This is a genomic window from Paenibacillus urinalis, from assembly GCF_028747985.1.
GTDB lineage: Bacteria > Bacillota > Bacilli > Paenibacillales > Paenibacillaceae > Paenibacillus > Paenibacillus urinalis.
In genome coordinates this window covers 110781-164954 of sequence record NZ_CP118109.1, presented here as the reverse complement: position 1 = coordinate 164954, position 54174 = coordinate 110781, and the positions used below count along the sequence as shown (strand labels likewise).

Annotated in this window: 79 protein-coding genes, 1 tRNA gene and 1 pseudogene (2 of these 81 running past the window's edge); 58 read left to right on the top strand and 23 right to left on the bottom strand. The window is 41.9% G+C overall.

All coding sequences use genetic code 11. The annotated features are described in order from the left end of the window. The 54 genes from PUW25_RS26345 to tmk all read left to right on the top strand — a co-directional run. On the top strand, positions 1-999 hold the end of the coding sequence (locus PUW25_RS26345) for a VWA domain-containing protein (protein WP_274338687.1). Its footprint begins 3984 nt before the window's first position; the window shows 999 of its 4983 coding nt (coding positions 3985-4983); its start codon lies beyond the left edge, outside the window; it ends in the stop codon at positions 997-999. Between the two features lie 14 nt (positions 1000-1013). Next, entirely contained in the window at positions 1014-3080 is a 2067-nt protein-coding gene (locus PUW25_RS26340) for a discoidin domain-containing protein (protein WP_274338686.1), read from the top strand. Between the two features lie 8 nt (positions 3081-3088). After that, entirely contained in the window at positions 3089-5038 is a 1950-nt protein-coding gene (locus PUW25_RS26335) for a hypothetical protein (RefSeq protein ID WP_274338685.1), read from the top strand. Beyond that, positions 5019-6257: a hypothetical protein gene (locus tag PUW25_RS26330; RefSeq protein WP_274338684.1), complete on the top strand. Its 1239-nt coding sequence runs from the start codon at positions 5019-5021 to the stop codon at positions 6255-6257. The genes PUW25_RS26335 and PUW25_RS26330 overlap by 20 nt, the downstream gene beginning before the upstream one ends. A gap of 16 nt (positions 6258-6273) precedes the next feature. Then, positions 6274-6762, top strand: coding sequence for a phage holin family protein (locus tag PUW25_RS26325; RefSeq protein WP_274338683.1), 489 nt, complete (start codon positions 6274-6276; stop codon positions 6760-6762). A gap of 11 nt (positions 6763-6773) precedes the next feature. Next, entirely contained in the window at positions 6774-7052 is a 279-nt protein-coding gene (locus PUW25_RS26320; protein WP_047913122.1) for a hypothetical protein, read from the top strand. Positions 7053-7229: 177 nt separating this feature from the next. Beyond that, complete coding sequence (locus PUW25_RS26315; RefSeq protein WP_152557800.1) at positions 7230-8432, top strand: hypothetical protein; 1203 nt, start codon at positions 7230-7232, stop codon at positions 8430-8432. Beyond that, positions 8432-9118, top strand: a complete 687-nt coding sequence (locus PUW25_RS26310) for a hypothetical protein (protein WP_047913123.1) — start codon at positions 8432-8434, stop codon at positions 9116-9118. The genes PUW25_RS26315 and PUW25_RS26310 overlap by 1 nt, the downstream gene beginning before the upstream one ends. Next, a complete protein-coding gene (locus PUW25_RS26305; protein WP_274338682.1) occupies positions 9115-10212 on the top strand; it encodes a primase C-terminal domain-containing protein in 1098 nt (365 codons plus the stop codon). The genes PUW25_RS26310 and PUW25_RS26305 overlap by 4 nt, the downstream gene beginning before the upstream one ends. Positions 10213-10386: 174 nt before the next feature. Then, positions 10387-11490, top strand: a complete 1104-nt coding sequence (locus PUW25_RS26300) for a DnaB-like helicase C-terminal domain-containing protein (RefSeq protein WP_193746085.1) — start codon at positions 10387-10389, stop codon at positions 11488-11490. 12 nt (positions 11491-11502) lie between these two features. After that, positions 11503-12021 (top strand): hypothetical protein, encoded by a 519-nt coding sequence (locus PUW25_RS26295; RefSeq protein WP_047913125.1) that lies wholly within the window; start codon positions 11503-11505, stop codon positions 12019-12021. Next, on the top strand, positions 12022-13773 hold the full coding sequence (locus PUW25_RS26290) for a discoidin domain-containing protein (RefSeq protein WP_047913126.1): 1752 nt from the start codon (positions 12022-12024) through the stop codon (positions 13771-13773). It abuts the gene before it with no gap. Positions 13774-13784: 11 nt separating this feature from the next. Further along, positions 13785-14150: a hypothetical protein gene (locus PUW25_RS26285; RefSeq protein ID WP_047913127.1), complete on the top strand. Its 366-nt coding sequence runs from the start codon at positions 13785-13787 to the stop codon at positions 14148-14150. Positions 14151-14165: 15 nt separating this feature from the next. Then, complete coding sequence (locus PUW25_RS26280) at positions 14166-14759, top strand: hypothetical protein (protein WP_047913128.1); 594 nt, start codon at positions 14166-14168, stop codon at positions 14757-14759. A 160-nt stretch (positions 14760-14919) separates the two neighbouring features. Continuing rightward, complete coding sequence (locus tag PUW25_RS26275) at positions 14920-15141, top strand: hypothetical protein (RefSeq protein ID WP_238546449.1); 222 nt, start codon at positions 14920-14922, stop codon at positions 15139-15141. A 1-nt stretch (position 15142) separates the two neighbouring features. After that, entirely contained in the window at positions 15143-15628 is a 486-nt protein-coding gene (locus PUW25_RS26270; RefSeq protein ID WP_047913130.1) for a hypothetical protein, read from the top strand. Positions 15629-15642: 14 nt separating this feature from the next. Further along, positions 15643-15972 (top strand): hypothetical protein, encoded by a 330-nt coding sequence (locus tag PUW25_RS26265; protein WP_047913131.1) that lies wholly within the window; start codon positions 15643-15645, stop codon positions 15970-15972. Between the two features lie 25 nt (positions 15973-15997). After that, on the top strand, positions 15998-16303 hold the full coding sequence (locus PUW25_RS26260; protein WP_047913132.1) for a Thoeris anti-defense Tad2 family protein: 306 nt from the start codon (positions 15998-16000) through the stop codon (positions 16301-16303). Between the two features lie 15 nt (positions 16304-16318). Then, positions 16319-16483: a hypothetical protein gene (locus PUW25_RS26255; protein WP_193746087.1), complete on the top strand. Its 165-nt coding sequence runs from the start codon at positions 16319-16321 to the stop codon at positions 16481-16483. Positions 16484-16497: 14 nt separating this feature from the next. Further along, positions 16498-16791 carry a hypothetical protein gene (locus PUW25_RS26250; RefSeq protein WP_047913133.1) on the top strand — a complete coding sequence of 98 codons (294 nt, stop codon included), beginning with the start codon at positions 16498-16500 and terminating at the stop codon, positions 16789-16791. Positions 16792-16859: 68 nt separating this feature from the next. Next, complete coding sequence (locus PUW25_RS26245; protein WP_274338681.1) at positions 16860-17027, top strand: hypothetical protein; 168 nt, start codon at positions 16860-16862, stop codon at positions 17025-17027. Between the two features lie 168 nt (positions 17028-17195). Then, positions 17196-17675 (top strand): hypothetical protein, encoded by a 480-nt coding sequence (locus PUW25_RS26240; protein WP_274338680.1) that lies wholly within the window; start codon positions 17196-17198, stop codon positions 17673-17675. Positions 17676-17696: 21 nt separating this feature from the next. Further along, positions 17697-18074, top strand: coding sequence for a hypothetical protein (locus PUW25_RS26235; protein ID WP_274338679.1), 378 nt, complete (start codon positions 17697-17699; stop codon positions 18072-18074). A 137-nt stretch (positions 18075-18211) separates the two neighbouring features. Beyond that, positions 18212-18553 (top strand): class Ib ribonucleoside-diphosphate reductase assembly flavoprotein NrdI, encoded by a 342-nt coding sequence (locus tag PUW25_RS26230; protein ID WP_274338678.1) that lies wholly within the window; start codon positions 18212-18214, stop codon positions 18551-18553. Beyond that, positions 18516-20843 (top strand): ribonucleoside-diphosphate reductase subunit alpha, encoded by a 2328-nt coding sequence (locus tag PUW25_RS26225; RefSeq protein ID WP_274338677.1) that lies wholly within the window; start codon positions 18516-18518, stop codon positions 20841-20843. The genes PUW25_RS26230 and PUW25_RS26225 overlap by 38 nt, the downstream gene beginning before the upstream one ends. 213 nt (positions 20844-21056) lie before the next feature. Further along, positions 21057-22088, top strand: coding sequence for a ribonucleotide-diphosphate reductase subunit beta (locus PUW25_RS26220; RefSeq protein ID WP_274338676.1), 1032 nt, complete (start codon positions 21057-21059; stop codon positions 22086-22088). 27 nt (positions 22089-22115) lie between these two features. Next, positions 22116-22565 (top strand): pyrophosphohydrolase domain-containing protein, encoded by a 450-nt coding sequence (locus tag PUW25_RS26215; RefSeq protein ID WP_274338675.1) that lies wholly within the window; start codon positions 22116-22118, stop codon positions 22563-22565. Positions 22566-22591: 26 nt separating this feature from the next. Beyond that, positions 22592-22780 (top strand): hypothetical protein, encoded by a 189-nt coding sequence (locus PUW25_RS26210; protein WP_274338674.1) that lies wholly within the window; start codon positions 22592-22594, stop codon positions 22778-22780. 16 nt (positions 22781-22796) lie between these two features. Then, positions 22797-23129 carry a hypothetical protein gene (locus PUW25_RS26205; RefSeq protein ID WP_274338673.1) on the top strand — a complete coding sequence of 111 codons (333 nt, stop codon included), beginning with the start codon at positions 22797-22799 and terminating at the stop codon, positions 23127-23129. Then, the gene (locus PUW25_RS26200) at positions 23089-23394 is read left to right on the top strand and encodes a hypothetical protein (RefSeq protein ID WP_274338672.1); all 306 of its coding nucleotides are present in this window, start codon (positions 23089-23091) and stop codon (positions 23392-23394) included. Before PUW25_RS26205 ends, PUW25_RS26200 begins: the two co-directional genes overlap by 41 nt. Further along, the gene (locus PUW25_RS26195; protein WP_274338671.1) at positions 23391-24134 is read left to right on the top strand and encodes a PD-(D/E)XK nuclease family protein; all 744 of its coding nucleotides are present in this window, start codon (positions 23391-23393) and stop codon (positions 24132-24134) included. The genes PUW25_RS26200 and PUW25_RS26195 overlap by 4 nt, the downstream gene beginning before the upstream one ends. Continuing rightward, positions 24134-24496 (top strand): hypothetical protein, encoded by a 363-nt coding sequence (locus PUW25_RS26190; protein WP_274338670.1) that lies wholly within the window; start codon positions 24134-24136, stop codon positions 24494-24496. Before PUW25_RS26195 ends, PUW25_RS26190 begins: the two co-directional genes overlap by 1 nt. 6 nt (positions 24497-24502) lie before the next feature. Then, positions 24503-24871, top strand: a complete 369-nt coding sequence (locus PUW25_RS26185; RefSeq protein ID WP_274338669.1) for a hypothetical protein — start codon at positions 24503-24505, stop codon at positions 24869-24871. A gap of 84 nt (positions 24872-24955) precedes the next feature. Beyond that, positions 24956-25138, top strand: a complete 183-nt coding sequence (locus tag PUW25_RS26180) for a hypothetical protein (protein ID WP_274338668.1) — start codon at positions 24956-24958, stop codon at positions 25136-25138. Positions 25139-25142: 4 nt separating this feature from the next. After that, positions 25143-25637 carry a hypothetical protein gene (locus tag PUW25_RS26175; protein WP_274338667.1) on the top strand — a complete coding sequence of 165 codons (495 nt, stop codon included), beginning with the start codon at positions 25143-25145 and terminating at the stop codon, positions 25635-25637. A 15-nt stretch (positions 25638-25652) separates the two neighbouring features. Further along, positions 25653-26021 carry a hypothetical protein gene (locus PUW25_RS26170; protein ID WP_047913146.1) on the top strand — a complete coding sequence of 123 codons (369 nt, stop codon included), beginning with the start codon at positions 25653-25655 and terminating at the stop codon, positions 26019-26021. 59 nt (positions 26022-26080) lie between these two features. Next, on the top strand, positions 26081-26974 hold the full coding sequence (locus tag PUW25_RS26165) for a S8 family peptidase (protein ID WP_274338666.1): 894 nt from the start codon (positions 26081-26083) through the stop codon (positions 26972-26974). A gap of 121 nt (positions 26975-27095) precedes the next feature. Further along, positions 27096-27245 carry a hypothetical protein gene (locus tag PUW25_RS26160; RefSeq protein ID WP_274338665.1) on the top strand — a complete coding sequence of 50 codons (150 nt, stop codon included), beginning with the start codon at positions 27096-27098 and terminating at the stop codon, positions 27243-27245. Between the two features lie 13 nt (positions 27246-27258). Further along, positions 27259-27633, top strand: a complete 375-nt coding sequence (locus PUW25_RS26155) for a hypothetical protein (RefSeq protein WP_274338664.1) — start codon at positions 27259-27261, stop codon at positions 27631-27633. After that, complete coding sequence (locus tag PUW25_RS26150) at positions 27633-27887, top strand: hypothetical protein (RefSeq protein ID WP_047913148.1); 255 nt, start codon at positions 27633-27635, stop codon at positions 27885-27887. Before PUW25_RS26155 ends, PUW25_RS26150 begins: the two co-directional genes overlap by 1 nt. Positions 27888-27900: 13 nt before the next feature. Next, on the top strand, positions 27901-28485 hold the full coding sequence (locus PUW25_RS26145) for a RusA family crossover junction endodeoxyribonuclease (RefSeq protein ID WP_274338663.1): 585 nt from the start codon (positions 27901-27903) through the stop codon (positions 28483-28485). Then, entirely contained in the window at positions 28457-29236 is a 780-nt protein-coding gene (locus tag PUW25_RS26140) for a helix-turn-helix domain-containing protein (protein ID WP_274338662.1), read from the top strand. The genes PUW25_RS26145 and PUW25_RS26140 overlap by 29 nt, the downstream gene beginning before the upstream one ends. Continuing rightward, positions 29224-29472: a hypothetical protein gene (locus PUW25_RS26135; RefSeq protein ID WP_047913150.1), complete on the top strand. Its 249-nt coding sequence runs from the start codon at positions 29224-29226 to the stop codon at positions 29470-29472. The genes PUW25_RS26140 and PUW25_RS26135 overlap by 13 nt, the downstream gene beginning before the upstream one ends. An 85-nt stretch (positions 29473-29557) precedes the next feature. Continuing rightward, complete coding sequence (locus PUW25_RS26130) at positions 29558-30421, top strand: PD-(D/E)XK nuclease family protein (protein ID WP_274338661.1); 864 nt, start codon at positions 29558-29560, stop codon at positions 30419-30421. Positions 30422-30424: 3 nt separating this feature from the next. Beyond that, positions 30425-30721, top strand: a complete 297-nt coding sequence (locus PUW25_RS26125) for an extracellular matrix/biofilm biosynthesis regulator RemA family protein (RefSeq protein WP_047913152.1) — start codon at positions 30425-30427, stop codon at positions 30719-30721. Positions 30722-30743: 22 nt separating this feature from the next. Beyond that, positions 30744-34199 carry a DNA polymerase III subunit alpha gene (locus tag PUW25_RS26120; protein WP_274338660.1) on the top strand — a complete coding sequence of 1152 codons (3456 nt, stop codon included), beginning with the start codon at positions 30744-30746 and terminating at the stop codon, positions 34197-34199. 18 nt (positions 34200-34217) lie between these two features. Further along, complete coding sequence (locus PUW25_RS26115) at positions 34218-34562, top strand: hypothetical protein (protein WP_047913154.1); 345 nt, start codon at positions 34218-34220, stop codon at positions 34560-34562. After that, complete coding sequence (locus PUW25_RS26110) at positions 34562-35014, top strand: hypothetical protein (protein WP_047913155.1); 453 nt, start codon at positions 34562-34564, stop codon at positions 35012-35014. The genes PUW25_RS26115 and PUW25_RS26110 overlap by 1 nt, the downstream gene beginning before the upstream one ends. A gap of 82 nt (positions 35015-35096) precedes the next feature. After that, complete coding sequence (locus PUW25_RS26105; protein WP_052512216.1) at positions 35097-36092, top strand: N-acetylmuramoyl-L-alanine amidase; 996 nt, start codon at positions 35097-35099, stop codon at positions 36090-36092. Positions 36093-36185: 93 nt separating this feature from the next. Continuing rightward, positions 36186-36485, top strand: coding sequence for a hypothetical protein (locus PUW25_RS26100; protein WP_274338659.1), 300 nt, complete (start codon positions 36186-36188; stop codon positions 36483-36485). A 20-nt stretch (positions 36486-36505) separates the two neighbouring features. After that, a complete protein-coding gene (locus tag PUW25_RS26095; protein ID WP_047913157.1) occupies positions 36506-36781 on the top strand; it encodes a hypothetical protein in 276 nt (91 codons plus the stop codon). A 54-nt stretch (positions 36782-36835) separates the two neighbouring features. Continuing rightward, positions 36836-37051 (top strand): hypothetical protein, encoded by a 216-nt coding sequence (locus PUW25_RS26090; protein ID WP_047913158.1) that lies wholly within the window; start codon positions 36836-36838, stop codon positions 37049-37051. Further along, entirely contained in the window at positions 37015-37245 is a 231-nt protein-coding gene (locus tag PUW25_RS26085; protein ID WP_047913159.1) for a hypothetical protein, read from the top strand. Before PUW25_RS26090 ends, PUW25_RS26085 begins: the two co-directional genes overlap by 37 nt. 6 nt (positions 37246-37251) lie before the next feature. Further along, on the top strand, positions 37252-37869 hold the full coding sequence (gene tmk, locus PUW25_RS26080) for a dTMP kinase (protein ID WP_052512218.1): 618 nt from the start codon (positions 37252-37254) through the stop codon (positions 37867-37869). A gap of 295 nt (positions 37870-38164) precedes the next feature. Here tmk and PUW25_RS26075 read toward each other — a convergent pair whose 3' ends face one another. The 3 genes from PUW25_RS26075 to PUW25_RS26065 are packed head-to-tail and all read right to left on the bottom strand — an operon-like array spanning position 38165 to position 39151. After that, complete coding sequence (locus PUW25_RS26075; protein ID WP_047913160.1) at positions 38165-38437, bottom strand: hypothetical protein; 273 nt, start codon at positions 38435-38437, stop codon at positions 38165-38167. Beyond that, positions 38437-38589: a hypothetical protein gene (locus PUW25_RS26070; protein ID WP_193746090.1), complete on the bottom strand. Its 153-nt coding sequence runs from the start codon at positions 38587-38589 to the stop codon at positions 38437-38439. The genes PUW25_RS26075 and PUW25_RS26070 overlap by 1 nt, the downstream gene beginning before the upstream one ends. A 13-nt stretch (positions 38590-38602) precedes the next feature. Next, positions 38603-39151: a hypothetical protein gene (locus PUW25_RS26065; RefSeq protein WP_047913161.1), complete on the bottom strand. Its 549-nt coding sequence runs from the start codon at positions 39149-39151 to the stop codon at positions 38603-38605. A 320-nt stretch (positions 39152-39471) separates the two neighbouring features. Here PUW25_RS26065 and PUW25_RS26060 point away from each other — a divergent pair, with 320 nt between their 5' ends. Continuing rightward, entirely contained in the window at positions 39472-40446 is a 975-nt protein-coding gene (locus PUW25_RS26060; protein ID WP_274338658.1) for a helix-turn-helix domain-containing protein, read from the top strand. 499 nt (positions 40447-40945) lie between these two features. Here the strand turns inward: PUW25_RS26060 and PUW25_RS26055 are convergent, their stop codons facing one another. The 4 genes from PUW25_RS26055 to PUW25_RS26040 form a co-directional block, all read right to left on the bottom strand. Next, entirely contained in the window at positions 40946-41473 is a 528-nt protein-coding gene (locus tag PUW25_RS26055) for a hypothetical protein (RefSeq protein ID WP_274338657.1), read from the bottom strand. Between the two features lie 114 nt (positions 41474-41587). Then, positions 41588-41824 (bottom strand): hypothetical protein, encoded by a 237-nt coding sequence (locus tag PUW25_RS26050; RefSeq protein ID WP_274338656.1) that lies wholly within the window; start codon positions 41822-41824, stop codon positions 41588-41590. Positions 41825-41852: 28 nt separating this feature from the next. Next, on the bottom strand, positions 41853-42113 hold the full coding sequence (locus PUW25_RS26045; protein ID WP_274338655.1) for a hypothetical protein: 261 nt from the start codon (positions 42111-42113) through the stop codon (positions 41853-41855). Positions 42114-42164: 51 nt separating this feature from the next. After that, on the bottom strand, positions 42165-42509 hold the full coding sequence (locus PUW25_RS26040; protein WP_274338654.1) for a hypothetical protein: 345 nt from the start codon (positions 42507-42509) through the stop codon (positions 42165-42167). Positions 42510-42606: 97 nt separating this feature from the next. On the opposite strand from PUW25_RS26040, the gene PUW25_RS26035 reads away from it, so the two are divergent. Continuing rightward, the gene (locus PUW25_RS26035; RefSeq protein WP_274338653.1) at positions 42607-42804 is read left to right on the top strand and encodes a carbon storage regulator; all 198 of its coding nucleotides are present in this window, start codon (positions 42607-42609) and stop codon (positions 42802-42804) included. A 58-nt stretch (positions 42805-42862) separates the two neighbouring features. After that, positions 42863-43906, top strand: coding sequence for a flagellin N-terminal helical domain-containing protein (locus tag PUW25_RS26030; RefSeq protein ID WP_274338652.1), 1044 nt, complete (start codon positions 42863-42865; stop codon positions 43904-43906). A 479-nt stretch (positions 43907-44385) separates the two neighbouring features. Here the strand turns inward: PUW25_RS26030 and PUW25_RS26025 are convergent, their stop codons facing one another. Beyond that, positions 44386-44676: a hypothetical protein gene (locus PUW25_RS26025; protein ID WP_274338651.1), complete on the bottom strand. Its 291-nt coding sequence runs from the start codon at positions 44674-44676 to the stop codon at positions 44386-44388. A gap of 75 nt (positions 44677-44751) precedes the next feature. Between PUW25_RS26025 and PUW25_RS26020 the strand changes: the two genes are divergently transcribed. Next, positions 44752-44943, top strand: coding sequence for a hypothetical protein (locus PUW25_RS26020; protein ID WP_274338650.1), 192 nt, complete (start codon positions 44752-44754; stop codon positions 44941-44943). A 5-nt stretch (positions 44944-44948) separates the two neighbouring features. On the opposite strand, the gene PUW25_RS26015 is transcribed toward PUW25_RS26020, so the two are convergent. The 15 genes and pseudogenes from PUW25_RS26015 to PUW25_RS25945 form a co-directional block, all read right to left on the bottom strand. Continuing rightward, positions 44949-45242, bottom strand: coding sequence for a hypothetical protein (locus PUW25_RS26015; protein ID WP_274338649.1), 294 nt, complete (start codon positions 45240-45242; stop codon positions 44949-44951). Continuing rightward, positions 45217-46263 (bottom strand): phage lytic cycle repressor MrpR family protein, encoded by a 1047-nt coding sequence (locus PUW25_RS26010; protein ID WP_274338648.1) that lies wholly within the window; start codon positions 46261-46263, stop codon positions 45217-45219. The genes PUW25_RS26015 and PUW25_RS26010 overlap by 26 nt, the downstream gene beginning before the upstream one ends. A 174-nt stretch (positions 46264-46437) precedes the next feature. Beyond that, positions 46438-47214, bottom strand: coding sequence for a hypothetical protein (locus PUW25_RS26005; RefSeq protein WP_274338647.1), 777 nt, complete (start codon positions 47212-47214; stop codon positions 46438-46440). Positions 47215-47335: 121 nt separating this feature from the next. Next, a complete protein-coding gene (locus tag PUW25_RS26000) occupies positions 47336-47668 on the bottom strand; it encodes a hypothetical protein (RefSeq protein ID WP_274338646.1) in 333 nt (110 codons plus the stop codon). Between the two features lie 18 nt (positions 47669-47686). Further along, a complete protein-coding gene (locus PUW25_RS25995) occupies positions 47687-47998 on the bottom strand; it encodes a hypothetical protein (protein ID WP_274338645.1) in 312 nt (103 codons plus the stop codon). Positions 47999-48252: 254 nt separating this feature from the next. Then, positions 48253-48480, bottom strand: coding sequence for a hypothetical protein (locus tag PUW25_RS25990; protein ID WP_274338644.1), 228 nt, complete (start codon positions 48478-48480; stop codon positions 48253-48255). 204 nt (positions 48481-48684) lie between these two features. Beyond that, positions 48685-49518, bottom strand: coding sequence for a hypothetical protein (locus PUW25_RS25985; protein ID WP_274338643.1), 834 nt, complete (start codon positions 49516-49518; stop codon positions 48685-48687). Positions 49519-49580: 62 nt separating this feature from the next. Then, positions 49581-49811, bottom strand: coding sequence for a hypothetical protein (locus tag PUW25_RS25980; protein WP_274338642.1), 231 nt, complete (start codon positions 49809-49811; stop codon positions 49581-49583). Between the two features lie 34 nt (positions 49812-49845). Continuing rightward, positions 49846-50151 (bottom strand): hypothetical protein, encoded by a 306-nt coding sequence (locus PUW25_RS25975; RefSeq protein ID WP_274338641.1) that lies wholly within the window; start codon positions 50149-50151, stop codon positions 49846-49848. Between the two features lie 563 nt (positions 50152-50714). Continuing rightward, a pseudogene (locus PUW25_RS25970) lies at positions 50715-50788 on the bottom strand. A gap of 267 nt (positions 50789-51055) precedes the next feature. Further along, a tRNA-Leu gene (locus PUW25_RS25965) sits at positions 51056-51127 on the bottom strand. A 619-nt stretch (positions 51128-51746) separates the two neighbouring features. Further along, complete coding sequence (locus PUW25_RS25960; protein ID WP_274338640.1) at positions 51747-51980, bottom strand: hypothetical protein; 234 nt, start codon at positions 51978-51980, stop codon at positions 51747-51749. Positions 51981-51985: 5 nt separating this feature from the next. Then, positions 51986-52204 (bottom strand): hypothetical protein, encoded by a 219-nt coding sequence (locus PUW25_RS25955; protein ID WP_274338639.1) that lies wholly within the window; start codon positions 52202-52204, stop codon positions 51986-51988. A gap of 98 nt (positions 52205-52302) precedes the next feature. Further along, positions 52303-53643 carry a DNA polymerase III subunit beta gene (dnaN, locus tag PUW25_RS25950; RefSeq protein ID WP_274338638.1) on the bottom strand — a complete coding sequence of 447 codons (1341 nt, stop codon included), beginning with the start codon at positions 53641-53643 and terminating at the stop codon, positions 52303-52305. Positions 53644-53935: 292 nt separating this feature from the next. Beyond that, a protein-coding gene (locus PUW25_RS25945; protein ID WP_274338637.1) for a hypothetical protein crosses the window boundary here: on the bottom strand, positions 53936-54174 show its 3' portion. Its footprint extends 67 nt past the window's final position; only the last 239 of its 306 coding nucleotides appear in the window; its start codon lies off the right edge, out of view — the gene reads right to left on this strand; the stop codon is at positions 53936-53938.

The following is a 54174-nucleotide window of genomic DNA, read 5'->3' as shown; positions in this document are numbered from 1 at the left end:
ATAAGAGAATCGGCTCTGGAATCCATTATGGATCCTGTAAATGGAGCACTCACTTATGATTTTAGAGACAATGCCGCGAAGCACTTTGTCTTAGTGACCGATGCACATTTCCATGATAAAGAAGTGGATGAAATGTCGGCCTATACCGCAGCTCAAACCATAAGTGCTATGAAGGCAAAAGGTGTGATCTTGAATATCATTGGTCCGATGGAAGAAGGAATGTTCTCGTTAAAGCAGCTTAGCGATGGAACCGGTGGTCAGTACCTTGATATCAGAGGGGACTACGGGAACCAGCTTAACAGTATTTCTGGCCAGATATCAGAAGACGCAGGAGAGCTCTTATCTGGATACGTTGTTATTACAGCCACCGGTACAGATGGCAAGATAGTAACGCGGAGAATTAAAATCAATGTGGTGGATTGCTCAGTTCCACCGCCCGGATCAACGCCTGATGAAGGAAGCATCGAAAACAGCTATGACTTACTCTTTAGATTAAGATGGGGCATCCCATCAAGCACTGCTCCTGATGCGAGATCAGATATGGATCTACACGGATACCTTGATAGAGATGAAGCTAAGCATATATTCTACGGTTCCCGTGTGGATGCTGATTACCCAAGTTATCGATCATATATTGAAGGAGCGAATAAAATTTATCTCAACTTCGATTACGCTGATCATATACGAAATAGTGGAATCGACCACTGGAACAATGAAGTGGAAATCATTACGGTGGATGGTTTTGTAAACAGAACACTTACGTTAGCAGTTGATAAATATTACGGCGTTGATGTTTCTGATCTTGATCGAGCACCGCAAGTTGAAATTGTAGATGCAGGTACGGGCTCTATACTTCAAACGATTGTGTTGAATCCTTCTGACTTCAATTCGAAGCGTTCCATCATCGTATGTGATATTGCTCTAAAAAATCCTGGTCAAACTAAAATATCTGATATTACAATAAGAAAAGAACCAAGAGATTATCCAACTCCAAATTAAGAGGTGATGAGATTATGGGCATCCGGCAGACACAGCTCTCACGCACAGTAGAGAAGATCGTAAGGTCCTATCTGCAGCGCGGAAGATATCCCAGTATTCAAACCATCACTTATCATCTAGGGCAATGGCTCCGGGAACATACTCCTGGAGCTCCGTCCTTTTCGCCTCGTAAGGTTCTCCGCAAAGAGAAGTCGGACAGCGAAAGCTACAATGATAATGTGACGATGATTAGACAGGACATTGGCGATTTGTATGACGCCACAATTAGTCAAACCATTCGAATTATGAATGACTTCAATTTTGTTGAAACAGAGCGAGCCAAGATCAGCCATGAACTATCTATGCTATCTAAGAAGATTGATCAGCTTCTCCTTGTGTCGGGGGCAGGAAGCAGCTACTTAGATACGGTTATTGAAGACTTCATTGACACAAGCCGGATGAACACCGGTAATAGCACGGCAGCCATTGATCTGAATAACGGTCAGATCACATTGAAAGAAAATCAAAGGCAGAGCAATAAAGTCTTATTATCAGGCTCTCAAGCAACCTTTAATGCACTTACGCCTAACGTAAAACAGTCTGCTATCGAAACGATCAACAATGCGTTCGATGACAACATCAATACAGCTTGGTGGCATGTAATTAAAACAACAGGACCAGGCACCGTAAAAGCAGAGCTGACGATCAGGCTGGCCAGTGTAGAAGAGATTAATGAAGTAGAGTATATTGCTCACCACGGCAAGCCCGTTTTGATCCAAGTAGAATACTCTCTTGATGGATCGACATTCACTCCGTTGCCTGAAAAGAATAATAAGCAATCTGTAAGTAATCGAGCGGTATGGAACTTCTCTCAGCTAAAGGTAAAGGCAATTAAGTTCACTTATGAGAAGAAGGATCATGATGATAATTCTGCCGGCATGTATAACTATTACTTCGGCGCAAAGAGCATTTCGATTTCAAAGAAAAGCTATCTCAGCGAAGGCACCTTAATTACGCAGCCATTTGTATTTAGTTCTGATAATATCAACATGGTTTCACTTAACGCCTCACAGGATATCCCGTTCGGGACAGCGATTGATTACGAAGTTGCGCTAACGAATGAAACGACTGCACTGGATAGCCTAATCTGGTATCCGATCAGCCCCTCTGAAGACACAACTCCTAAATATTCGAAGACGGTAGAGTTTAACGCTCGCGCATCGAAGAATATAGAGTTTGGACAAGCAGAAGCTACGCAGGAAGTAAAGAATGGCATGAGGGTATTTAGGCTCCTTAAAGATGACAAAGACGGCACCCTGCCGGAAAGCTTTGACGATATCCAGAATCCTATCCTGCTTCGCGGGATTAATCAGTGGAGAAGAGAGCGGTCTTATATTAAGTTTGACGGCACCATCCCGCTGAACAGCACATGGAAGTCGCAATATGATAACCGGCCAGATTCTATCCGTACTAACTATCAAGCCATCGGAAACCAATTAAATTTGCGCCGTGAGAATGGCGGCAAGTCCGATAACTTCTACCGCTTCACCACTTGCGTGTATAGCGAAGAAGCCAGAGTAGAACCATTATCCCTGGCTGTCATTCAGACTGTATCCGGCGTAAGAAAACGCATTGGAACATATGCAGTATATGTAGATGGTAAACGCATGGTACCGTCCAATGAAGAAGTAACTTTGACGCTGGCGGCAGGATGGAGTGAGATTCAAATCCTATTCCATTGGGGAGATATGCAGCTTCGGCAGGATTTTACAGATGGCAATCTGCCTAATGAAACCCTACTAGGCAAATTCAACTTCCTCTTGGAGAAACGGGTAAGGGCAGATAAGGATAGTCTTAAAATCGTGGACGAGCATTCGCTGTATTACAATATCTCCCCGAATAACAGAGACTACTTTGCGATTTATGAAAACCAAGTAGTTCTGAACTACCTGCCATCAAACTGCATTTTTCAATTGGTCTATGAAGTCATTGATAGTTCTATTCAGAATAATCAAGTCGTGGTGAGAGCTTCGATGAGGCGGGAAGAAAGCATTCCACACATCACACCGAAAATAATGCGTCTGCAGCTGCAAGCGAAGTGAGGTAGCTTATGCCAACAATAGAAAAAGTATTATTTTATTTTGATGATGATAATGTATTTCCTTACGAAATGGACTTCGCTGATGTGCTTGGCAATACCGGTATCAGCACATCGGAAGGCTATAGCATTGTGCCTGAGATTCAGAGTGCAGACAACCTGACGATCCGCATCGTAAACTTTGCTCCACCGCTGTCCTCGCCATCAAATAAATTTGGTAGTCTCTTAGGGATTGCTTATGTTTACGATAATGGGGTAAAGAGTTGGATAGAAGAAGTTGTTCGGTACGGACCTAATTCAAGTAATCTGGAAGTAGCAATAGGGAATTGGGTTGATGGAAAAACAATCAGCCAAGTTCGAAGCGATGCCCGGTACCGAAAGCCATACATCGGATATGTTGAAGCACAGGATTATGTAGAGTACAGAATTGAAGCGTATCAGGATCCGCCGCCACCACATATACCGCTATCGGGAACAATTGACCCTCCCGAAGCACGCATCCGGATTGGAGAAACGGCCAGCTTCAAGATCACTTTAACCGGTAGCAATACAGCCATTAGAGATTGTGATTGGTTCTATGATGCAGACTCAACCATTGTAAGACCAATCTCGTTCACGGATTTAACCAATAGTGCTCGATTTAGCAAAGCAGGGGCATATCACGTAAAGTACAATGTGAATAATACAATAGGTGAAAATTTCACAATAAGTGCGCCCATATATGTCGCTGATCCTGCGCCTATACTCGTTGATATCCTTCAACCAAGTACACACTCTTTGTCACAAGGTGAGAGCCTGACCCTGGATGCTATTGCCGAATCAGAAGCCGAAATCAGCCTCAGAAGGTGGGACATTCCGACCGGAGTAGATATTCTTAACCAGAATGGAGGGCAGGCTATACTCAGCTTTAATCGCCTTGGAACGTATACGATCAAGTTCTATGCTGAGAATGTAGAGGGATCGCAAGGCGAAGATTCAGTTGTCGTTTCCGTATTGGAGCCACCAAAGAAAAAGCCAGGAATAGAATTATGGATTGGTACTAATGATGGCCAAGTGCAAGTTAATCCTTCGATTATGATGAATGAGCTGCCGATCAATAAGGATGATATTTTTCTATCCTACAAAAATAGCGGAGATTCGGCTTGGAAATTTGTCGAATTTAAGGTAGAGGTCGGCGCAGAATCATTCATCTACATGGATGGGCGTACTCAGATACAAGAATCGGTAACGATTGCCGCTGGTGGAGAATACCGAATCCGTGCAGCACTGCGTGATTACGTTGCTCGCAAGAGGTATACGATTATCCTTAAAGCTGTCATGAATGATGATCAAGGGCAAACGCTCACGAGATTCTATGAATTAAGATGGATTGCCACGGCTGATGACGGGTACGATCTAGTGATCGTGGAGCGCAGGGATGATAATTACCACTACCCAAATATCATGAAGCGTAATGCAAGATATCGGGGGCAACGTGAATCAGAGAAAGTATTATCTGATCACCAAGAACAGATTTTGGACATCCGACTGAATCACATGATGATAGAAAATCATACAAAAAATCAAGATGATGCCGTAAAATCGTGGTTTCAGGGGGAAAACGAAGCTGGAGTGGAAAATATTACGTATTCTGCAGTAAAAACGTTCAATATAAATATGGAACAGACCAGCTATCTGCTCATGCCGGGAGTTGAAGAAAGCTCTTTTTCAAGGCTTGTGATATCCTTAGATGGAGCAGAACTCAATAGTCCTGGGGATTTTGTGTTCGAAAATGGATATATAAAACTAAAAAGTAACGCGTTACAAAATGGAGATATGAAAGTCGAGTACACTGTAACGGTTGCGGTGGCCGAACAGAAGATGAACGGCCTTTATCCTGTGGCAAAAAGGATGAATCAGATGAATGAGCATCTGTCTGAATTAGAGAGGAGACTTCAGAGCTATGAGAATGCCTACAAGTAAACCAGGAGGCGCCCAGTTTAGGGGAGCTACTTCTTCCTCGGATTACAATAACAACGAAGATAATAAATACCTAGAGCTTGTAGAGCTGTATCGTCAAAGCAATCTGAATATCCAGAATCTTTCGGAAGCCCATCAGATCATCCTTGCAGCGAATACAGCCCTACACAACTATGCGATGATGCTTGAGCGTAAGACCGTAGAGTTAGAAGCACAGATGAATCGAATTGAATCAGCAGGGCCTTACGATCCGATCTTCTTTAAGACCGGCTTCGTACAAGACATGACGACAGTTTACCCAAACATCTCCCAAGAGAACGGAGAGACGAGCCTACGTTGTGATGTAGACCTGAATTATCGCTATGCGACTGTTCCTCTGATTCATCAGATACCAAAGACACACACGGTCAATGAAAAGACCGGTACTGTGGTGGTTCCTACGGAGCTGAAGGTTCAAGTAGGTCGCACAAATACCAAGGGTGAAGTCATCGACAATAACCTGCTTAATGCCTTCAACGGAGATAATGAGTCTTACTGGCACAGAACAGTAACATATAATATTGCTGAATGTCCGGATCAAGAAGATGTCATCCTTGAGATTGAACTTCCTAGCCATCTAGTAAACAATCTCAACATCAACACGGTGCAAATCCATCCACATCCGGAAAGAGGCGTTCAGGTCAAGAATGTGGAGATTCATTATAATAGCGCTTGGAATACCATTCAGGGATTTATTCAACCAGATATGGCCGCTGTAAACAGCAACGAATATACACCTCGCAAGAAATGGTTTTTCCCTGGCGTTCCCGTTCAGAAGATTCGCATTACGCTGGTTCAAAAAAATCCCCTTGATATTGGCGGTAAGAAGGTATTCGTTCTCGGAGCGCAAGAGATCGGCGTTTACTTGACGATGTTTGAACCAGGCGGCGGCACAATATTAACACCATTCGATATGGAAGGCATCTATAACATTGAATCTGTAGAACACGTCTTTCTCAATCGTGATGCATTTGGTATTGATCGCAACTTGGATCAGCTTATGGAAGGACGAGTTTTTGAGTACGAATTACTGAGAGAGGAAGCAGATGGCTTCCTTACTCCCCTCAAGAATACTGAATGGTCAGGTCAGTTTTCGGAGCGGATATGGGTTCGTACAAAGCTGCTGATGTACAACGGCGTGAATCCATGCCTGCATGCGGTAAGGCTTAATTATTCTCGATGAGAAAGAGGTGAAACCGATGAGTCGCTTTGAGCTCGGAAAAACACTTAGCTTAGATAATATAGCTTCTTCATCTACTGCAGTATGGGCAACAATAGGTGGAGTTTTCGGGTCGATCGTAGAAACCGTATACGGCGGCGGAGAAGAGCGGAAATTTATGATTGCCATCTATGCATTCTTTATCTTTATGGACTGGATCAGTGGGATCGCCGCTTCCAAGAAAGATGGAAGTTATTCTTCCGAATATGGTATCAATGGCGTACTGAGGACTTTATTCATACTTTGTTTTCCGGCAGCAGCCAACATGCTTGACTATGTATTAAACACGCCAGGCGTTATCTTCTATTTTGTAACGACGGGCTTGATCTTCCACACCTTCAACAGCTTAACGGCTAACTCTGTACGAGCTGGATGGGAGAAGTGGATTCCAAACAGCATCATTAACTTTGTTCAATCTGAGATTGAAAATAAATCTAATCGATCTTCCAAAAATACGGAAGAGAAATAGGGGGAAACGAAATGTTAACAAGCGTTCGCAAAGCTCTTGAATATCTAGCAATTACGCCGGCTGTCGTTCAATTGGTCTTCACCTTGGTTGCTCTTTTCGAAACAGAGGGCAACGGTGCAGAGAAGAAACAGGCTGTTCTTGATACTGTCAGAGTAGTCTACGCAGAGGTTAATGGAGTGTTCGCACTTAAAGTCTCTGAGTCGTTCGTTCTGAGAGTTGCAGGAAGCACTGTCGATATTGTTGTCAGCTTCCATAATCTCGTTGGCACGTTTAAAAAGAAAGAAGCTTAATACTTCTATCTCTTTCTAGCGCAAGATATCTCTCGATATCTTGCGTTTTTTCAATTTTTCTCTTGATTCCTAAAATTCAGCGTGCTATCATACAAATGTAACGCATTACATTTAGGTGTTGCTTCGGCATCTGTTGAAGAATATAATAAGAAAGCAGTCAGTATACAGGAGGCGTCTATGAGACCTACAATTGAGAAATACCTTCCGGACATGGATCAGATCAAAAAGATCCGTGAGTCTTTGAAGGAATGTAAGGACGAATGGCTAGAAACCAAACCGGGGAGCGGAAAGAAACCTGCAAGTAAGTATATGGGCGTAAACACCGTTCGCCAAATTTTAGATAACGCTGTGTCAGGATATACGTATTGGGACTTCGGCTTGATTGATAATTGGAGAGAAGAAGTCTACAAGTATGATAAGGATTCCAAGACATGGTCCTTTGATGGATATGTTTATCACGCTCGCGGCTTCCTGTTCATTCCCGGACTTGGCCAGCGTGAGCAATATGGTTGCAAAATTGCTGTCGGCGGCAAGGATAATCAAGACAGTGCTTATAAGGCAGCTGCTTCTAATGTCTTAGTAAAAGCGGCATCACTCTTTGGCGTAGGCGAGTCTATCTATTCCAAAATTAAAGTCGAAACGGATGCTGATGAGGAACAAAACGCTTATGATCAAATGCAGCAAAGCGGACAGTATCAATTCCAACACCAACCGCAAGGTGGGTTCCAGCAGCCGCAAGAAACTTATGCTCAGCCTCAGCAAAGCTTCGGACAGCCTTATACTGATCCGTATCAACAACAGCAACAGCAAGCTTATTTCCAACCTACGCCTGAACAGCAGCAGCAGTTTTCACAACAACAGCAAGGTGGCTTTAACGGACAGTGGGGCGCACCACAACAGCAAACGAACTGGGCTGTAGATGTAAATAACGAGGCTAACGGAAATTTTAATGTAGCGCCAGAGCTTCATGAAGATCAATATCCATTTAATCCTCATGAGCCAAACACACCAGAAGCCATTGCTTGGGATCAGCGCAATCTGCCGAACAAGCAACCAGAAGCTGCTAAAGAGCAGTCGTTCCAAGCGACCCCTCAAGCGGAAGCAACGCCGCAAGCATTCAAGGCTGAAGCTAAACCAGTTGGCGCGCCGGTTCAAACTGAGGCACAGAGTGCTCCGCAGCAAAGTGCTATTCCGCCGCAATGGGATCAGGTTGAGATACAAAAGATACATCAGCACAAGGCAAGGCTCAATATACAAACCGATAACGACATGCTTCCTTTACTCAGAGAGTTCTTGAAGAAAGAGGATGCAGTTCCAGGCGATTTAACTCCGGGGAATTTAGCTGAATTTAATATCTTCTTGGAGAAGTTTGCCGCCTAATGAATCGAGATGGGTTGATTTATCAGCTCTCAGGATGGTTCGTATGCACGATAGTCGGTATTCCGATACAGAATGCCGACTCTCGTATCCGGACTAACATATCATCTATTCAGAAATTAGTTAAGGATGGATGGGAGCTGGAAGAGATTCAAGCAGAGATCGAGAAGTTTGCCCAAGATTACCCGGATATGGTCAAACGAATTTATATGCTTGAAGAGATTTTCGCCACAAAGAAACCACCGAAGAATATCATGAATCCGGATATCTTCTACTATCACAACCGGCTGAGGGAAACTTCTCCTGCGCCTAAGATGCGTAAAGGACCGGACGGCAAATATATTCAAGAAGTGGAGCCGTTCTTCTTGGAGATGAAGAAACGCTTTACGATGGAAGAACTGCTTGAGTACTGGTATGAAAAGATGAACATTCAGAGCAATCCTCATATGATTAAGCAGGATGAAGGAAAATTTAATTACTTACTCGGCATCTATGATCTGGACGAAATCCTGTTTGCCATCGATGAAGCAAAGCGCATTCGCTTAAGCTGGCAACGGAGCCTTCTTCGAAACGCTTTTGATATTGAGAAATATGTAGATGAAGCTAGAGAGACGATATCACAAAAGAAGAATATTCATCAGATACATGGGATTAACCGAGTGATTCGAAAACAGGTGATCGCACAGTGAATGAGTTCCAGCTTTTTGTGGAATGCGGAGCGGACACCAATTCGGAAAAGTTTCCATTTACACGAAAGCATTATATGCATCCTTCCGAGACCATCAAGTTTCGGAATTACTACAACAACATAGGCGTCTATGAGACTGTAATGCAATACATTAACCCTGAGTTCTTTCAAAATGAAAAAGGGAAATGGGTATTGAATGCAAGGGATGCTCTGAAATGGGGCGATCTTTATCTGGACTTTGATAAGCCATTAGAGACAGAAGAGGATTACACCAAATTAAAGTATGACGTGCATATTGCCTTTCGTTATCTTAAGCATATTCTTTCAATCGAGCCTGATCAGATCAATGTATTTTATTCGGGACACAAAGGGATTCACTTGACTGTCAGCGGACATGTGCTTGGGCTAAATCCGCACGTATCCCTGAATCAAATCTACCGTGAGATTGCACTTGATATCGCGAAGTACACACTGTTTGGAACAATGGATACAGCAATATACGATGATAAGCGCATGTTTCGAATGGTCAACTCCTTCAATAAGAAGGGTGGTCATTATAAGATACCCATAACGCAGCAGGAGCTTCGCACTTGTACACTAGAACAAATTAAGGAACTGGCAAAAGAACCGAGATTCCTTCAACCTGCTCCACTGGTAACATCAAATAGAGCTAAGTTATCCCTTGATCGGTACATCCAAAAATGGACCGAACGGAATATAAAAGCAAAGGAATACCAAGGGAAGATTCGCAAGCTAGAAACTCTGCCGCCATGCATTCAGACCATGCTTGAGCGTACATTTAAAGAAACTGTGGACGAGCGTAATAACTCTGGGACTGCACTTACCAGCTTCTATATGCAGCAAGGAATGGAACGAGATGAAGCAATGGCGCGGATGCTCATATGGGGCGAAGAGAACTGCATGCCTCGATTGAACAGAAGAGATATCGAAACTATTGTGAACTCAGTTTATAACGGACAATACCGATACGGCTGTGAAGCTTTTGCTAGACTGAGCGGCGTATGCGATAAAGATAAATGTCCTCTCTTTAATAAAGAGTTGAATAAAAAAGCAGAGGAAGAGAAAAAGGCCTAAGCGTCCCTTAGAGGGTTGTGTTTTTATACGCACCTTGTAAGGGGCAGCTTAGGACCCTGCTCGAACCTCAACTTCACCCAACACACAACACACAGGGATCTCTCCCTGTGTAATGCTTACGAACACTCGCAGGTATTACACGGGAGAGAGATAAGCCGTATGGAAGGAGCAGCTATGAGCAATACACAGCCAGGACAATTTAGTTTTACGGACATCATGCATCAAGTTGAAAGACAAATGCAGCAAGATCCAAATGCATTCGGCTTTGAGCCCGAAATGAGAAAAAAGGTTATTGTTACAAATGTCGAGGGAATACTTGGTCGTCCGTTAAACAGAATCGAAGAAAAGATGCTCCGCAATATCATGAATATGGATGCTCACTCATGGGCCAGAGGGAAAAACGGGGGATTAATTTCAGGGTTGCAATCATTCGATGACGCCTTTGAAGGCGGGGCTCAGCCTGGGCTTATCTTATTTGCCGCTGCACCAAACGTCGGTAAATCCGCCTACATGCTTCAAGTATGTAAAGGAATATCAGAGAGAAATGAAAAGGTCTATGTTTCGTATCATTCGCTTGATGATGCCAATAACGATCTTATGCCGCGCTATATTGCCAACGATCAACAAATCACGATCGGCCAAGCAAAGTCGCCAGCTAAGTATGAAGACGATGAAGAGATTATCAATAAGCGTAATGAAGGAATCAAGAACCTGTATCGCAGAGTAGACCGCTTCGGCATGTTCGATTCCAATGATATGACCAGCGTTGAAGCCATTGAAGAGCACATCAAGGATATTAAGATGACGATGCCTGAAGGCACTCGAATCGTAATTGCAATTGACTCCTTCAATGACTTGACAGTAGAGAGCAAGACCTTCAGCAACAATGATGATAAGACGGCTCACGTATCTAAAACGATCAAAGGCTGGGCTACAAGATTTGATGTTGTCGTTATGTGTACAGCTCACTTGCGTAAAACGAACGGCAAGCGTCCGATAGAGGATGATCTGAAGGATACAATCACTCTTCGTTATGAAGCAACAATGGTCTGCCTTATGTACAACGAAGTCGGCATCAAGGAAGAGAATGCTGAAATCTATTGGGTCGATGAAGATGAAGACTTGAAGATGCCTGTCGTGGAAGTGAAGTTCGCTAAGAATAAGCACGCATCCATGAAGAGTACTAAGTTCTTTAATTTTATTCCCGATTACTCTCTGTTTATCCAAGCGGAAGATGAAGCTCAGCGCCGATTCGCCTCTAAGATTTATCAAAACTAAGGAGGAATTGATTTGGATCAAATTAAGATCATGGCCAACACGCCAGACCAGAACCGGAACTATCTCCGGACTTACCTACAGGAAGAAATCTCCCAAAAGATTCGGCTAGAAGAAACCATTAAGCTTTATGAGGTGCAGTTGGACGAGCTAACTGAGGAAGTCGTTGATCAGGCGGAAACCATGCGGGCTATGAAGAATGATGAGATGGCTGATAAAGCGTCAAGCCGATTGAGCCGTATGGAGCTCATGAAATTCACCGTTCAAAAGTATTTGCAGCATTTGAAAGAGCGGAATCATGAAATGGTAGAAGATAGCCAGGCTCACATGGTTGCTTTATCTGAAATCGAAATAGAACAAGGAGGCTTTGTTGCACTCCTGTTTGGCCTTCGAGACAATGTAGAATTTGAGCCAGTATCACAAGGGCTCACATTCGAGCCAGGGGGCAGCGTTGAATCTATTATCGGTACATCCCTAACCTCTTGGAAGGACAGCTCTCAGCTAAAAATAACCCTAATACGGGAGGGGAACTAATTGAGATACTCTTACTTCTTTAATGAAGAAAAGTCACACCGCATTGATTACTCATTCGAAGTCCAAAGCTATCGAGCTAGAAATAATGGAGACATTGAATTAGTCTTTATTGCTCGTGTAACTGAGTTCATTGATAACACACAAGCTCGAACAGAATCAAAGACAGGCACTTTCGTATTTCCTGCCGGTAATTCAAGTCATGACGTTGATCTGCAGCGCATCCGAATTGCTGAGCAAAACAAATGGGTCTTCCATGTGAAAAACAATAAGAATGCCTCTCAAGATGTGATTGTAGGGCTAATTAGTAAGACGGCTGCTGCCAACCCATTAGGAGAAGACATTTACCATGATACTCCAAGCTATAAGGCAGAGCTGAAAGCAAACAACTTGGCCGTCCTTGAACAGGAGTATCAGCCGCCAGTGCTCACACAAACGCTTGTGTATACAACGTTTGCTACACCTGAGTACCCGATTGGCTTTAGCTCCGAAACGGCTGAATATAATAGTCAGCGCTTAATGTATCAGTTGAAAGGATTCGAACAGATCCTCCCGCAGGAAATCGATGCTTATACTGCTTTCTCTGTTGAGATGAACATTGCTCCGCGCAATGTAGTTCCTAAAGGAAATTCAATCTTCTGGATAAATATTGATGGCGTCGGTCGCTTTGACTTCCAAAAAGAGAACATGGTGTATGTGAACGAAGGGGATGATTACAACAATGCTATTAAGATCCCTCTGGAAACAAGACTTACTCCAGATTTGTTCTATTATAATAATGCATTTGTTCCTGCATCGAAGCTTACAATCTCCGGCAACGGCACTGGCAAGCTCACGATCACTTATTTTAACAAGCAATTTATCGTGGATTACAATGCCGGCCAAACAATTCAGTTCGTCAACCTGATTGCACAGGAAGCCGAAATTAACGCTATGGCATTTAAAACGATGGCAGCTGCGACAGATATCGATCTAACTGAAGGATCTGAAGTGTTCAGCGGCGGGGATCGACTTGGCATTGCTGGTGAATGGGATGCCAAGAATGCAATTGATAACAATGAAACTACAGCTTGGGGATCAGTGCAAGCCGGTAACGTAGACGGTCTGGCATGGATTGGTTTTGATCTAAAGGTGCCAACCGGACTGCGGAACATTACATTTAAGCAGTCAGAGGATTGTGGGGTAGACCTTATAGATATCGAAACATCTGAAGATGGCAACACATGGACTTATGTTGAATCTGTCAGCACCCACAGTCAGCCACTTGTATCTATCGATCTAAGCGTCAATGCCATAGCAAGATACTGGCGCTTAGTAGCTGCCTCACCGATCGTCAGCTTCCCTGATACCGGGGAAGCTTGGGAAGCGCGCATGGTGGATCAATCCTGGATCATTCATGAAGTTGAAATGTATCAGGCGCTAGAAGAGTCACTTCCGGCTCCAAGCGACCTGCAGGCAATTATCCAAGAGGATAACACCGTCAAGCTCACATGGACTTATGATGGTCCAGATGCTACCTTCCGTATTTATAACCGTGGAGTATTCCTTGGGATAGAAGTGGAAGGAGTTAATGAGGCGATTCTTTCTAATCTGATTGAGGACAAAGAATACAGCATTCAGGTTACAGCAAAATCAGGATCTATCGTATCTCCATCCAGTGAGCCTGTTACTTTTACATTGGATGATCCCCAAATTGAATGGGGAAATCGTATTCCGGTTTACCTCGATAACCTGGTCATTAAATTCTACAAATAAGGAGAATCACAATGTTAATTGGTAAACATTTTACAACCGAAGAGCTTATGACAATCATGAAAGACAAGATTACGGATCTGGATATGGAGACTCGTAAGCTGCAAAAAGAGTACAACGATTTAAACAAAGATATGGCTTCTAATCCACCTCAGAAGAATAAAGATGACGAACGCCCTATGAAGCTGAAGCAGCTTAGGGAGATCATTGAAGACAAAATGAATGAAGGAGTTTGGCTAGAGCAAAAAGTCGATGAAGCTGAAAAAGCCATCGAAAAAGATCCTAATGTAGCCAGCCAAAAAACAATGTTGTCTCTAAACGACATGCTCCGCCTAGGTGTTGAAGATCCGGAAGAGCCTGTTGTAGAAAACGAAGAATAAAGGGGATTTAAGTTCATGGATTTTATGGAGAAAGCCTATCAAGGCGGCCTTACAGAGAGCGATCGCAGAGAGATGCTGGAACAATACAAAGCTGGCATGATGAAGCAGGAAAGCTTTAAGGCACCGAAAGGGAAGGTACTATCCAAAGAAGATCCGCTGAATATGCCAAGACATCAAGTGTACGGCGAGTGCATTCGTTTCCACGAATGCCCGCTGTGCTTTAAATGCAGAAACTTCAATTCTTCTGACTCCGAATGCCGCAGCTGTATCCTCTTTGAAGAGGGCTCCATTTGCAATACAGAAAAGCATAACGAGAAGATTCTGAACATGATGATCCGCAGGCAGCGTGTTGATTTGGATGGAACTGACTTCAAATTATTTGATGTGCATTGCGAGGATGGCCACAGCGGGGTGCACAAGATTATCTTGCCTGGTGGCAAAGTTATTTTACGCAGCGAAGAAGAGTCGGATGCTGATACATCAACGATGATCCCATTCATCGGGCAGAAGCTTGAGTACTTCGTTAATAACGAATCCCAAGGCAAATTCATCCTGAAAGATGCTGACCATTTAGGCGTCTTCTCTTTAAAGGAGGTTAACGCAAAATGAATCTAACAGTAAAAGAACACATGGATTATATTCAACTGCTCATAGATGCTCGCAATTTCGGGGCTTCATGATGCTGAGGGTCCTCTTAGGAACGCGATTATTCTATTCGATCGCAGATATATCAGGCCACCGAAACTTGAAGAGCCAGAGGTAAGACCTAGTGAAAAAGAATAGCCCTATGAGCTTTGAGCAGATTATGATCCAGCAATCTTATCAAAGCGTTGAGCAACCTGTGTACTGTCGCTTTTGCGGAATGAATGTAAAAACCCCAAGCAGCAATTCTCCAGGAGGAAATAATGGAGCTTGGAGAAGAAATTTGGATTGGGAAATTAAAAATCATTGCCATGTAAAATGTGCAAGCGAAAATCAAGGAGGACGCTAACATGTCAGAAGTAAAGCCAGCCGTACTTATTTTTAAAGAGGAATTGGAGCAATTTAACGATCCTGAGATTCAAAGTTTTACTCAGAATGCATTATCTATGGCGCCAGAAAGCTTCTACAATGATGAGGAGCTCGTTACTTATACAAAGAACGTATACCGCATACTTATGGGTTTCTTGGGGGAAGAGTCCAAGATTCGAGGCCTAGCCGATGCATTCCGTGCAGGAGCTTTACTTCAGGATCTGTGCTTCAATGAAACTGGCGATGCGTATCGTCGTATTCATCCGGTTATGGTCCGCACCTTCCTTGCACCTCTGAAAAAAGATCTTCAGACTAATATCTTTGATGCCATTCTTGGCATGGTCGAAAGCCATGAGGCCGATCAATCTCCGTCCCCGTTGCTGGAACCAAAGCCAACAAATTCCGCTTTTTTATTGGCAATGGCCAACAAGGTTGCACGCTTCAATTTCATTGAATTTAAAGACTGAGGAGCTGTATTTAAATGGACAAAAATGTTGTAGCAAAAAAAGTAGTTGATCGCATCTCTCTAATCGAAGTGGAAACTGGCAAAGTCATCTTGGAAGTTGATGCTGATGACAATAGCGAAGAAATAAAAGGGCTGATAGAAAAATATACTTTTGACTTTACGATTGCTCATAAAAACGTGGTTGATCAATTAGCGAATGCTTTAATCATCTTAAAAAAGATGCCGCAGGATCATGATACGAGACGAATGATGGATTCAGTCAAGGATGCAATACAAATTGCAGATAGCATCTTCATAGATCATTACAGAAGCAGTCATCCGCAATACGAAAAAGAAATCAAGTAAAGTTTAAATGAAAGCAGGGGAAGAAATGAAATTCGGACATGCACTTGAGCTCTTAGAGAAAGAAGAAAAGTTAAGACGCGATTCTTGGGCACCTGGCAGCTTCATTGTAATGATGCCTTCTCTTTATCTGCCGCCTTTTAGTACAGCTAGTACATTTTTGAAGGTTAACGATCGCACAGCAAAACATATTGGTGTAAATACGCCTCTTAATTCGCAGCCGTATATCGCATTTTTTAATGGCGAAACGGATGAATGGCAGCCAGGCTGGCTTCCTGCTCAGGCGGATTTGTTTGCCTCAGACTGGTATGCAACCAAGCAAACGCCATATTAAGGAGCAATTAATTAAATGGATCACATTATGCTTGCAGTCAATATTTTAATTTTAAGTCTTAGTGCACATTTTTATGGGGATAGCCGTAAGCGCAATTTAAAAATTCAATGGGTCTTTTTAGCTTTCACGATTGTTTATTTGCTATTAGTTGCGGCTCGTCTCAAAGAAATCTGGGGGTAAAGGAAGAGGTATATATGGGAGAAAAGAAGAGAAAAGAGAGCCTGCCGATAACACGAGGCGGGGTAATCCCCATCTCTCGCGAATTGCTATCTCACATCTTAAGTGAGAAGTTGGGTGTGCAGGTCCAAGTAAGCCACGCAGAAAGCTTATACTATGCAGATTGCATCGGGTTCGCTGTGAAGACCAAAGATGAGAGGTTTCCAATAGTCTATCCAGGTAGTCGATTGGAAAACATATCATTGGAACAGCGTATAGATTCAGATGGAAAAATTCATATAACGAACGTCACGCCGTTTAGCGAACTATAAAAACTGCGTATAATTAAGATTTTACGCAGTTTTAGTTTTAAGCGATTTTTTTCTGAGGAGGCGGGCAGTTGGACGTAAAAATCGTTCAGAAAGAAGGGCTTGATAAACCCTTTTATCAGCTAACTCTTTCCAATAGAGAAATTAAAGAGATGTATGACTATTTTTATCCAAAAAGATGGAGTAGTAAGTACGCCGAACAAATACTCAACATACTGGAAGACCACCTTCCTTCATAATATTACCTAAATGAAATGTATTACATTTTAAGAAAGGTGAATGAATATGTATTGCAAAGATTGCATGTCTTTTTTTGTTAGCTGTCCCTGCTGCAATGAGAGCTTCTGTCCAGACTGTCAGAAGCGTGAAGAGGATATTGAAGAGGAAGAAGAGGAGGAATAATCACTATGACAAGAGGCAGGCCGCGGAAAAATCCGAGCGATCCAGGTAAACTCCCTTTTCAGCAAGGATTGCAGACTAGGCAAGTGACGCCCGAAGAAGCGGAAAGGTATGGTATCAAGATGAGCGATATTCCGAGCAAAGAAGTTGAGTGGTATTCCAATAGTATCAATGTCAAAGATCCAAGCATTGGTTTTCAAAAATCTGGAGGAATCCATATTAATAAAGAGGCTGGCGCACTTCTAGGGATTAAAGAAGGTGACAAGGTTCAGATTGGATTCAGAGGCAGCCCTCGTCAAATCGTACTAAGAAAATCAGAAGACGGCATGCGTCTTAGAGCTATAAAAGGTAACAACAAAGGTAGCGGTTTTAAATGCTTCAGTGCTGGACTTGTGAAATGGATAAATGAAAAAGGGGCAGAAGCAAAGCGATATGTCATTCGTCCGACTGATGAAGACGGAATCTTTGTAGCAAACCTATACCAATAAGTAGAGAGCGAGGTTGTTTAGATGAAATCAGTGTTAGAAGAATACTTGGGTAATCTAAAGAAAATCAAGAACATGGATGAAATGTACGATGAGATCGGCGCCCTTACTGAAGAAACTTTCAGCAATCATTTTTATGGTGGGTACCTGACTCGCGCCTTGGAGGTATTCAACCATTCCGTGGATGGAAAAGTACTTAAGATTGAAATGATTCAGTTGACTGAAGGACTTGTCAGAAATGCTCCCGAGGATGGAGAAGGCGATCCTGTCTATAATGAAGAGGAACGTGATCTATTTGTGTTTAAGAAGCTGCGGTCGATTGGATCAACCGTAGCAATGGAACAAATCAGAGAAGTTTGTGATGCTGAAGGAGAATACCTTGAACAGCTTGTGAAAAAGTAGAAACCTTGTATATTTCGGAAGACCTCAGCACTACATGTTGGGGTTTTTCGAATGTCAAGACTTTAAATGAAGAGAAATATAGAATACAATAACTATTGCACGATAAATGTAATGCGTTACAAAAAGGAAGGTTTCACATGTTATTGAGTTATTATTCTTTATCTGGCAAAGCAGAGAGTTTCGTTAAGAAAACGGGAATGCATGCCGTAAGGATCGGCCCTGCGCTTCGAATGCAGCAGCCCTATGTGCTGATTACAAGCACCGAAGAAACAGGTAAAATGCCCGAAGAAGTATCTGACTTTCTTATACATAACCATAATCTTATGGTTGGGTGCAGCATTATCGGCCGATACAGCAGGGAAGAACTTCATGAATTGAGCCAGGCTGTTCCATATATCTCATCAGATTCTGTTGAGAAATTTATAAAAGAGGTGAATGAAATTGAGCGCAACACCGCTAAAGGTTACAAAGCCCAATAATAGAGAACTGGCATTTGACGTTAACCGAATCCAAGCATTCGCAGAACGCATCATGGCAGACTTAAAAGATTCGCAGGGAGAACCCCTGAATATTCAACGCTTAATTCGTGGCGTATTATCTAAGCTTAGATACAAAGAAGTAACCGCCGATGAGATTACAAATGCATTTACTATGTCTGCATTGGAATTGATTTCGAAAGAAGAACCGAATTGGAAGTTTGCGGCTGCTCGTTCCTTTTTAACATCCTTATATAAAAAGGCAGCTTTCAATCGTAATTATAAATCATATACAGATAAGCCTTATGGATCCTTCTACAGCTTGATCACGACATTGGTCGAGAAGAAGCTATTCAGAAAAGAACTATTAGAAGCTTACACCAAAGAAGAAATCGAAGAGCTTGAAGCTACTATCGCTCCAGAAAGAGATCTGCTGTTCGACTACATTGGCCTCATGACACTCAATGAACGCTACTTGACTAGCGATTATGACGGTAAGGTAATGGAGCTGCCGCAAGAGCGCTATATGATTATTTCTATGTTCTTGATGCACCAGGAGCCTGCAGAGAAGCGAATCGAGCTAGTTAAAGAATCTTACTGGGCTATGAGCAACCTATACATGACAGTGGCTACACCGACTTTATCTAATGCAGGTAAAGCTTCTGGCGGACAGCTGTCCAGCTGCTTCATTGATACGGTTGACGACTCTCTTGAAGGTATCTTTGATTCCAATACCGATGTAGCACGTCTCAGCAAAATGGGTGGCGGTATCGGTGTATACCTTGGAAAAGTACGTTCCAGAGGCTCCGATATCCGCGGGCACAAGAATACAAGTTCCGGCGTTATCCCTTGGATCCGCCAGCTGAACAATACGGCAGTCAGCGTTGACCAGCTTGGCACTCGTAAAGGCGCTGTAGCTGTCTATCTGGATGTTTTCCATAAAGATATTCTGTCCTTCTTGGATCTTAAATTGAACAACGGTGACGAGCGTATGAGAGCGCATGACATCTTCCACGCCGTATGTCTGCCGGATCTATTCATGGAAGCTGTTCGTGAGCGCGAAGAATGGCACCTGTTCTGCCCTCACGAAGTGAAGAGTATTATGGGTTGGACAGATGAGAAGGGGCGCAAATTGGGCTTAGAAGACTTCTATGATGAGAAGCTTGGAAGCGGAGCGTTCCGTGAGAAATATGCTGAAGCTGTAGCAAACCCACTGCTGCCACGTATTACTGTTCAAGCTATTGATGTTATGAAGCGCATTATGAAGTCCCAGCTTGAGACAGGCACGCCGTTCATGTTCTACCGTGATACAGTAAACCGGACGAATCCGAATAAAGCTCACGGCATGATATATTCTTCAAACCTCTGTACAGAGATCATGCAAAACCAATCTCCAACAGTAGTTGAGTCCGAAGAGCTTGTAACTAAGGATGGAGAAACACGGATCATCATTACTAAAATTCCAGGTGACTTTGTTGTATGTAACCTGAACTCAATTAATCTATCCAGAGCGGTTCCGGACAATGTGCTAGAACGCCTTGTTCCAATCCAAATTCGGATGCTAGATAACGTTATCGACATCAACAACATCGAAGTGCTTCAGGCACAGCACACAAACAACCAGTATCGTGCCGTTGGTCTAGGAACATTTGGTCTTCATCACTTACTTGCCCTGCTGAAGATTCGATGGGAATCCGATGCTGCTGTTGATTATAACGACAAGCTCTATGAGAAAATCAACTTCCTTGCGATTAAGACAAGTATGGATTTGGCCAAAGAAAAAGGAGCCTATCCGAAGTTTGAAGGCAGCGAATGGCAAAACGGGAACTACTTTACCGATCGAGGATACAACAGCACTGAGTGGGCGGAGCTTGCCGGTGAGATCCGTAAATACGGTATCCGCAATGCGAACCTGATAGCAATAGCGCCAAATGGTACCACATCCATTATTGCCGGCTCTACAGCAACCATTGATCCGATTTACGAACTTGTTTCTTATGAAGAAAAGACAACGTATAAAGTGGCCAATCCTGCTCCGGATCTGAATAACGATACACTTTGGTATTACAAGACTGCGTTCTTGATTGATCAACACGCTAGCATTAAGATGGCCGGTGCTCGATCGAGACATATTGACCAGGCTCAAAGCTTCAACCTTTATGTAACTCCAGACATCAAAGCAAGTGATCTTTTGGATTTGCATATGGCTGTTTGGGAGAACGGAATCAAGACGAGCTACTATCTCCGCAGCCGCGCATTGACAATTGAAGAATGCGAGAACTGCGCTTCATGATAGATCCATCAAGCGAAATCTTGATCTGGTATGTATGGGCCACCTTTATCCTTGGTGGCCTTACAACCTTGGGTCTGCTGATATGGTTCATGATTTGGGCTTGGGACCACACGTTTAGTGCAATATTAATCATGTTTAAAGTCAAAAAGCTATTCGTTCAATTTATAACGGATTATTACAGGGAAAAGAAAATGAGAAAGAAGAGTGAATAAGATGAAAATGCAAAAAATCTTCAATACAGAAGCACCAAATAAATCAACTCGGATTATCGAAGGCGAGAACTCAGGGATTCTCAACTGGAACGATATCCGCATGCCGCATATGTACAAGCTCTACAAGGTTCTGCTATTGAATCATTGGATCGCTGATGAAATCCCAATGAGTAAGGATGCTCAGCAATTCCCGCTTCTGGATGCAGAAGAGCAGCGTACATTCAAGATCAATATCGGCCTCTTGGCAGTCTTGGATTCCATGCAGACCATGTTTGTCGGCGATGTAAAGCGTTACTTTACGGACTCTTCACTAGAAGCAATCTCGGCCATTATCGGACAGCAGGAAGTTGTTCATAATCAGTCCTACTCCTATGTACTGTCGTCCTTGGTTTCTGAGCAGGAGCAGCGAGAAATCTTTGAATATTGGAAGCATGATCCGGTTCTGTTGGAGCGCAATACATTTATCTCAGAAATCTACCAAGAGTTCCGTGATGAGCAGACGCCACAAACCTTCTTCAAGGCCATGGTGGCTGACCTGATCCTTGAAGGTATCTTCTTCTACAGTACATTTGCATTCTTCTATAACCTGGCTCGAGACCAAAAGATGATCGGCACTAGCCAGATGATCTCATATATCCAACGGGATGAAAATCAGCACTGCTACTTCTTCGCAGAGGTATTCAAGCAGCTGCTTGCAGACTTCCCTGAGCTGAACACGCCTGAGAACATTCAGTATGCCTACGACACTATTGATCGTGCTGTACAGCTGGAAACTAACTGGGCCTACTACACACTAAAAGAAGTCCGCGGCATCGATCTTGAAGAGCTGTCTGACTATATCAAATACATGGCCAACCGCCGTCTGAAGATGCTCGGTCTGGAGAAAGCTTACGAAGGCGTTGATGTAAACTGCATGCCTTGGATCAAGCCATTCTCTGATGAAGCATTGAACGCTACTAAATCTGACTTCTTCGAAACCAAGTCTCGTAACTACGGAAAAACCAGTGACGATAACGGCTTCGATGATCTATAAAAATATATAGAAAAGAGGATATACAGCATGGAATTAATGCAACCATATCAATATGAAGGCAAGGGGCTAGACTACGCTTACGATCAGGTGAAAGCTTTCCAGGAAGCATTTAATCATCCGGTAAGTGAGCTGCCAACACTCATGAATGCGGAACGCGCGGCAAAGCGCATGAATTGGGTTAATGAAGAAGTACAAGAATTTTTGGATGCTAAAACTGTTGTCGATCAAGCTGACGCTATGATTGACGTGATCTACTTTGCTATCGGTACACTGGTAGAGCTGGGTGTAAAACCTCAAGAACTCATGGATGTCGTTCAGCATGCAAACATGAGCAAATTGTGGCCAGACGGCAAGCCTCATTACAAAGAAGACGGCAAAGTAATGAAGCCAGAAGGATGGGAAGATCCTTATGATAAACTCGCAGCAGCGATTGCCCGTCAATATGACACAGCAAGAAAGAACCTTGTGGGAGCTTAGGCTCCTCTTGGTACATAGGAGGCCGCATGGCTCACGAAAATGCAATCCGCTGCCTTGAGGAGCGAATCAGCGTATATCGCCGCATGAGAGATCGACATATGAGAACAAGCTATAACATCAATGCAAGGATTAGAGAAATGGAATCTTCCGTTTGCGTCCTTAAAGCAGCTCAGAGCAGACAAGAAAAATTTGAGAAGGCAAGCCAGAATCAATAACGTAGGAGGGCTACTTATGGAGTTAATGCAGGAATACAGGAAACGTTTCAGGCAGTCAACTGCTTCGGAAATATTGGAGAGAATTAGATCGAGCGGTGTCATCGAAGGAAGAATGAAAAGAAGTTATGAATATGGAAAAAGTATGTTTGAAGAGGAGATTCGAGCTGAACTTGAAAGAAGTCTGACCAGAAGAGTGAGTGACGCTATTGAGCTTCCTTATGTAGGCATGCCGAACAATGAACTAAATAGAGCAAGATTAACGGGCGAAGTGCAAAGAACACTTGAAGAATTAAGAGGGGGAAACCTGCGTGGAGCTATTCCGCCCGTATTTAAAGAGTCACGTCTATGACTATATGGGGATCAGAAATATGGTTTTTGAAATCGCCAATGAAACGTTTATAGACATGCAATATCTTATGTTGACTCCCGAAAACTTGCAGATCATGGGTAAAGAGATATCAAAGAGAGCAAGAGAAAGACTGTATGGTCTTATGGATGATAAGCTTTACTTTGACGTCATGGTCGTATTAGGACAGAACAATAGCGCAAATATAATTTGGGACGTCAGGGATTGGGAAGGTAATGTAGTAGAGGTAGAAAGGTTGATACTATGACAGAAATTACAATAGAACAGCTCTACGATTTCAAAACCTGCCCTTTGCAATATAAGTTTACGAATATCGATAAGCTACCTCGCTTGAAGACAGAGGAGAGCAAAGGGCTTCGTGAGGTTATGCTAGCCACGATCAGCTATTATTATGTGAATCTTCATGAAGGTAAATTTCTTACACTGAGTCAGCTGAAGGATAAGTTTACCGGCCTTTGGTATGACAAGGATAAAATCTATAAGATCAAGTTCGATCAGAAGCAGAGTCAGCGCAAGAAAGAACTGGAGGCTTTCAGTATGCTCGCACTATTCCATCGACAGCAACAGTACAATCCGGATAAGACTGTGGGCGTTAATGTAGACTTCCGACTAAAGATTGATCCAGACTTTCATATTGTCGGCCGTATTCCTGTGATCAGAGAGACACCAGGAGGTAAGCATGAGATTGTAAACTTTCAAACCAGAGCACAGCGTCCAACTGAGTTTTATCAGCGAACAGATATGGGTATTACGCTGCAGGCGTTAGCTTTTCATTCAATGTATAGAAAAGAAGTAGATACGTATGTATTACACCATTTAAAGACTTCTCAGTCCATCTATGTAGATCGGAAGCGTGCAGACTATCAAAGACTGTATAAGTCAGCTCGAATGCTTAAGAAGTCGATGGACGAAGGCTGGTACTACCCTCGGGAAGGCTTCCACTGTGATAGCTGCCCGACTCAAAAATATTGCATGGAGTGGCGCTAATGGAATTAATGAGAAGATATAGGCTAAATATTAGCGAGGCAGAAGAAAAAACAAACGACCAGATAATGAGGTTAGCCGGAAACATCGTTTCAGATGTATTGAAAAGTCATCTCGTAATGGATCGCTACAGAACTCCCTCTGTAAGTGACCCAAGGGCTATGGAAAAAGAAATATATGATAAGCTGCTTGTTGCTGATCTTGCCTATCATGTCCGCGTCGTAATAAATAAGACTTGTACTAACTGTCAATTACGATATATGCGTTCCAAAAAAGCGGGAGATTTAACAGGCGTGATGAATGAGCATGATATTGAGCGTTACAAAGAAGAAGGGATAATTCCAATTCATGGGATTAGGTGGTAGAGCCTCATGGAATTGATGAAAAAATATTATATAAATGGCTTTGAAGCTGAATTAACTAGCAACGAAGTAAAATTAAACTTGGCAAAGACTATAGTCGATAACATTTTGAATCAATTTGTGGAAATTAATGAGCATGGTAAAAAAAGAGTATATAGGATTACAAATATGTTAGAAGAACTTCATGGTGAACTGAAAAAAGCAGCGCTTATCGATCATATCCAAGTAATAATAGATACTTCATCGCCAGAAATCACTCACTCTGTTCGTTATGTATCTTCCAAGACGAAAGGGGATTTAACAGGAGTCATGAGCAGTAATGCACTTAATCACTATAACAAAAAAGGCGTTACTCCAAGATATGCGGTTCAATGGTAAATGCCCATGGAGATGATGAAAAGATATCAAGATCGTCATAGGAATGTGATAAAGGTTCCTGCGTCTACACCAAGAACGCTAGGCATGGATCGGCCAAAGGGTACTATTGTGCATGAAGGAGTACGTCCGCGAGGCAGAGGAACGAAGAAAGTAAATACATGCGGGTGGCCAGAAGTGGATAAGGCGTTTCGGAGATTTGGATGGACAATGGTAGGGATCGGCATACTCGTTATCATTTCGTTTATTGTTCAGAATTTGGGGGAGTAATCATATGGAGCTATTGTCAAACTACCAGCAAAAGGTAAGGGATGAAATTAAAGATATATATTTAAGAGGACACAAAGGCACTGGGCAGATTATAGGTTGGAATATACCAGTGCCGGTTGATGCGAGAGAAGAGATGGAGCGAATATCCATACGGCCTGCGACTATTCTTCAGGATCCTGGAAGTGTTACGTATATACCGGAAGAAATACGCAACTGGCAAGATCTACTGGAAGAAGAGCAGCGTCGTTCCGGAGGTTCCGACATTGTAGATTATAATCGAGAAGCTGAGAGAATACTCGAAGATAGAAGGCTCGAAGATACCATGCGACGGGCGCAAGAAAGAGAAGAATTAGCAGCCAAGGCACTTGCTGACTTAGAAAAAGCTGCAAAGACAAGGGAAGCCACAAAAAAGAAAGAAGACCGATTATGGCGAATGGCAATAGTTACAGGATCTTTATTGATATTATCGTCAGTCATAAATGCATTTCTAAACTCATAAAAGGAGCGAATTAACATGTCAACAATAACAAGCAGCACCCGCAAAGAGTCTTTCGATCTGGTTAAACAGGATGTAGCAACTCGTCAGAACATCATACATAGCTTTCTTCTTCAATATGAAGATGGCTTAACAGCTAACGAAATTGCAGCTAAAATGTACGAGGCCGACCTCTTAAAAGGATGGGATCGCAATCTGGTTCATCCGAGACTAACAGAAATGACAATGTCCGGAAGAGTAAGAGTTGAAGAAAGAAGAAAATGCAGTATCACCGACCGATCATGTGGAGTATATATAGCTGTTACCGATGAAGAACTCCAGGCTTATATGGATCAAATCAAAGAACAAGACCTCTTTATAGATTTTTCACAAACTACTGAAAAGTAAAATGTAACGTGTTACAATTATAGAAGATAGGATACAGGGTGAAAACATAGGAGGAAACTATGAGTGACACCCAGGCGGACTATAAAATCGTCCAAACCCATGGCGCAGAGATGCGCGATGACATTATTGATTGGGGTATTGAAGCCGTAAATGCACCCGATGTATGGAATACCACAACCGGTAAAGGAGTCAAAGTGGCTGTCCTTGATACGGGCGTGGATCGTGATCATCCAGACCTGCAGCCGAACTTGAAAGTCTATGCAGACTTCACTCGCTCTCCGTATGGACCTGAAGACAAACAAGGGCATGGAACACATGTTGCTGGCATCATTGGAGCGGCAGACAACGGAATAGGAGTTGTGGGGATCGCACCTGATGCAGAGCTGTATGTCGCAAAAGTCCTTGGAGACAATGGAGGAGGCAACTTTCAATCCATTATCAATGGCTTGCGGTGGGCAATTGAGCAAAATGTAGATATCATCAACATGAGTCTCGGCTGTGCAAGCGAGCCGCCTCTGGAATTACACAAAGCCATTAAAGAAGCGGCTGCCGCAGGTATTATAGTTGTTGCTGCTACAGGCAATGAAAATACAGGTGTATGTTGGCCAGCCATGTATGACGAAGTAATCGCTGTATCTGCAATGTCTCCAGGGAAAGAGAGAGCTCCATTCAGTAACTATGGCATCAAGAATGAAGTCATGGCTCCTGGTGTAGACATCTTCTCTACGTATAAAGATGGAGGTTATGCGAAGCTATCCGGCACCAGCATGGCAGCGCCTATTATCTCTGGATGTATTGCACTGTATATTAGCTTCTGCAGAGGGCAAGGAGTAGAGCCCACGCTAGAAGAAGTTCATGCAAAGCTAGAAGAATCCTGTGAGGATTTAAGTATTCCAGGCAGAGACATTTATACTGGCGATGGGCTTATCGATCTCGAAAAATTAATCGGCTAATAGGAGGGGTGAAATCCCCTCTTTTTTTATGCAGAAATTGTGTTATAATGTAAAACGTAACGCATTACATTTTAAGTAAACAAGAGATATAGAGACTATAATGGAGAATGGTGGTGAAAACATGGGAGGATATCGTATTATTGAAGACCTAGGTCGTGGTGTATTCACGGAAGATTTAGCACCTAAGAAAGGAGATGTCAAAGAGAATGAGGATCGGTCCGAAAAGGAATTGGGCAGTGGAAAGCCAGCAGACGGAGAGCAAGGAAGATGAGAAACTTGTAAAGATGTCAAAAAAGTCCGAACAAGGAGTCACGAACATTGACTTTATCTTGGAGCCGGAGCAGTTTGATGAACTTGGCCGCACCTGCAGACTAACCTTCGATGAGTTCTGCGCTGTTATGAATAAGATCGCTGACGAGGAAGAAGCTGAATGGGACGAGCTCCGAATGAAAGATCAGGTGAATATTACTCGTGACGCTATCTTAGAGGCGACAGTCTTGAAGTATGTAAAGCAAGAATACGGACTTGATCCAGAAAAATTTACTGGCCGTGATCTTAATTACAACAAGCGATACGATAGTGAAGGACGCTTCATTGGTGAAGCATTAATTATCACATGTATGCACATTCCCACGATGGCAATAAAGGTGAATAAATAATGGCTAAAAATACAGACATCTTAATGATCATAGAGGGCGAAACCTCCTGTGTTAAAACAGTAACCAAGCTAAGTCATATAGATGTGATCGGATTCGATAGTCTCACGAAAGAAGCAATGAGGGGTAAGCAATACGACAAAGTGTTACTTCCTTTATCAATGAGGGAGTCCGAGGGTCATATAAAGGTGCTTCAGATTATCAAGCCATTAGTATTGATCCACGACGACTTCGATATTCGCATTATTTACTACTAAGGAGATACCGATCATGGAAACACTTATCCTGCCGATGATGATGTTCGGGAGCTATAAGTCTTATGAGAAAGAAAAGGACCCCGTCACTGGAAGATGGAAGATTAAAAAGGAGTTAAACGGCAAGGGCAAGCTAAAGCCAGTGAAGAAAGTTTACACCCATGTAGAGGCACTTGGAGACCCTGGTTTCTACCCTTCCGTTAACCATATCTATGAAAATACGGGCAGAGGCGGCAAGAAGCTGACGAAGCCGGCAGAAGATCTATTTGAAAAATGGCACGCTTTGGCTTACGCCTGGAGCTTAAAAAATGATTGGAAAATGACGACAAAAGATAAAGTCGTGCTTGAACTTACAGCCTACTTTCCAGATGAGAAGAAACGTGATACTCATAATGTCTTCAAGCTAATGATGGATGCTTTAGAAGGCGTCATTTACAAGAACGACCACTATGCCCTGCCAAGAGTAAAAGATTTTCACTATTTAGAAAAAGATTCCGGCATTCAGCCTTACTTCGAGCTTCGGATCTTTCGGAAAGCTGACGAGATTGATCTGGAGGACGTGAGGAAGGAATATGAAGAAGCAACACGATCCGCTTCATAGTTATCTTGAAGAAGGCGATGCCAATCCTCTGATGAGAAGATATCACAAGATGATACGAAGATACAGCAGGCTTCTCGTCTACGGAGAAATGGATTTTAAAAGCTATGATTCTAAGCGATTTTTATCCTGCTTCATTCGGGAAGCTGAAATCATCAATGATCTTTGTAAAGCTGGAGGATGCAAAAGCGAAACGATCGAGAAGGTTTATGATGTCATCAAGAACATTCGAGACACTTTCTCCGTCTATGATATAGCGGAGATTGAGCATGAGCTGCTAATCGTATTGTTAGAATGTGCGCACTCCTATAAAGAAATGGGATTCGGCTTTAGCCGATATGTATACAGTGTGTTTAGATACCGAGTAAAGCGGTTTGTGGATAATAAGATGTTCGAGAGTATGGAAGAAGAACAGTACTCTTACAAAGATGACCGCTACATAAATGACGATCGAGCCATAGACAGCATCATAGAAAACAAGTATTATTATGAGCCTCTAAATATGGAGGTTGATGAGTATACTGAACTGGACAATATTCTGTGGTTGAACGGCATAGTAGGTAGCGATTTGTTCAAAGAACTGAGTTATAGCGAAAGATTTATTCTTCTTAAGGCTTACGATGAAGGCATGACAGATAGAGAGATTGCTCGAATTAACGGGCTCCATCATCGATCTGTTTATCGCATTCGAAAACGAATCGCTGATAGCTTCCGCGAAAAACGTGTAAAGGGAGAAATAAAATGTCTACGATGATGAACTTTAACGAGAACACTATGATTGCTGGAGTTGCCACCTTGGATTGTTCGAACAACTTAAATCATTTTCCATTGGAACTAAGACTGAAAGAAATCACTGAACGAGATAACTATGTTGTTGCAGGAAATCTAATTGTACCCAGTAAGTTCTTTAATCAAATTGTCTTATGCAACCGAGAAATGTATTCAGATCTCACAACCGAAGATGAAGAGGCAGTAAGCGGAGATAATTAAGTTTATCTCCGTTTTTCTCTTGATTCCTTCTATTATCTCGTTTATAATTGAAATGTAACGCATTACATTTCATGGAGGGGGTCGGATGATGGCGGGATTGCTTCAAACCTATATCGAACGACATCAAAAAAAGAAACTAGCCAATGAAACAAGGCCGATGAGAAAGCTTCATCCTTCTACGATCGGCATGTGTAAGCGGAAAATCGTATTCGATATGCTTATGGTTCCGAAGCCAGAAACTGATCCGCAGCTCATCCGAATCTTCGAAAATGGTCATAGCATGCATCACCGTTACGAGAAATTGTTCGCTGATATGGGAGTCCTCGTTCAGGCAGAAATGAAGTTAGAGCGGGACGATATCAGCGGACATACGGATGCGCTTATCAGTATTCCAAGCTTTCTAAATCCCTTTGGGGAAAAGTTCTTGGTGGAACTAAAGAGCGCATTCAGTCATAGCTTTAAGTGGATGAAAGAAAACAATAAACCAAAGGCTGAACATAAAGCGCAGCTTACGTTTTACATGCATTTATCTGGCATCCACAAAGGAATCATTTTCGTTGAAGAGAAGGATACACAAGACGTTTGGGAATACCACATGAATTACGACCCTGTATACGGCAAGAAGCTAGAGCAAAAAGCAAACGAATGTATACAGCTGGCCAAAGACAGAATGCTCCCTCCGCTTGAAAAAGGATATACGCCGAGCAATTATAAGTGCAAAGATTGCCCTTTTAATATCTACTGCCACTCAGATAGTGCCAAGAATGATGGTAGTATCCGTAATCCTAATCCGTTTAACTTCGGCAGCGAAGCTTATAAGGATGTCGAAAATATCAGAGCTGCTATAAAAGAAGGCAGACCTATCCCCGACGTAATCACCGGCGACACAAATGGAGATCTTGTGCGCGAAGTAGCTGAGAAAAATATAACTTTCTCAAAGGTGGATTAACTTATGTACATCGATATCGGTTTTGGAAATTTCATTGAAGAAAGCAAGATCATTTCAATCAGTCGTCCAGACAGCTCACCAATACGTCGCATGATGACTCAAGCTAAAGACGATGGGCGCTATGTGGACATGACACAAGGAAGAAAAACACGCTCCATCATTCTAACTAGCGGCGTAGGAGGCATGGTTGTTATTGGATCGCCTGTAGCTCCAACTACTGTTGTAAAGCGCGCAGATGGAAGATTTGGGCCAATTATTTCATCGCTCGACGTGATCGGGGAAGGCCAGTCGAAAGATTAATCGCAAGGAGAGCGAGTCATCTATGATCAATCATTTACATGTACACTGTGAATACTCAGAGCTTGATGGTCTTTCTACCGTAAAAGACCTCGTCAAGCGTGCAAAGGAAATCGGTAGCTCCGCGCTCGCCATTACGGATCACGGCGTTTGCGGGGCTATTCCCGATTTTATAACGGCATGCAAAGAGGAAGGGATCAAACCGATCCCAGGCTGCGAAGCTTATATGACGAAGAATCGCCACCTTAAAAGTGATTTCCATAAAGCTTCAAAAGCTATTTTTTTAGAGAAATACGGCATCAAGGACAAGGCTTGGAAGGCATTTCGGAAAGCAGTGAGAAACAATCCTGATAACTTTATGCTTGAAGCTCGGGAGCTGCTAAAGGACTACATCATGCGTGAAGATCTTAAGTCTATGGCTAGTGGATCAGAAGAAGAATTAGACTTGTTTGGTTTCGGCATGATGGAAGAAGAGAAACCACTCGTTGTAGGGTTTTCGCCAGACGATGCGCTTGAAGACTTCCGGAAAGAGTTCTATGAACTAATCAAGCATGATAACTTTCATATTGTCCTGATGGCCACTAACCAACAAGGATTGGAGGACTTATATGAAATTATTTCAGATGCTCATATCAGCGGTTTTTATAGTAATCCTCGTACCGATCTTGCCTTTATTCGTGATCGTGGTCTTGGCAAGCACATTATTGCTACCTCTGCTTGTCTTGGTAGTTACCTTGCTCGCTTTGCCCTTGCTGGTGATCTGGCAGAGTGTCGCTCATTCATACAGGAGTGCAAAGAGACGTTTCACTCATTTTATTTGGAGAAGCAGGCAACGCGCATCCCAGAGCAAATCAGGCTTAATGAAATCATTGACCAGCTGGCTCTGGAAACAAACACGCCGAAAATCGTAACAACAGATGTTCACTATGCCAATAAAGACGACCGTGACATCCACGATATTCTAGTTGCATCCAGTATGAATAAATGTATTCATGATAATGATCGCTTGGTATACGCTCATGAGTTCTGGATGAAATCAGAGGATGAGATTCGTGAGATTATTAACGATGATGAAGCCATTGAAAATACGCTCAGAATTGCAGAGTTGGTCGATGTAGACTTGCCCAAAGATCCTTTGTTCCCTAAATACATTGTTGATGAGAATGATACAGCGGAAGAGCAGCTAGAGAAGCTGGCATGGAACCGGCTGTTCACCTACGCATTAAAGACGCCGATTGATCTGGAGCAATACAGTCAACAGCTTCAATATGAGCTGAGTGTTATTAATCCACTTGGATTTGCTGATTACTTTCTGATTGTATCTGACTATATTAACTGGGCGAAGGAAAATGGATTCGAAGTAGGACCTGGAAGGGGATCCGCTGCCGGTTCACTCGTTGCTTTCGTTATTGGCATTACAACGATCGATCCGATTAAATGGGATCTAATGTTTGAGCGCTTCCTGAATCCAGAACGCGCAGGCTATCCAGATATCGACGTAGACTTCTCCTATGAAGGCGCTAGAGCTGTACAGGAATACATGAAGCAGAAATACGGTGATCTTAACGTAGCTCAGATTGGCACCTATGGAACTCTTGCAGGTAGATCGGTTATTCGTGCAGTTGGTAAGGCACTTGGATACGGTGCGCAGGATCAAGACCGGTTTGCGAAGTCTATTCCCGAAACGCCAGGCATTACATTAGACAAGTATATTAATAAAAACGGAAAAGAAGTGGATGGTGCTTATCAGATATCACCTGAAACTCGGATGTATGCAGATAGATATCCTGAATGGTGGCAAGCTGCCAAAGCACTTGAGGGGCACGTCAGAAGTGCAGGAGTGCATGCTGGAGGCATCGTTCTTTCACCTAAGCCGCTTACGAACACCGTACCTCTTCGACTGGATAAGGAAGGACTTACGACAACTCAATACGATATGGAGTGGATCGAAAAGTTCCTAGTTAAATTCGACATTCTTAAGCTGTCTACCCTCGACCTGATCAAGAAGACGAAGCAGAATGCAGGGATTATGGAGCTTGATCTGAATACAATTAACTTTAATGATCCGAAGATTTATGAAGAAATTTATAATAAGCTGAATCTCTCAGGAATCTTCCAGTGCGAGTCTGATCTATTCCGCGGAATCATCAAAGACATGGAGCCTTCAAATGTAGAGGATATTTCCGTTATCGTAGCGTTAGGCAGACCAGGACCACTCGACCTTATTCCCTCTTATATCCGAAGAAAGAAAGGACAAGAGAGAGTTACTTATCCGTTCGATAGCTTAGAGCCGGTTCTTGGAAAGACCTATGGTATTTGGGTCTACCAAGAGCAGATCATGAAAGCTTCCATGATTCTTGGAGGATTCACTACCGGTCAATCTGATATCCTGCGTAAAGCCATCTCGAAAAAGAATCACGCACTAATGGAAGAATGGATCAACTACATGATCTATGGCAGCGCTGAAAAAGATGCTGAGCTAATCGCTAAAGGCAAAGAGCCACTTAACATTCCAGGAGCTATTTCCCTTGGATATGACGAGGCAACACTTCTTAAAATCAAAGAAGACTGGATCAAGTTCGGTGACTACTGCTTCAACTATGCGCATAGCGCTTGCTACGCAGTACTCTCTGTTATGACAGCTTATCTGAAGGCTTACTATCCAACAGAGTTTATGGCTGCGCTCATGACAATCTCAGAGGGCAAGCTGAAAGATGGTGTTCCCCGTAACGTTGCATACATGAAAGAATGCGAAGAAATGGGAATCAGCATCCTGCCACCAGATATCAACTACTCTAACGACAGCTGGACACCAATCAATGCTCAAGAGGGCGAAGAAGGTCTTGGTAAGATTTTGTATGGCCTTGCAAGTATCGCAGGAGTCAGCAGCAAAGATCTTGATGTCATTACGGAATGCCGACCATTCAAAGAATTTGATGATTTCTTATTGGCCAATAGAACAATGAAACTCAATAAAACAAAAACATCCAATCTCATTAAGTCCGGAAGTTTCGATACAATATCCGACAACCGCAATCTCTTATTGCGCAGATATTTCGAATACCGCGGCGAAGAGTTTGAACATATGCCATCCAAAACAACGAAGAAGGACATTATCGCCTATGAGCGTGAAATGCTCGGCACAAATGTAAGCATTCGTTCTCGGTGGGATAGCATTGAAGATGGCAGAGAGAATATCACGTTCACCGGCTACATTATAGAGTCTAAGCCTTTCACAGCCAAGAGTAGCGGCAAGGTAACAGGTAAGGCGAAGATAGAGACGGCAGAGGATGAATTGAGTCTAGTCATCTTCAATAAGATATGGAGCAAGAATGCAGATGACTTCATTATCGGACGCAAGATTAAAGTCGTCGGCAAACGAAGCGGTTCAGATCTCATCGTAGATAAAATTACGTACATGGATCATGCCGAACAATCGGAAGAGGAAATAATGAATCAGTTCCAGGTGGAATTTAGCTAATAAGAGGAGGAGTCATCTGTGAATCTCATGGAAGTCTATTTAGATCAAACTGTCGAGAGCTTTATGCTCTGGATAGTAAATAAAAGGAAGCAAACCGTATCTCTGACGGTGTCACGATTAGAGGAGTTTAGGCCCCATCCGGACTATTCAGATGTAACACAGGGCAAAGTCATTATTGAAGAGTGGGTCATGGAAGAACTTAAAGACGATCCATCTATGGATGGATGGGAAGATCGCATGCGTGTTTTGATGATGAAATTCATAGGCGGGGGAGAGCGGGCATATCAAATTGTCTATCATAGGCTTGGCCGGCAAATGGACGGTAGCTGGCTGCTCACATTCAATTGTAAGGAATACGAATAATGGAATTGATGAGCACTTATCTAAAAAGAGATCTGGATGTATATAAATGGCTATTCTCTATGAAGCTGAATGTTCCTGAAAGTGAAAAGCATTGGCATGAAGAAAACATGGCGCTTATTTATAATCCAATGACGGATGAAATTATTAAAGGCTATGCTACTTCTGTAAAGATCGAGAAACTTAATGATCACATATATTCAAATACGACTGGCTCGTTTGATATGCACTTGCGTCCTTCGAGTGCATTCACAACTTCAAGAGTAATCGCAAGCATACCTTTTACATTTAGCAATTTAAAAGATATGAGAAAATTTATAGAGTGGCAAGATAGAACCTCCATTGAAATACTTACTAAGCAGCATTTCATAAGAGGAATCATTGTTGGCACGCTCGTCTTTGATGGATCCATTTATACCGACCTTGAGGCAGTTCATATTGAGACAAAAGTATAATGACATGTCGAATTTATGATAAATAAGTAGTATAATCAAAAATGTAATGCATTACATTATAACTAAAAAGGAGTGAGGCTCAATGTTGAGCAAAAGCGAATTTATTGCAGCTGCCTTGAAACAATATGTGGTTGTCCTAGATGATGGCCACGGTATGCAGACAATTGGCAAGCGCACACCGATCTTCCCTGCAGGAAGCGGGATGAAGAGCGAAACGGGCAACTTCATGCATGAGAACGAATTTAATCGCGCTGTTGTGAAGTATGCAAAGGATCATCTGGAGCGCTGTGGTATCAAAGTTATTGAGTCAGCTGCAGGTGATGGCGATGTTCCGCTGGCTACACGTTCTTGGATTGCACGCAATGCTAAAGCAGATGTATTCGTAAGCGTTCATGCTAATGCTAATAATGGCAAATGGAATAGCGCTAAAGGGGTAGAGACTTATTATCAAACAGGCGCTGGATCTGACAGCATCAAGCTTGCAAATATCATGCAAAAGCATCTGTTGATGGGAACGAAACAATCCAGTCGTGGCGTTAAATCGAACAGCTATCAAGTTCTTCGTGAGACTCACGAGCATATGGCTTCCGTCCTAATCGAATGCGGCTTCATGGATAACCTCGAAGAAGCAAAGTTGCTCATTGATGATAACTACCGACGCGAAACCGGTAAAGAAGTAGCCCAAGCTATATGCGAATATCTTGGTGTTACATTTATTGAGAATACGGCAGTAGGTGGTATCTCTACTTCTAAGAAAGAAGAAGAGGCATCTAAATACCCACCAGCAACTGTTGTAGTAGAAAAAGAAAATGGGTCTCTTCGACCTCTCTCAACACCTGGATTTATTAACAAAGGCACTTCATATGTTCCGGTGAAAGCTGTATCTATTGTTGCCGGTAAGTCTGTTGGATTTGATAACAAAACAAAGAAAGCATCAATAAACGAAGTCGTACTTGATAATACGATTGTTGAAAATGGTGTGGCTTATGCGCCTTCCAGAGATGTTGCAGCTGCGATCGGCATGATTGCTCAGTGGAGCCAATCTATATCACAAGTTAAATTTGTTTTTGGTGAATAGCATGGCTATGACCACTGGCACGGCTATCCTTATTCCAGGGAAGAAGAAAGGCAGCCTAAAAAGAAAGTAGCAGGACACTGTGAGGTGAGCCTGATGAAGAAGGACTTTGTTCATTACGAGCCTAGGGACATTGTTGCTGTCGTTTGTCCATTGCATCCACTTGAAGGGATGATCGGTACGATCTATGAAGCTTCAAATGAGAAGATGAGATATCTCGTCCGATTTGATGATGGAATATCTGATAGCTTCTCTTGGAACCAGATTAAACATCACCGATCGGAGGATGACCTCGATGCATTGATCGACCTTTCATTGACCCTTGGTGAAGCAGGGGTGGATCTGTTTGAAGACTGGAGCACGGAGAAGATTCTTCGATTCCATAGGCCAAATTAGCACAGGGGGAGATACAGGGGATGGATACACGCGATTCAAGGGAGCTTACACGTTTTGCCTTTGGTGAGCCGGAAAATACTCAGGACGAATATAACGAATGGGGCTATCCAAAGGAAATCGATGAAATGTTGGTTGCCGAGACCAGGGAAGAAAGGCGATCAATTGCAAAAGCATGGCGCAAGTTTAATGGCATTGAAGATGTTGAGAATCGTCGTGCAGCTGAGAAGAAGAAAAAAGATAAGAGCAAGAAGCAGTCTGCTCATGCTAAAGCATCAAGAAAGAAAAATAGAAAGTAACCTCTGAGAGAGGTTGCTGTCATCTGCCCAGCCGCTGAAGAAGGAGTTATCAGTATGGAGATTAGCAAAACGTTGATCAATCGCATTCGAATTTTAATCATGGTTGGCATATTTATTGCCGTTTACCACTTCATCGATCCGATGTGGGCTTTCGGTTTTGCCTTATATTGCATCTTGGTAGATATTGCCGATCTGAATGAAGACATGGATGAGTTAACGGAGGAAAGAAAAACATGGAAGAGTTTCTTAACCAATCGAAAGGGTTTCTAGGAATCCTGCAAAGCATGCTTACGGACAAAGAAAAGGAAAACTCAGCTGAAGCAGCTGACTTGATGTTCGAAGAGATCCGTAAGATATCAGAAGACAAAGAATTAAACATTAGGGAAATGATGAATGCTGCACTCGCTGTCCAGGCAGAAATACTGCAGCTCGTTATAGAAAAGACAGAAGAGATGAAAGGGTAGAGTGATATGAAGAAAATGTTCATCATAGCCCTTGAGGGACTTGATAAGAGTGGGAAAGCCACTCAAGCAAAGCTGCTTACTGAAGCATTGCGGGAGAAAGGTCTCAAGGTAGAGCAGAGTGAGTTTCATCGGTATGATACGCCAACCGGAGAGCTCATCGCAAAATGGCTTCGTAAGGAATACCCTGTTAGCCAAGCTACTATCGAGCTGATCATGGCAGCCGATAAGCATGCTCAACAAGAATACTTCAATGAACTAGAAGCTGCCGGTGTAGATGTACTAATCCTAGATCGCTATACTCTAAGTCAATTTGTTTATGGCATAGTGAATGAAATGCCATATGATTGGTGCGAAAAGCTTCAGGAGCTTTTACGTAAGCCAGATATGGATATTGTTATTGAAATTCCACCAGAGCTCAGCATGGAGCGAAAAGGAAAGCATAATGGCGGTGTTAATGATCGTTATGAATCTGATCTTAATTTGCTTCATCAAGTTAGCTTTGCCTATCGAATCTTCAGAAGAAAAGATCATCCAATTATAGATGGAAATGCGCCGATCGAGGATGTTCATGAAGAAATTAAGAAGGAAGTCATCGCAAGACTTAAAGACGAGGACATCCTATAATACTAAGCCACCAGCAATGGTGGTTTTTTTCTTCCGCCGATAGGCGGCAAAGGGAGAGGGGCAGCTAAAAAAGGTTTGACGCCGAGAGGTAGAATGTGGCATGATTGCTTCTTTTAACATTGGATGTCTTTCTATTATGAATTTTTCATACACTGAAATAATTATATGTATTGTAATGCATTACATTTCATTATATACTAGCTATAGGAACAAATGACCTTTTTTCCTGCTCCTTGATTTTTCTCTCTTTGACTTATTTTCCCTATAAAAAAGCCTGCCGTGTTGGCAGGTTTTTTTAGTGCAGATTAAATTTCATATTTCGTATTTCAGATGATATATTTTTGCAAGCCTCTGCTATTGACCTAGTGATAATAGAAGATGAGTGCACTTTTACGGTAGCCTTTAACTTGTCACCATCAAGATAAGGCAGAATTATTCTTCCTATTACATTGTACTGATCGTCTCGCAAATTCGTGTCAGTCTGTAGTCGTTCAATGATGATTTGCTTTTGCAAATCTGTGTGATCGGTTAAGTCAGCAATCTCCATTTGAACTACCATATCATTCATTAACGATTTTCCTCCTTGGCTTCTTCGTCAGAGTACCAATCAGATTCAATGCCTTCTTCTTTAAGATTGCTAATAAAAGTATCTCGCTCTGAAGGAGTTTTGAATCCTCTATCTTGGACTTGATCATTTTCAACCCAGGTTACAATGTACATGCAGCTCAATCCCCTATCTTGATGTATTGACGTGCTTCCAAATAAAAGTGGTGGCATCTTCCGCTGGAATAGACCATTCGCTCTTGATCTTCCGCCCATGAAGCCTCTTGGTATTTATGGCTTTTACTATACCAGCCGGTGTAAGGCCAGTCATAAGCGCCAATTGTTTTGCTGTGATCGGTTCGCCAGCATCTAGTGTAATTCTTATGTAGGTGCATCTTACAAACCTTCCGATCAAGGTTTTTTCCCACTTTAGCCAGTCGATAGTAAAGAATGTTTCATTCAGAAAGTTGTTCTCCCAAATTAGAGAGCAGATACTTTCTAGCATGCTTACTATGTCTTGCGGCATTTCTCTTTGACCGATCATATAGAGATAGATCTCTCGTATTTGTGCTGCAAGAGGATAAGGATATTGAACACCCTCTACAGTAACCGGCGTGGGCATTAAATGCAGCCCAGGGCAATACAGATTCAATTTTGCATGGAGCGCCTGGAACTTTTGGTCGATCTCTACGATCATCTCTCCGTAGTATTTTTCGTCTAAGCCTTTGACATATTTCATAATGACCACCCAACATCCATTTGTTGGGTTTAGTATATTATACCAAACTTTTAGTGTCAAGTCGTTGTCAAATCATACCTTGGTGATAAAAGTACTGGGGGAGTTTCCAAAGTCTAAGAATGTATGTTAATATCAATAAAAGGAAAAAGCCACCCGTGGTCAGGTGGCTTAAAGGTTCCTGCTATACCTAGACTTTAGTGTCATGGCTCCTTGAAAATTGAGAGAATCATCAGAGAGATATAGAGGAATATGATTTTTACGTTAGGTCTAGTATATCGGAGCCTCCTATTCCTGTCAATTACTTGAGGAGGTCTTTGAAGATGGGCGACAGCACGAATGACATACATTATTTCCGCTATGAAAAGACGGGAAATAAGGTGCCGCGAAAAAGAAAAGTTAACGGGGAGAGCATTGAGGAAATGGTCGAGGAGACGAGGAAGATCTATTACACTGAAAAAGATGTCACTAGTTATTCGCTCGAGAACTTGGGTCTTTCACTGCCTTACACACCAGGCAACAAAACCACCGTTCACAATTATCTGATTAAATTTTGGCAATACTTTCTTGGGCCAGAAGCTACCATGACCTACATAAATTATCTGAGCCTTTCATTCAACGAATCAATCCCTCATATGTCACAAGAACACATGGCAGAAATGATGGGGATCAGTCGTGTTACACTGATTAAATACCTAAGTAAACTTGAAGACTACGGTTTTGTTATGCGGTTCTGGGCAGAGAGTAAAAAGAAAAAGGGAATGAATGATAGCACTCGAGTGAAAGTAAGACAGACCGTTCCTTTCTTAAGTGAGGCAGAGCTGAAGCAGCTGCCTGAGTGGCTACTCCTTCAACATAATCGCTTTATGGAAAAACTTTTTGAGTCTAACGAGGTTATGCTCCCAGAGAATAATGATCATGAAGACGAGATTAAGAAGCTGCATGAGAAGGGGAGAGCTAGAACACCTGGATCAATTGAAGTCACCGCTCCGTTGGAAGTAAGGATCAACAAAAAACGTGAAGAGCTGTTCCTGAATCGAACACCTCAAGACATTCACTTATGGAGTGAGATCGAAGATATCTTGAAACGATCTATAAGCGCCGTTACATTTGGCACATGGTTTAAAGAGACTTTTGGGTTCTTCGAAGATAACAAACTGGTGGTGCTTGCGCCTGCGCCATTCGCTGCAGAATGGATTGATAATTATCATTCGAAGCAAATTCTTAACATCTTTAGAGATTTGACCAACAATAATGATGCAATTATTTGTGTTACTACAGCAGAAAAATTTTTGTAAAAAGAGAGCAGAGGGAGACATCCTTCTGCTTTTTTTATTGAAAAGTTATCCACAGATTTTGTGGTTATCTCTTACGTTAAAATTTTTAACGTAACGAATTTGAGAGTTGAAGCTCATTACGTTAAAAATTTTAACGTAGTAGATCGATCTGTGGATAACCCTTATGTTAAAATTTTTAACGTAACGATTTTAGGCAAAAACATTACGTTAAAAATTTTAACGAAAGGCTATTACGTTAAAAATTTTAAAGAGGGGGGTTAAAAAATTTAACGCAAAGAAGTACTTTCTTTAATAAAATCTTTTCTCCACCATATATAAATAATAGGCAGAGCTGTGGATAAGTGAATCGACAAAAGACTTGTGTTCGTCCTAGCAAATAGGGTATAAAAAGAGTAGAAACTATCAAACGGAGGCGGTAAAAATGAGAGGGAAGAAGGTAGATAAAAATCGAAAAACAAAGAAGCGGACAACTGAAAACATCCAATCATCCGCTTAGATATTATAATTTTTGCTTATGGCGTTTTGAGCGCAGCTTCTTCGCATGATTCGATTCCCATTCTTCAAAGCATGCATCACTACATAAAGGCACATTCCAGCTAGAGTCGATAATATAGGTCATCTTGGTACAATTTATGCAGGGTATTAATTCTTTAGCACGTTTCTTCTCACAAACAGAAAAACGGTATGCTTCAAAAATTTGAAGACCCAAATATTCTTTTTCGCATTCGAGCAAAGGAACGTTGAGAACAACTTCTTCGGCAGAAGGCACCCACTCCTTAAATACAGGAGTAAGAGCATCAGCGATTTGGCCAGGATCTAGGCAAATAATTAAATGATGAGTAAGATTGCCTAGCATGGTTACATAACGCTTCATATTATCGGTTAGATCAAGCGCGCTTAGCGAAAGAAAGATCATCCTTTTATGGTACTCGACAGGAAATAAATTACGTACAGCTTCAATGTGGGTATCGCTATTTACAATAAATCCAACAATTAACGCAGGTCGCTGTCTAAGCAGGCCAATCATGTCCTCACCTCGTGATGAATGTAAAAGAATATATTACCCCATGATTCCAATAATGAAACATCAAAATCGGAGACAGCGCCTAAGCATACAAGCGTTCCTCGTTGCTATACTATACTACAGATCATAACGTCTTGTAAGATATTCTTTTGCAGCTCTCAAACCGCGCTTATCAGCAGATGTTTCCGCCCACTCATGAATAATCTCTCTAGTGGTCTTATTAAAGACAAGAATAAGATGGTGGTAATGAAAAAGCCATAGACTATTTCCTGGCGCATCGACGATTTGCCATTTCTTTTTGAGCGGTGACATATTATCAAAATACCGGTCAAAGCATTCTTCAATCTGTTTCAATTTTCTTTACACTCCTGCAATACGATGTTCAGTCTTTCTTGAAAGCATAAATAATAAAACCTGGCCAAGCCAGACAGATCGTAACGAACATCAAGAATACAGTACGCATGTCTCCGCCAAATTCTCTTGATGCTTTATCCCACGATCCTTGCAGCTGCTCTCTTTCCAGCTCCTCTTCAAAATCATCAGGCTCATTTCTTTGGGTGTACCAACTAAAGCCGTATAGAGACATTAAAAATAGAAAAGCGATAATGGAACCTATCGCCAGATAGATAGATATTATTTTCATTTAGCAAAATCACCTCGATGTTCTAATTAAATTATACCAATAAATAGATAATTAATACATACTAACCATCACCTGATTCATTGTATTTTCGGGATTCTCTAAGACCGCCACAAGCTCCATATCAGCCTCTCCATAGGCGAATAAACTATTTATATTCCATAGGTTATATTCAAGTGGTAGATCGTTTGCTAGGGGCAGTTTGAAGCCTTCAGAATCCTCGCTAAATGTAATGCGTTTATCTTGATAATGGATAATTTCTTGGATGTCTCCGGAATATTGTTCCTCTAAGATTTCGCCAAGATATTCCTCGACCAGCATTTTTTCGCTATACGTTAACTCACGAGGATCAAATTTATTAAGATTAAAAACGTTGAGTAGAGTAGGGTTATATTTCATATTTATCAGCTCCAATAAAATTTTTTTAAAATGGTATAAACTATTTCCGGATCCCGCCGATAAAATAACTATCACAATAGGGAAGTTGGTAGTCGGCATGGGAAAATTAACAGTCAACAGAAGAGCGGGTGAGTCGATCATTATCGGCAATTCCATACATATTAAAGTGAAGGTCGATGATTACGGCAATCCAAAGTTAGAAATAACTGCTCCGAATGACGTTAAGATACTCAGGGAAGAGATCTTGTCAGACGAACAAAAAGAGCTCTGCAGACAAAATGGACTGCCGCTCTAAATCTTAACGCAAGGAGAAAGGACTCTCCTTGACGTAACTACATGGAGGTAGGTTAAAAATGATTATCAATCACAACATTGCGGCGATTAACACTCAACGCAGCCTGGGCGCAGCTAACTCTGCACAAGGAAAAAACATGGAGAAATTGTCTTCCGGTCTTCGCATCAACCGTGCTGGTGATGACGCAGCGGGTCTTGCAATCTCCGAAAAAATGCGTGGACAAATCCGCGGTCTTGAGCAAGCTTCTCGTAACGCTCAAGATGGTATCTCACTGATCCAGACAGCTGAAGGTGCATTGAATGAATCTCATTCTATCCTGCAACGTATGCGTGAGCTGGCAGTTCAATCAGCATCTGACACAAACACGGATTCCGACCGCGCAGAGCTTCAAAAAGAAGTAAACCAATTAGCTGAAGAATTGACTCGTATCTCTACAGACACTGAGTTCAATACGAAAAAGCTGATCAATGGTTCTGCTGAAAATGTTACATTCCAAATCGGAGCAAATGCAGGTCAAAGCATTAGTCTTTCAATTAGTGACATGGGCGCTGAAGCGCTGAAAGTAAGCACAGAGTACACATCTGATAACGATGGCACTACTGCAACTTTGACTGCCGGAACAACTACACTTACTTTTAAAGAAGCAGTTAATGTCGGAGACGACATTGACGATGGCAGTGGTAATGGTACAACTAGAAAGGCAACCGAAGATGATGTTGTTGTAGCTGGTTACTACGATGGCGACAAAATGGTTGTCAAAGTTGACGAAGCATATGCTGATGAAGCAAAAGTAAACGCTGGTATCAACATTTCTAACCAAGAAGACGCTGATACAGCAATCACTACAATTAACGCAGCGATCGAGAGCGTATCTGCTGAGCGTTCTAAATTGGGTTCCGTACAAAACCGTTTGGAGCACACAGTAAATAACCTGGGTACAACAGCAGAGAACCTGACAGCATCTGAATCCCGTATTCGTGACGTTGACATGGCGAAAGAAATGGTTGAGCAAACTAAGAACTCGATTCTTTCCCAAGCAGCTCAAGCAATGTTGGCTCAAGCAAACCAACAACCACAAGCAGTTCTTCAATTGCTTCGTTAATATTAAAAGCAAAAACAAGGCCGTCCTGTATAGGGCGGCTTTTATGTATGAAAAACATTTTATTGGTGATAATAATCATTGGTTCATTGGGTCCAGGAAACCGCCAATAGGCGGCTTTTTGGTTTACATAAAGTATTTTATGTTAGACATGTGCACAAAATCTGAATTTTGACTAAATGTCTGAGGATGAGAAATCGGCCCTCTTAGGCCCAGTATAATACTAGTATGACTAATGCAATGATGAAAAAACCTAATGCAATAATACTGAATACGATCTTAGCATCTTCCTTCAAGTGTGTTTCCTCCAAGAACTATTATGAAGATAGTATTACCAAAAAAACCGCCGAGTAAACTTGAGCTAGTTTACCGGCGGCCTAGGCAGCTTCTGGTAGGTAACTTTATGTCACTCTCCAGTCTGGTGGGTAACTTTATGTCAATTCTCTAGCCGAGTAGGCAACTTTATGTCATTGCAAAGCAACCTATGCACCTTTGGCTACGGAAGACTTTGCAAGCATTTCACGCTCCACTTTTCGTTCTTTATGCTCCTTCTCGGCTTGATCGTATATCTTTTTCATGGTTTTTGGACCTACGCCTGGGGCATTTTGAACGGCTGAGGACCATGCTTCATTTGCAGCATCTGCCCCCACTTTGATACCATTCAGAAAAGATGTCTGAATTTCCTTCTGCGAAGCACTGTCTTTAAGACCAGCTTCAAACCCTGCCTTATATCCTTCTAGTCTTGCTGCCTCTAACTTTTTCTGCATGCTCATTTATTATCTTCCTCCTGCTGTAATTCAAGAATTGCATTATATTACATATGTTATACTTGTATCGAGGTGGTTTGTATGAATAAGCCGTTGCCACAATTTGACTCACTGGACGAAGCTGTAAAGTATTATGAAAAATATGGTGAGCTTATATATTTTGGTCGATCCGGTCTCAACTATGAATACTGCGTGTACAATTACAGAGTTCGTGATGGCCGGCTACTGCGAATGAACATATATAATGATGGCCGTGTTGAATTAAGAGAATAATCCAATCACAAATAATTTAACCCCTGCTTTAGATATATGCGAATCGAATTATGAAAAACGATAGCACAGTAAACTGCATCGCCGTTAATCTTTCCTTCACATACAACCTTAGCAACAATCTCTTTGCCAAGACCTGTTGTGGTATAAGTATAGCCCCCATACTTATGAGTAAACTGTCTTGGAACATTAGCATTTAGCCATCTTTTTATCGTGTGATAATCTAGGGTACACTTGAATCGATTTGATATAACCTGAACCTTGGGATAAAGATTATCAAAATATCTTTGCATCAACTCCATAGTCTTCTTCTCCTTCGTCTCCAGAGAGATATTCCTTTATGATCGTTTCTTCGGTTAAAAATTCTCTTCGAATAAAGAAGTTGTCATATTTGGAATCAGTTACTTTACTGATAGCATAGAAATCTGAAATTCTCTTTATGGACTCAAGACTCAACGCCCCATGCTTTTGATATTCACAATAAGCCATATAAAGCATCCCACTATATCTTAACGAAATAGGGGAAGTTAGTTGCGGCTCTTCGTTGATTTTTGATATATCTACAAGTCTATTTCTTAAAACATGATAAGAAGCAGTAGAACTGTCTCCACGAATCATAGGCCTAAATACATGGTTATTTTTTGCTAAGAAACCGATAGGGTTTTTAGCAACAGACTTTCCGTTTCCCTTTAGATAATGAGTTTGCTCATGGGCTTTAAGAAGGTGGTCGATCAATTTTTTTTGTTCATCTGAGATGAGTTCAATAACTCTCTCTGAATCATCGTCCTTAAGAGTCAATTTATAGTTATGCTGATCAATATCATACAACGTAAGATTCCTTAGTTCTGCCATCCCATTTCCACATATACCATGAAACATTGCCCAAATGAGAGCCTTATCCTGCGCATTCACAGCGCTATCTGCAAACTTTTGCACTTCAGCATGTGTAAAATATACTCTTACTCGTTTGTTCTTGTATCGCTGGGCCAATTCCTTCGTAGTGAATACGTCCAGTGGGCTTAAAGGCACCTTTCTGTACTTGTTCTGTATCGCCCAATCAATGTAACTTCTTATGATGCTAATGCTGCTTATTGCGGAGTTTAATGTTGTATGATTCATCTTGATTAAGAGTTTTTCTATATATTCGAATGTAAAATCATACAGATCCGTCTTAAATCTTTTTTCTAATCCAGATGCGCGTAGAAAAACTCGCTTATATGTAACTAATGTATTTTCAGAACAACCATTCTTTTTCATTAACTCTAGGAACTTTAATTTCACATCCTCGTTATACAATGAGTCATTATATACCTTATTTGACATAGGAATCCCCCATATGATGATATACATGGGAAAAGCCGCACAAAGGCGGCCCTCACCATGATAATACCTGTCAGTATTTTGATGCATTTTTAATTATACCATATTTTAGTGCAATATAAATATAAAAAAGCCGCCCGATCGGACGGCTTCCTTGGAGGGAGTTTCTTTATCATTTTATTCTACAGTGTCAGCTACTAGACCAGGCAGGGTGATCTCCCAACCTGCCTGTGATGTGTACGAATAAGCCCCGTAGATCTCACCATAGACCGTTACAACATCACCATCAACAAAGTCAGTTAATCCCTCGTATTCAATGAAGATGAGGTCGTTGTAGTTATATCCCCATTCATCCTGAGTTACAGCAAGTCTGATATTAGTAAACTCGCCGCTCTCTAATATTTGAACAATTTCGCCGGTGTATGTAACATACTCCCCTGCGTAACGGTCAGGATTCTTTGAAAGATGCGGATATTCAATTGTTTGAGCATTTGCTTTCTTATCAGCCTCTGCTTGAGCCGCCGCCTCAGCTGCAGCCTTAGCTTCCGCTTCTGCTTTAGCCTTTGCTTCAGCTTCTTCCTTTGCTTTAGCTTCTGCTTCAGCCTTTGCCTTTTCCTCAGCTTCAGCTTTCGCTTTAGCCTCTTCCTCTGCTTTAGCCTTCGCAGCTGCCTCTGCTTCTTCCTTTATGGCCGCTTCTTCTTCAGGTGAAAGCTTTACTGTTTCAGCCTTTGGTTGCTCAACAGCAGGAGCAGGATCAGCGGTTGTAGTCGTGCCAGAAGTCACGCTACCAAACATAATAAAAGATGCGATCATTACGACGAAAGATCCACCCGCATACATTAGCTTCCGCTTAGCTTTGCCATCTTTCTTAATCTTAGAAACCACTGATAAAACTAAAAATGCGACCATAGCAATGAGTGAAACAAACAATAAAATAGCACTAAAGTCTTCCATCTTTCTTCCTCCTCTTAATTTTCCGCTTTTCATTATAGCAGGTATTTTGAACTAATGTTACTAATATTTTCATAGTAACACGTAAAATATGGGAAAAAGAAAAGCCGCCATATTAGGCGACTTAACCATTTCTTCGAATATCAACTGCTTGTAAAAACACTTTGTAATTCTTATCATCCCATGTGTTAATGGCATCTGTTAGATTAAGCTCAGTATGTCCGCCCCCGAAGAGGTGCATGCCGAGATCAATGAGCAGTCGTCCTCCTCTTGAGAATGACTTCTCAGTCCAATCATCGAAAATATCTGGCCAATCTTGCTCAGATGCGGCAAGATAAATTTCAGGATGAGCTACGATATAGCAGCCTAATTTATATTCCGCATCCTTTAATGCTGTAGGATACCTCTTGAGCATTTCTTTGTAATTAGTTTCATGAGATTCACTATAGAAATACATTTGCAAATTCCTCTCTTATTATGAATAAGTGCTAAAGCCTCCAGTTTCTACCCATTTGCCATTTCTATACTGATATCCATCTATGTATCCTGGCTTTCGTACAGAAACGTATTGGCCTTCCTGTGGGCTCTGGACATCATCTAAAGTGTAATAATAATCCCTTTCATTAAAGTAGGCAAGGGCATCGTACCACCACGAAGGGATCTGCTCATAAACATCAGCAGATTTGTGTATATCTTCAGCTGAGCAATCTGGCCAAACACCTTTTGCCCGCATGTGTCGGGCTATGTCTTGACACATTTCCAAAATAAAAGGTGATTTTGGAACCATTTTGATATTCCCTCCTTACAAAGCAAAAACCCATCATAAAAGATGGGTTATATGCTGATGTCAAATCATGATCCTCAGCTCGTATGTCGAACAGCCTATAGCGAAACTGTTGACTCAACCGATCTGAGACATCCATAAACATCAATTGTCAAAAACAATATGGCGTATTGTGATGACAAGTTTGAAGCGCTAGGCATACACTCCAATACTAGGGATATTTTATCATGATAAGGAAGGCATATCAAATGAATTGGTTATATATAGGATTTAAAAATCCTCAGCTGCTCTCTTCCTCCGCGGGTAAGCAATGTGCAACCATCTCGTAGGAGTTCATTAGCCTTTCTAGCCATAGCTTTCTGATTATCAAATCCAAAAATAATATGATCTCTTCCTGGCGGATCGAAATAACGCTTCTGGGTATCGTCTGCACGAACCTCACTACTACCTTCTCTTGTAAATAGGATGTATCTCTTATCACTCAACTACAAAACCTCCTTATATGTAATGCATTCCAATATGAAATAAAAAAGAGCCGAACAATAAACGATCAGCTCTTTTTATATAGAATATGTGGTTTGAATTAAGAACCCCAACCAAAGGTCATAGTAGTAATAACTGCATCCTCTTGGTTAGATACAACCACAGGCTTAGTTACGTCCGATGCGCTCACAGCGCCTGCTGTTACGCTAAGAATCCCTAATGTTAGCAATGCTGATAGAAACAACTTTTTCATGCCTAATCGCTCCCTTTACTATCCGGTTATATTTTTTCTCTTGACGCTTGTCGGCGTGATCTTTAAGAGATTCAAAAACTTGAATACATTCCTTAAAGTCATCTACGTTTTTCATTTTATCAGCTAATGATAAAGCGCGCAAGAGATTTTCTAAACAAAAATGTAACTCATTACATTTTTGTTTGTAAAGGGATAGTTGGCGAAAAAATCTATACTGATAAGACATGTTGACAACACCTGTGCTTTTATCGTTCTGCCAGAAATCATCTGGAATACGAGCAAGGACATGATCAATATTTATATCATTTTTGTTTGCAGCATCGAGCATTGTGATTAATCCGGCTAGGGCATCTTCAGGATGCTCCAATATATAATCAGCAATTTGATCAAGAGCTTCATTTTTTCCCATAAGGAGATCGACAACAATCACATTAATTTCAGACAATTTAGTCCAATGATTCATCCATCTGATATCCTCAGAAGTTGGCGATGAAACAGAAGACCAGTCCCTATATTTAAGAGCCCATTCTCTGGCCCTAGAGAAATCACACTTATGTTCGTAAGCTGATCCAATAGCCATATATGCGAAGCCATAATAATAAACCAGGCTTCTCTCTGCTTGATTAAAATTAACACCAGTCATCTTCGTTATATTATTAATAACATTAGTTTTCTCTATAAGTTTTTCAGCTAAAAGTATAATCTTATCCCAGTCACCAAATGAAAAAGTGTTTTTTAGCTGACTTATGAGAGAGTCTAAGTCACTGGCATCAATATTATTAATCATTTCTATTCTCCCCTCGACAATTCTCAACAGTTAGAATAAAACTTTTTTGCAAAAATGGCAAGTTATTCTTTTTTAATATCTCTCAAATTAGTGCGAATTAGTGCTGAGTAATCATAAGGAACATCTAATATTACTTGATTCGGAAAATATTCATCAACAAAGAGAGTCTTTTGATCTATATAATCTACTACTCCATTCTGCTCAATAGAGGGGATAAAAACACGATCTCCTTCTACTGGTAAGTAAACTTCCTCTTTTTCTTCCTGCTGATCGGCAAAATCAAAAAGATCCATTAATTCATCTCCTTCAACATAATAAAAAGCCGGCTTATTTGGCGGCTTCATTTTGGGATATAGTCGAGCGGACAAGCCGCTGCTCTTTTATGAATGCAGGATCTATTACCGGACGGAAAAATACTCCACAGAACCGGCAGACAATCTGGCTATTTAGAAAGACAATGCCGTCTTGTGAAACGGCAATATTATCTTCATTGTAATCACATACTGGGCAAGGGATACGAAAACTATGGACTTCCGTTAATTCGTTAATACCCATATCAGGAATCCGCGTTTGCCTGGATGATTTATATGTAGCTAATTTTCCATTACGGAGCCTAATTTCAGGGATATTCATAGGAAGCCTCCTTTATATTATGTACGCCGGTCTTTACCGCTTACCCGACTGCAGATCACCTGTGAGTCTCGGAAAGTTTTCGTTAGGGTCATTAAGCCTTGGCCTTTCGGCATATAGGATTTAAAGATAGTCTTCAGACACCCAACTGCTCGATGCCTGAAGATCCTACCTGAAATTAATAGTAAGCTTCGCCCTCGTCCAATCCATTGAGACTTAATCCGCCCCACAAACTTTCTCCATTTAACATACAAGCTGCAGGTCTTTAAGCATATAGGATGAAAGGTGTTTTTCACGATCAAGAACATTACTGTTCAAGCATCCATCCGATCCGATAAACGGAAACTTAAAGCAACCGATTCGAGTCTTCTACCCTGCCATTGGCACTTGTTGCACCTGATCCCATTTAAGCATCCATGCACCAGAAAACAATTGGACTTATAATAGCTTTCGCTACTTGCCTATATTGTTTACTTGAAAAGTTTCGTACACAACGCACCTTTTCAAGTAAATAATACAGAGGTCTCTGGCTGATCTACGGTCTTTACTTGTATGCTAAATGCAGAAGCCGGAAACGGGAATCGAACCTCTGATCTCTCGTATGGGTTTATACGAGCGCTCTACCGTTAAGCTATTCCGGACAAATCTATGTAGCGCACTGAAAGTCACTAAGGGTTCTGCGTTTCGTGTGACTAACTGCTGTCGCAAAGCAAGGGATGCAAACGGAGCCGAAACACTCCAGCTTATGATGCCGGCAAGCCACGCGTTGCCGGTCATTTAAGCCGCCCGTTTCTAATCCACTATTTACTCTCTCAGATTCGATACAAGACCAGTCTACCCGCATCAGCGTGGCTTGCGGAACCGGACAAGATCATCAGTGCGCCTACATAAGTGAATCATACTAGAATGCCACCACATCGGAATTGAACCGCATCTCATGATTCTCAGTCATGCGCTTTCCCAATTAAGCTATCATGGCAGACTCACATCCAGTATGATCATGACAACCCTCATCACACCCCTAGGTTGTCGCGGAGGGCCCATCTTTTGCCTCTCTTCATCGCCTTTTTTGCAGGTTCGGTCCTGGCTGTTGTGTAACGTCAGTTTTTGCATACTGTCGTCTGATTTTTGAATAGTCCATCCAGGCTACCGTCCTCAGTGATCGGCTCTGCAGCGCCTACAAACCTACTAACGAATAACTCCAGACTTCCTACGGCTAAATCAGATAACCTACCCTTTATAGTTCTTAGATGAGGGGAAAAAAAGGGTGAATAAAAGACCCTCATTCAACGCACAAGGTCGGCTCCTTTACCGGTTTCAGTTGCAAGCCGCTGTCCTCAAGACCGGGGGGACAGTACTCTTGTGCGCTGAATGAGAGCAAGAATGTGGGCAAGGGCCATTCTCCCTTGCATAGCAGCATTTCATCATCACGGGTAGCAGCCTAACTGACTTCCCCTTACAGGTTCCCACGGCCCTAATCCGGCTCTACGTTTCTACAGCGCGGTTTCTAGTCCGCCTCTCTGAGAATTGCGCCGGGGCTCACCGAGTCGTATCTGCCTTAGACCTAAGCGTCTCTCTTCCGCCACCACATTCTTATATCATGCATCAAAATGCTTTGTTGCAATATTGGATTGCAAAAATGAATTAAAGAGTGCATTCTTCGTGCTACGGAGCCAGCCTATATAAGCCACATTATCTGCGCCATAATAGCCAATCCGATTTACCTGTGGAACCTTTTCTTCAAACTCTTTCCAGAGCTGAGTATGCTGTTCCGGAAATTCTGAAGCGAATGCATTTGTTGCAAATATTGAACGCTGAACGTCGAAGTTCATGTACTTCAAATCCCTTCAAATTCAAATGCCATTTGATTCTCTTCATTATGCCAGATATGCTGTATTCGGCTTCCTTCTACGACATACACCTTGTTGTCGTAGTCATAAGCGCCGTCAGCCACCTGCACAGAATCACCTGATTTATATCCGGTGAAATTAAAGAAAGGAATCACACTGCCTACTGGTTTCATTGCATACATATCTTCAACTGTCATTGCTGTCATCGTTATTAGCCCCCTATTAGCATGAGCTTGTAACGCATTACATTTTGAATTATAACACGTTACAAGCTAAAATCAAGCGTTATTTTAAGATAAATTGATTAAGCTGCTCCTTCTTGGCTTTCAGTAGCCTCAGAAGCTTGCTGCTCAGCGTATTCCTCTGCACGACCAGCAAAAGGATCAGCTTCTTCTTCGTTATAATTTGACGTAAAGTTTTCGATAGATTTCGAGCTATCAAGTCTATGCTTAACAGGCACAACGACATTTACATTACCTTCAAGAGCATTAGCTTCTCTTAAGAGAAAAGGCATTGTTGATGTCATCTTAATCTCAACATGAGCAGTGCCACCAATCCTGCTTAGGGACTCAAGCAGATAACGACCATTCATCGTGGATGAAGCAAACCCGCCCTCTCCTTTTAGTGTTACCATATCTTCTAACATTGTGCCTTCATCACTATCCAGTGATTGAATGCGCATCTGGTTCTTTTCGCCATCAATCATGATTGTTATTTTAGAAGAATTAGAATCATCCAAAAAGATAGCTGCCCGCTTCACTGCGCCTAGGAACTCTGAATTAGGAACTGTCACAGTAGCCTTAGCTCCAGTAGGGATGATTCGATTTGTATCCGGATATGTGCCTTCTAATACCTGGGAGTAAAGGACAGTATCGTTCATATCGTATACTACACGAGTGTCTTTGACTGTAACCTTGATCGTATCAGCCTTCTTTTCTTTCAGATGCTTCATAACTTCATTGATTGTTATTGCAGGAACGCTGACACGCATTGGCTCACACTCAATAGTTGTCGGATGATAGACCTGCGCAAAACGATGACGATCCGTTGCAATACAGCGGAATCTTTGATCTTCAATGTCATGTAGTACGCCCTGCAAAACAGGCATGCTTTCAAGCTTAGAGGTTGCAAATACTGTACGAGTGTACATATCAAGCAATGCATCAGCAGCGATTTCGAAAGTGTTTCCTTTCTTGATCTGAGGCAGTTTTGGGAACTCGTCTGCATCCTGGACTCCAATATCCATATTAGCTCGACCTGACTTGATTCGAATGAAATTATCCCGAATAAAGATCGTCGTATTCTTTCCGCTCATTTTACTGACAATATCTAAAAGACGCTTAGCTGGAAACAAAACAGATCTCGGATCATCTTCAATCACGCAATGTGCCGGATCGATTGTTGTTTCTACAGAAAAGCTGTCGTTTACAGCTCGTAAAATAATTCCGTTATCTGTAGTAGCAAAGAATATATTTTGCAATACAAGAGTTGAATGATTATGGTTAACAATGGATACAGCTCGTCTCACTGCTTTTAATAGCTCAGCAGTCTTAATTGTTATCTTTCTTACCTTATTCGCATCATCAGCCAGCTGCAGGTCAACCTTCTTATCTAAATCAATATCATGTTCAAGTGTCATAGTCATTTCTACGCCTCCACTATTTTTTCATTTTGAGTTTACGAATAACAAAGGGAAATATATAGGTGCCAATAGCGATAAACTGATTGGAGTCGTCCGAATATTTATAAGGACGAACAACATTCAATCGAAATAGAGGAATCGGATCTATCTCTTTTCTTTTTATCTTCCAATATGAAAGAGTGTGAAGGTAGATCCCCCATCTATAATTCTTTGATTTATATATAAAACGGAAATAGTAATTCTTATCCATAAAGCACCTCATTTCCAAAAAGCCCTCGCCGTCGTAAGACGGCCGTCACCCAATGATGTTTGTTAGAATGCCAAATGGAGAAATATGCTTAATGGCTCCTGCGGGAAGTTTCGCTCCCTCTTGTAGAACCATTTCTTGAAAAGCTGAAAGCATGCCTTCGTTAACGCGCTCGCTCATTGCAATTTCACTACGCATAAAACCAAACAGAGAGAAGTCATCAGACGCAGCAGCAAATGGAACAAAGCCTTCGTTTTGGTTATATGGAAATGTATCAATTAGATTTT

Excerpts from the sequence above, each read along its gene's own strand:
- PUW25_RS26015 (WP_274338649.1), bottom strand. The coding sequence starts at position 45,242 with ATGGAGTTGATGCAAAGATATTTTGATAATCTTTATCCCAAGGTTCAG.
- PUW25_RS26110 (WP_047913155.1), top strand. The coding sequence starts at position 34,562 with ATGGAATTGATGAGCACTTATCTAAAAAGAGATCTGGATGTATATAAA.
- PUW25_RS26055 (WP_274338657.1), bottom strand. The coding sequence starts at position 41,473 with ATGATTGGCCTGCTTAGACAGCGACCTGCGTTAATTGTTGGATTTATT.
- PUW25_RS26165 (WP_274338666.1), top strand. The coding sequence starts at position 26,081 with ATGAGTGACACCCAGGCGGACTATAAAATCGTCCAAACCCATGGCGCA.
- PUW25_RS26070 (WP_193746090.1), bottom strand. The coding sequence starts at position 38,589 with ATGTACATTGTAACCTGGGTTGAAAATGATCAAGTCCAAGATAGAGGA.
- tmk (WP_052512218.1), top strand. The coding sequence starts at position 37,252 with ATGAAGAAAATGTTCATCATAGCCCTTGAGGGACTTGATAAGAGTGGG.
- PUW25_RS26035 (WP_274338653.1), top strand. The coding sequence starts at position 42,607 with ATGGGAAAATTAACAGTCAACAGAAGAGCGGGTGAGTCGATCATTATC.
- PUW25_RS26120 (WP_274338660.1), top strand. The coding sequence starts at position 30,744 with ATGATCAATCATTTACATGTACACTGTGAATACTCAGAGCTTGATGGT.
- PUW25_RS26125 (WP_047913152.1), top strand. The coding sequence starts at position 30,425 with ATGTACATCGATATCGGTTTTGGAAATTTCATTGAAGAAAGCAAGATC.
- PUW25_RS26085 (WP_047913159.1), top strand. The coding sequence starts at position 37,015 with ATGGAAGAGTTTCTTAACCAATCGAAAGGGTTTCTAGGAATCCTGCAA.
- PUW25_RS26320 (WP_047913122.1), top strand. The coding sequence starts at position 6,774 with ATGTTAACAAGCGTTCGCAAAGCTCTTGAATATCTAGCAATTACGCCG.
- PUW25_RS26025 (WP_274338651.1), bottom strand. The coding sequence starts at position 44,676 with ATGAGCATGCAGAAAAAGTTAGAGGCAGCAAGACTAGAAGGATATAAG.
- PUW25_RS26240 (WP_274338680.1), top strand. The coding sequence starts at position 17,196 with ATGACAAGAGGCAGGCCGCGGAAAAATCCGAGCGATCCAGGTAAACTC.
- PUW25_RS25985 (WP_274338643.1), bottom strand. The coding sequence starts at position 49,518 with ATGATTAATAATATTGATGCCAGTGACTTAGACTCTCTCATAAGTCAG.
- PUW25_RS26105 (WP_052512216.1), top strand. The coding sequence starts at position 35,097 with ATGTTGAGCAAAAGCGAATTTATTGCAGCTGCCTTGAAACAATATGTG.
- PUW25_RS26010 (WP_274338648.1), bottom strand. The coding sequence starts at position 46,263 with ATGTCAAATAAGGTATATAATGACTCATTGTATAACGAGGATGTGAAA.
- PUW25_RS25980 (WP_274338642.1), bottom strand. The coding sequence starts at position 49,811 with ATGGATCTTTTTGATTTTGCCGATCAGCAGGAAGAAAAAGAGGAAGTT.
- PUW25_RS26145 (WP_274338663.1), top strand. The coding sequence starts at position 27,901 with ATGGAAACACTTATCCTGCCGATGATGATGTTCGGGAGCTATAAGTCT.
- PUW25_RS26255 (WP_193746087.1), top strand. The coding sequence starts at position 16,319 with ATGGATCACATTATGCTTGCAGTCAATATTTTAATTTTAAGTCTTAGT.
- PUW25_RS26005 (WP_274338647.1), bottom strand. The coding sequence starts at position 47,214 with ATGGAAGACTTTAGTGCTATTTTATTGTTTGTTTCACTCATTGCTATG.
- PUW25_RS25955 (WP_274338639.1), bottom strand. The coding sequence starts at position 52,204 with ATGACAGCAATGACAGTTGAAGATATGTATGCAATGAAACCAGTAGGC.
- PUW25_RS26095 (WP_047913157.1), top strand. The coding sequence starts at position 36,506 with ATGGATACACGCGATTCAAGGGAGCTTACACGTTTTGCCTTTGGTGAG.
- PUW25_RS26315 (WP_152557800.1), top strand. The coding sequence starts at position 7,230 with ATGAGACCTACAATTGAGAAATACCTTCCGGACATGGATCAGATCAAA.
- PUW25_RS26150 (WP_047913148.1), top strand. The coding sequence starts at position 27,633 with ATGGCTAAAAATACAGACATCTTAATGATCATAGAGGGCGAAACCTCC.
- PUW25_RS26160 (WP_274338665.1), top strand. The coding sequence starts at position 27,096 with ATGGGAGGATATCGTATTATTGAAGACCTAGGTCGTGGTGTATTCACG.
- PUW25_RS26325 (WP_274338683.1), top strand. The coding sequence starts at position 6,274 with ATGAGTCGCTTTGAGCTCGGAAAAACACTTAGCTTAGATAATATAGCT.
- PUW25_RS26335 (WP_274338685.1), top strand. The coding sequence starts at position 3,089 with ATGCCAACAATAGAAAAAGTATTATTTTATTTTGATGATGATAATGTA.
- PUW25_RS25975 (WP_274338641.1), bottom strand. The coding sequence starts at position 50,151 with ATGAATATCCCTGAAATTAGGCTCCGTAATGGAAAATTAGCTACATAT.
- PUW25_RS26180 (WP_274338668.1), top strand. The coding sequence starts at position 24,956 with ATGGATCGGCCAAAGGGTACTATTGTGCATGAAGGAGTACGTCCGCGA.
- PUW25_RS26235 (WP_274338679.1), top strand. The coding sequence starts at position 17,697 with ATGAAATCAGTGTTAGAAGAATACTTGGGTAATCTAAAGAAAATCAAG.
- PUW25_RS26230 (WP_274338678.1), top strand. The coding sequence starts at position 18,212 with ATGTTATTGAGTTATTATTCTTTATCTGGCAAAGCAGAGAGTTTCGTT.
- PUW25_RS26170 (WP_047913146.1), top strand. The coding sequence starts at position 25,653 with ATGTCAACAATAACAAGCAGCACCCGCAAAGAGTCTTTCGATCTGGTT.
- PUW25_RS25995 (WP_274338645.1), bottom strand. The coding sequence starts at position 47,998 with ATGGTTCCAAAATCACCTTTTATTTTGGAAATGTGTCAAGACATAGCC.
- PUW25_RS26250 (WP_047913133.1), top strand. The coding sequence starts at position 16,498 with ATGGGAGAAAAGAAGAGAAAAGAGAGCCTGCCGATAACACGAGGCGGG.
- PUW25_RS26215 (WP_274338675.1), top strand. The coding sequence starts at position 22,116 with ATGGAATTAATGCAACCATATCAATATGAAGGCAAGGGGCTAGACTAC.
- PUW25_RS26030 (WP_274338652.1), top strand. The coding sequence starts at position 42,863 with ATGATTATCAATCACAACATTGCGGCGATTAACACTCAACGCAGCCTG.
- PUW25_RS26205 (WP_274338673.1), top strand. The coding sequence starts at position 22,797 with ATGGAGTTAATGCAGGAATACAGGAAACGTTTCAGGCAGTCAACTGCT.
- PUW25_RS26280 (WP_047913128.1), top strand. The coding sequence starts at position 14,166 with ATGGATTTTATGGAGAAAGCCTATCAAGGCGGCCTTACAGAGAGCGAT.
- PUW25_RS26140 (WP_274338662.1), top strand. The coding sequence starts at position 28,457 with ATGAAGAAGCAACACGATCCGCTTCATAGTTATCTTGAAGAAGGCGAT.
- PUW25_RS26075 (WP_047913160.1), bottom strand. The coding sequence starts at position 38,437 with ATGAATGATATGGTAGTTCAAATGGAGATTGCTGACTTAACCGATCAC.
- PUW25_RS26090 (WP_047913158.1), top strand. The coding sequence starts at position 36,836 with ATGGAGATTAGCAAAACGTTGATCAATCGCATTCGAATTTTAATCATG.
- PUW25_RS26065 (WP_047913161.1), bottom strand. The coding sequence starts at position 39,151 with ATGAAATATGTCAAAGGCTTAGACGAAAAATACTACGGAGAGATGATC.
- PUW25_RS26210 (WP_274338674.1), top strand. The coding sequence starts at position 22,592 with ATGGCTCACGAAAATGCAATCCGCTGCCTTGAGGAGCGAATCAGCGTA.
- PUW25_RS26100 (WP_274338659.1), top strand. The coding sequence starts at position 36,186 with ATGAAGAAGGACTTTGTTCATTACGAGCCTAGGGACATTGTTGCTGTC.
- PUW25_RS26300 (WP_193746085.1), top strand. The coding sequence starts at position 10,387 with ATGAGCAATACACAGCCAGGACAATTTAGTTTTACGGACATCATGCAT.
- PUW25_RS26175 (WP_274338667.1), top strand. The coding sequence starts at position 25,143 with ATGGAGCTATTGTCAAACTACCAGCAAAAGGTAAGGGATGAAATTAAA.
- PUW25_RS26270 (WP_047913130.1), top strand. The coding sequence starts at position 15,143 with ATGTCAGAAGTAAAGCCAGCCGTACTTATTTTTAAAGAGGAATTGGAG.
- PUW25_RS26185 (WP_274338669.1), top strand. The coding sequence starts at position 24,503 with ATGGAATTGATGAAAAAATATTATATAAATGGCTTTGAAGCTGAATTA.
- PUW25_RS26195 (WP_274338671.1), top strand. The coding sequence starts at position 23,391 with ATGACAGAAATTACAATAGAACAGCTCTACGATTTCAAAACCTGCCCT.
- PUW25_RS26260 (WP_047913132.1), top strand. The coding sequence starts at position 15,998 with ATGAAATTCGGACATGCACTTGAGCTCTTAGAGAAAGAAGAAAAGTTA.
- dnaN (WP_274338638.1), bottom strand. The coding sequence starts at position 53,643 with ATGACTATGACACTTGAACATGATATTGATTTAGATAAGAAGGTTGAC.
- PUW25_RS26340 (WP_274338686.1), top strand. The coding sequence starts at position 1,014 with ATGGGCATCCGGCAGACACAGCTCTCACGCACAGTAGAGAAGATCGTA.
- PUW25_RS26190 (WP_274338670.1), top strand. The coding sequence starts at position 24,134 with ATGGAATTAATGAGAAGATATAGGCTAAATATTAGCGAGGCAGAAGAA.
- PUW25_RS26040 (WP_274338654.1), bottom strand. The coding sequence starts at position 42,509 with ATGAAATATAACCCTACTCTACTCAACGTTTTTAATCTTAATAAATTT.
- PUW25_RS25960 (WP_274338640.1), bottom strand. The coding sequence starts at position 51,980 with ATGAACTTCGACGTTCAGCGTTCAATATTTGCAACAAATGCATTCGCT.
- PUW25_RS26045 (WP_274338655.1), bottom strand. The coding sequence starts at position 42,113 with ATGAAAATAATATCTATCTATCTGGCGATAGGTTCCATTATCGCTTTT.
- PUW25_RS26330 (WP_274338684.1), top strand. The coding sequence starts at position 5,019 with ATGAGAATGCCTACAAGTAAACCAGGAGGCGCCCAGTTTAGGGGAGCT.
- PUW25_RS26130 (WP_274338661.1), top strand. The coding sequence starts at position 29,558 with ATGATGGCGGGATTGCTTCAAACCTATATCGAACGACATCAAAAAAAG.
- PUW25_RS26155 (WP_274338664.1), top strand. The coding sequence starts at position 27,259 with ATGTCAAAAAAGTCCGAACAAGGAGTCACGAACATTGACTTTATCTTG.
- PUW25_RS26000 (WP_274338646.1), bottom strand. The coding sequence starts at position 47,668 with ATGTATTTCTATAGTGAATCTCATGAAACTAATTACAAAGAAATGCTC.
- PUW25_RS26285 (WP_047913127.1), top strand. The coding sequence starts at position 13,785 with ATGTTAATTGGTAAACATTTTACAACCGAAGAGCTTATGACAATCATG.
- PUW25_RS26135 (WP_047913150.1), top strand. The coding sequence starts at position 29,224 with ATGTCTACGATGATGAACTTTAACGAGAACACTATGATTGCTGGAGTT.
- PUW25_RS26220 (WP_274338676.1), top strand. The coding sequence starts at position 21,057 with ATGAAAATGCAAAAAATCTTCAATACAGAAGCACCAAATAAATCAACT.
- PUW25_RS26060 (WP_274338658.1), top strand. The coding sequence starts at position 39,472 with ATGGGCGACAGCACGAATGACATACATTATTTCCGCTATGAAAAGACG.
- PUW25_RS26265 (WP_047913131.1), top strand. The coding sequence starts at position 15,643 with ATGGACAAAAATGTTGTAGCAAAAAAAGTAGTTGATCGCATCTCTCTA.
- PUW25_RS26020 (WP_274338650.1), top strand. The coding sequence starts at position 44,752 with ATGAATAAGCCGTTGCCACAATTTGACTCACTGGACGAAGCTGTAAAG.
- PUW25_RS26310 (WP_047913123.1), top strand. The coding sequence starts at position 8,432 with ATGAATCGAGATGGGTTGATTTATCAGCTCTCAGGATGGTTCGTATGC.